The organism is Nonomuraea sp. NPDC003754, from assembly GCF_053605785.1.
Map to the genome: position 1 here is coordinate 170,070 of NZ_JBSGJX010000007.1, position 55,829 is coordinate 225,898.

Annotated in this window: 54 protein-coding genes and 1 pseudogene (2 of these 55 cut by a window edge); 30 read left to right on the forward strand and 25 right to left on the reverse strand. The window is 71.4% G+C overall.

Annotated elements, in window-relative coordinates; genetic code table 11:
* A protein-coding gene (locus ACWEVS_RS11630; RefSeq protein ID WP_452551208.1) for an ATP-dependent helicase crosses the window boundary here: on the forward strand, positions 1–1,258 show its final stretch. 3,425 nt of this gene lie to the left of the window's left edge; 1,258 of the gene's 4,683 nt are visible here — the last part of the coding sequence; its start codon lies beyond the left edge, outside the window; its stop codon occupies positions 1,256–1,258.
* 459 nt (positions 1,259–1,717) lie between these two features.
* On the opposite strand, the gene ACWEVS_RS11635 is transcribed toward ACWEVS_RS11630, so the two are convergent.
* Entirely contained in the window at positions 1,718–2,605 is an 888-nt protein-coding gene (locus tag ACWEVS_RS11635; RefSeq protein ID WP_452551210.1) for a hypothetical protein, read from the reverse strand.
* Between ACWEVS_RS11635 and ACWEVS_RS11640 the strand changes: the two genes are divergently transcribed.
* A complete protein-coding gene (locus ACWEVS_RS11640; protein ID WP_452412730.1) occupies positions 2,604–3,506 on the forward strand; it encodes an oxidoreductase in 903 nt (300 codons plus the stop codon). The genes ACWEVS_RS11635 and ACWEVS_RS11640 overlap by 2 nt on opposite strands.
* Before the next feature lie 142 nt (positions 3,507–3,648).
* Here ACWEVS_RS11640 and ACWEVS_RS11645 read toward each other — a convergent pair whose 3' ends face one another.
* A complete protein-coding gene (locus ACWEVS_RS11645; protein ID WP_452551212.1) occupies positions 3,649–4,833 on the reverse strand; it encodes a tetratricopeptide repeat protein in 1,185 nt (394 codons plus the stop codon).
* Entirely contained in the window at positions 4,830–6,326 is a 1,497-nt protein-coding gene (locus ACWEVS_RS11650) for an ATP-binding protein (protein WP_452551214.1), read from the reverse strand. Before ACWEVS_RS11650 ends, ACWEVS_RS11645 begins: the two co-directional genes overlap by 4 nt.
* Before the next feature lie 58 nt (positions 6,327–6,384).
* Between ACWEVS_RS11650 and ACWEVS_RS11655 the strand changes: the two genes are divergently transcribed.
* Positions 6,385–6,750, forward strand: a complete 366-nt coding sequence (locus ACWEVS_RS11655; protein WP_452551216.1) for a hypothetical protein — start codon at positions 6,385–6,387, stop codon at positions 6,748–6,750.
* 62 nt (positions 6,751–6,812) lie between these two features.
* On the opposite strand, the gene ACWEVS_RS11660 is transcribed toward ACWEVS_RS11655, so the two are convergent.
* Complete coding sequence (locus ACWEVS_RS11660) at positions 6,813–7,454, reverse strand: M15 family metallopeptidase (protein WP_354906666.1); 642 nt, start codon at positions 7,452–7,454, stop codon at positions 6,813–6,815.
* 12 nt (positions 7,455–7,466) lie between these two features.
* Positions 7,467–8,627 carry an ROK family transcriptional regulator gene (locus ACWEVS_RS11665; protein WP_354906667.1) on the reverse strand — a complete coding sequence of 387 codons (1,161 nt, stop codon included), beginning with the start codon at positions 8,625–8,627 and terminating at the stop codon, positions 7,467–7,469.
* Between the two features lie 166 nt (positions 8,628–8,793).
* Between ACWEVS_RS11665 and ACWEVS_RS11670 the strand changes: the two genes are divergently transcribed.
* The 4 genes from ACWEVS_RS11670 (at position 8,794) to ACWEVS_RS11685 (ending at position 13,649) form a co-directional block, all read left to right on the forward strand.
* Positions 8,794–10,134 carry an extracellular solute-binding protein gene (locus ACWEVS_RS11670; protein ID WP_354906668.1) on the forward strand — a complete coding sequence of 447 codons (1,341 nt, stop codon included), beginning with the start codon at positions 8,794–8,796 and terminating at the stop codon, positions 10,132–10,134.
* 2 nt (positions 10,135–10,136) lie between these two features.
* Complete coding sequence (locus ACWEVS_RS11675; RefSeq protein WP_452551218.1) at positions 10,137–11,153, forward strand: carbohydrate ABC transporter permease; 1,017 nt, start codon at positions 10,137–10,139, stop codon at positions 11,151–11,153.
* Positions 11,150–12,001, forward strand: a complete 852-nt coding sequence (locus tag ACWEVS_RS11680; protein ID WP_354906670.1) for a carbohydrate ABC transporter permease — start codon at positions 11,150–11,152, stop codon at positions 11,999–12,001. The genes ACWEVS_RS11675 and ACWEVS_RS11680 overlap by 4 nt, the downstream gene beginning before the upstream one ends.
* 214 nt (positions 12,002–12,215) lie before the next feature.
* On the forward strand, positions 12,216–13,649 hold the full coding sequence (locus tag ACWEVS_RS11685) for a glycoside hydrolase family 3 protein (protein WP_354906671.1): 1,434 nt from the start codon (positions 12,216–12,218) through the stop codon (positions 13,647–13,649).
* On the opposite strand, the gene ACWEVS_RS11690 is transcribed toward ACWEVS_RS11685, so the two are convergent.
* Complete coding sequence (locus tag ACWEVS_RS11690; RefSeq protein WP_449916854.1) at positions 13,650–14,810, reverse strand: ROK family transcriptional regulator; 1,161 nt, start codon at positions 14,808–14,810, stop codon at positions 13,650–13,652.
* 203 nt (positions 14,811–15,013) lie between these two features.
* Here ACWEVS_RS11690 and ACWEVS_RS11695 point away from each other — a divergent pair, with 203 nt between their 5' ends.
* Both ACWEVS_RS11695 and ACWEVS_RS11700 read left to right on the forward strand, forming a co-directional pair.
* The gene (locus ACWEVS_RS11695; RefSeq protein ID WP_354906673.1) at positions 15,014–15,463 is read left to right on the forward strand and encodes an RrF2 family transcriptional regulator; all 450 of its coding nucleotides are present in this window, start codon (positions 15,014–15,016) and stop codon (positions 15,461–15,463) included.
* A 143-nt stretch (positions 15,464–15,606) separates the two neighbouring features.
* Positions 15,607–16,386, forward strand: coding sequence for a DNA-formamidopyrimidine glycosylase family protein (locus ACWEVS_RS11700; RefSeq protein ID WP_452551219.1), 780 nt, complete (start codon positions 15,607–15,609; stop codon positions 16,384–16,386).
* Between the two features lie 9 nt (positions 16,387–16,395).
* Here ACWEVS_RS11700 and ACWEVS_RS11705 read toward each other — a convergent pair whose 3' ends face one another.
* The 8 genes from ACWEVS_RS11705 to ACWEVS_RS11740 all read right to left on the reverse strand — a co-directional run bounded on the left by ACWEVS_RS11705 (position 16,396) and on the right by ACWEVS_RS11740 (position 25,161).
* Positions 16,396–16,752, reverse strand: a complete 357-nt coding sequence (locus ACWEVS_RS11705) for a helix-turn-helix domain-containing protein (protein ID WP_354906842.1) — start codon at positions 16,750–16,752, stop codon at positions 16,396–16,398.
* A 256-nt stretch (positions 16,753–17,008) separates the two neighbouring features.
* On the reverse strand, positions 17,009–17,512 hold the full coding sequence (locus tag ACWEVS_RS11710) for a CinA family protein (protein WP_449916861.1): 504 nt from the start codon (positions 17,510–17,512) through the stop codon (positions 17,009–17,011).
* Positions 17,513–17,516: 4 nt separating this feature from the next.
* Positions 17,517–18,089, reverse strand: coding sequence for a CDP-diacylglycerol--glycerol-3-phosphate 3-phosphatidyltransferase (pgsA, locus tag ACWEVS_RS11715; RefSeq protein WP_354906676.1), 573 nt, complete (start codon positions 18,087–18,089; stop codon positions 17,517–17,519).
* Positions 18,086–19,495, reverse strand: coding sequence for a 30S ribosomal protein S12 methylthiotransferase RimO (rimO, locus tag ACWEVS_RS11720; protein WP_354906677.1), 1,410 nt, complete (start codon positions 19,493–19,495; stop codon positions 18,086–18,088). Before rimO ends, pgsA begins: the two co-directional genes overlap by 4 nt.
* Positions 19,496–19,552: 57 nt before the next feature.
* Positions 19,553–20,302, reverse strand: coding sequence for a helix-turn-helix domain-containing protein (locus tag ACWEVS_RS11725; RefSeq protein WP_449916864.1), 750 nt, complete (start codon positions 20,300–20,302; stop codon positions 19,553–19,555).
* 91 nt (positions 20,303–20,393) lie between these two features.
* On the reverse strand, positions 20,394–22,715 hold the full coding sequence (locus ACWEVS_RS11730) for a DNA translocase FtsK 4TM domain-containing protein (protein WP_452551221.1): 2,322 nt from the start codon (positions 22,713–22,715) through the stop codon (positions 20,394–20,396).
* Positions 22,716–23,080: 365 nt separating this feature from the next.
* Positions 23,081–23,983: an aldose epimerase family protein gene (locus tag ACWEVS_RS11735; RefSeq protein WP_452551223.1), complete on the reverse strand. Its 903-nt coding sequence runs from the start codon at positions 23,981–23,983 to the stop codon at positions 23,081–23,083.
* Between the two features lie 209 nt (positions 23,984–24,192).
* On the reverse strand, positions 24,193–25,161 hold the full coding sequence (locus tag ACWEVS_RS11740) for a LacI family DNA-binding transcriptional regulator (protein WP_452551225.1): 969 nt from the start codon (positions 25,159–25,161) through the stop codon (positions 24,193–24,195).
* A 194-nt stretch (positions 25,162–25,355) separates the two neighbouring features.
* Here ACWEVS_RS11740 and ACWEVS_RS11745 point away from each other — a divergent pair, with 194 nt between their 5' ends.
* The 3 genes from ACWEVS_RS11745 (at position 25,356) to ACWEVS_RS11755 (ending at position 27,194) form a co-directional block, all read left to right on the forward strand.
* Positions 25,356–26,240 carry an NAD-dependent epimerase/dehydratase family protein gene (locus ACWEVS_RS11745; RefSeq protein WP_452551227.1) on the forward strand — a complete coding sequence of 295 codons (885 nt, stop codon included), beginning with the start codon at positions 25,356–25,358 and terminating at the stop codon, positions 26,238–26,240.
* Positions 26,237–26,389, forward strand: a complete 153-nt coding sequence (locus tag ACWEVS_RS11750; protein ID WP_452551228.1) for a hypothetical protein — start codon at positions 26,237–26,239, stop codon at positions 26,387–26,389. The genes ACWEVS_RS11745 and ACWEVS_RS11750 overlap by 4 nt, the downstream gene beginning before the upstream one ends.
* A 502-nt stretch (positions 26,390–26,891) precedes the next feature.
* Positions 26,892–27,194, forward strand: a complete 303-nt coding sequence (locus ACWEVS_RS11755; RefSeq protein ID WP_452551230.1) for a hypothetical protein — start codon at positions 26,892–26,894, stop codon at positions 27,192–27,194.
* 21 nt (positions 27,195–27,215) lie between these two features.
* Here the strand turns inward: ACWEVS_RS11755 and ACWEVS_RS11760 are convergent, their stop codons facing one another.
* Entirely contained in the window at positions 27,216–28,010 is a 795-nt protein-coding gene (locus ACWEVS_RS11760; RefSeq protein WP_452551232.1) for an NAD-dependent epimerase/dehydratase family protein, read from the reverse strand.
* Positions 28,011–28,147: 137 nt separating this feature from the next.
* Here ACWEVS_RS11760 and ACWEVS_RS11765 point away from each other — a divergent pair, with 137 nt between their 5' ends.
* Genes ACWEVS_RS11765 through ACWEVS_RS11785 form a run of 5 tightly spaced genes read left to right on the forward strand, consistent with a single transcriptional unit; the run spans position 28,148 to position 32,970 of the window.
* Complete coding sequence (locus tag ACWEVS_RS11765) at positions 28,148–29,455, forward strand: sugar ABC transporter substrate-binding protein (protein WP_452551234.1); 1,308 nt, start codon at positions 28,148–28,150, stop codon at positions 29,453–29,455.
* On the forward strand, positions 29,452–30,378 hold the full coding sequence (locus ACWEVS_RS11770) for a carbohydrate ABC transporter permease (protein WP_452412719.1): 927 nt from the start codon (positions 29,452–29,454) through the stop codon (positions 30,376–30,378). Before ACWEVS_RS11765 ends, ACWEVS_RS11770 begins: the two co-directional genes overlap by 4 nt.
* Positions 30,375–31,235, forward strand: coding sequence for a carbohydrate ABC transporter permease (locus ACWEVS_RS11775; protein WP_354906688.1), 861 nt, complete (start codon positions 30,375–30,377; stop codon positions 31,233–31,235). Before ACWEVS_RS11770 ends, ACWEVS_RS11775 begins: the two co-directional genes overlap by 4 nt.
* Before the next feature lie 40 nt (positions 31,236–31,275).
* Positions 31,276–32,034, forward strand: a complete 759-nt coding sequence (locus ACWEVS_RS11780; protein WP_354906689.1) for an IclR family transcriptional regulator — start codon at positions 31,276–31,278, stop codon at positions 32,032–32,034.
* A 33-nt stretch (positions 32,035–32,067) separates the two neighbouring features.
* Positions 32,068–32,970, forward strand: coding sequence for a 5-dehydro-4-deoxyglucarate dehydratase (locus ACWEVS_RS11785; protein ID WP_452551236.1), 903 nt, complete (start codon positions 32,068–32,070; stop codon positions 32,968–32,970).
* Between the two features lie 109 nt (positions 32,971–33,079).
* Here the strand turns inward: ACWEVS_RS11785 and ACWEVS_RS11790 are convergent, their stop codons facing one another.
* Positions 33,080–34,507: an aldehyde dehydrogenase (NADP(+)) gene (locus ACWEVS_RS11790; RefSeq protein ID WP_452551238.1), complete on the reverse strand. Its 1,428-nt coding sequence runs from the start codon at positions 34,505–34,507 to the stop codon at positions 33,080–33,082.
* A gap of 111 nt (positions 34,508–34,618) precedes the next feature.
* Here ACWEVS_RS11790 and ACWEVS_RS11795 point away from each other — a divergent pair, with 111 nt between their 5' ends.
* Together ACWEVS_RS11795 and ACWEVS_RS11800 are read left to right on the forward strand one after the other, a co-directional pair.
* On the forward strand, positions 34,619–35,875 hold the full coding sequence (locus ACWEVS_RS11795; protein ID WP_452551239.1) for a glucarate dehydratase family protein: 1,257 nt from the start codon (positions 34,619–34,621) through the stop codon (positions 35,873–35,875).
* A 4-nt stretch (positions 35,876–35,879) separates the two neighbouring features.
* The gene (locus ACWEVS_RS11800; protein WP_452551241.1) at positions 35,880–37,067 is read left to right on the forward strand and encodes a hypothetical protein; all 1,188 of its coding nucleotides are present in this window, start codon (positions 35,880–35,882) and stop codon (positions 37,065–37,067) included.
* Positions 37,068–37,259: 192 nt separating this feature from the next.
* Here ACWEVS_RS11800 and ACWEVS_RS11805 read toward each other — a convergent pair whose 3' ends face one another.
* Positions 37,260–37,409 (reverse strand): hypothetical protein, encoded by a 150-nt coding sequence (locus ACWEVS_RS11805; RefSeq protein WP_452551242.1) that lies wholly within the window; start codon positions 37,407–37,409, stop codon positions 37,260–37,262.
* 201 nt (positions 37,410–37,610) lie between these two features.
* Here ACWEVS_RS11805 and ACWEVS_RS11810 point away from each other — a divergent pair, with 201 nt between their 5' ends.
* Genes ACWEVS_RS11810 through ACWEVS_RS11830 form a run of 5 tightly spaced genes read left to right on the forward strand, consistent with a single transcriptional unit; the run spans position 37,611 to position 42,515 of the window.
* Positions 37,611–38,003, forward strand: a complete 393-nt coding sequence (locus ACWEVS_RS11810) for a GntR family transcriptional regulator (protein WP_354906694.1) — start codon at positions 37,611–37,613, stop codon at positions 38,001–38,003.
* Positions 38,000–38,890, forward strand: a complete 891-nt coding sequence (locus tag ACWEVS_RS11815) for an ABC transporter ATP-binding protein (protein WP_452551244.1) — start codon at positions 38,000–38,002, stop codon at positions 38,888–38,890. The genes ACWEVS_RS11810 and ACWEVS_RS11815 overlap by 4 nt, the downstream gene beginning before the upstream one ends.
* Positions 38,887–39,939: an ABC transporter permease gene (locus ACWEVS_RS11820; protein WP_452551246.1), complete on the forward strand. Its 1,053-nt coding sequence runs from the start codon at positions 38,887–38,889 to the stop codon at positions 39,937–39,939. Before ACWEVS_RS11815 ends, ACWEVS_RS11820 begins: the two co-directional genes overlap by 4 nt.
* Positions 39,936–41,348 carry a S41 family peptidase gene (locus tag ACWEVS_RS11825; protein ID WP_452551248.1) on the forward strand — a complete coding sequence of 471 codons (1,413 nt, stop codon included), beginning with the start codon at positions 39,936–39,938 and terminating at the stop codon, positions 41,346–41,348. The genes ACWEVS_RS11820 and ACWEVS_RS11825 overlap by 4 nt, the downstream gene beginning before the upstream one ends.
* A gap of 12 nt (positions 41,349–41,360) precedes the next feature.
* Entirely contained in the window at positions 41,361–42,515 is a 1,155-nt protein-coding gene (locus tag ACWEVS_RS11830; protein ID WP_452551250.1) for an alpha/beta hydrolase family protein, read from the forward strand.
* A 193-nt stretch (positions 42,516–42,708) separates the two neighbouring features.
* Here ACWEVS_RS11830 and ACWEVS_RS11835 read toward each other — a convergent pair whose 3' ends face one another.
* From ACWEVS_RS11835 to ACWEVS_RS11845, 3 genes are read right to left on the reverse strand one after another with little or no spacing between them, the layout of a single operon-like run.
* Positions 42,709–43,200 (reverse strand): DUF402 domain-containing protein, encoded by a 492-nt coding sequence (locus tag ACWEVS_RS11835; protein ID WP_449916908.1) that lies wholly within the window; start codon positions 43,198–43,200, stop codon positions 42,709–42,711.
* Positions 43,197–43,829, reverse strand: a complete 633-nt coding sequence (locus ACWEVS_RS11840; protein ID WP_354906700.1) for a response regulator transcription factor — start codon at positions 43,827–43,829, stop codon at positions 43,197–43,199. Before ACWEVS_RS11840 ends, ACWEVS_RS11835 begins: the two co-directional genes overlap by 4 nt.
* On the reverse strand, positions 43,826–44,926 hold the full coding sequence (locus ACWEVS_RS11845) for a sensor histidine kinase (RefSeq protein WP_452551251.1): 1,101 nt from the start codon (positions 44,924–44,926) through the stop codon (positions 43,826–43,828). Before ACWEVS_RS11845 ends, ACWEVS_RS11840 begins: the two co-directional genes overlap by 4 nt.
* 87 nt (positions 44,927–45,013) lie before the next feature.
* Here ACWEVS_RS11845 and ACWEVS_RS11850 point away from each other — a divergent pair.
* Positions 45,014–45,655, forward strand: a pseudogene (locus ACWEVS_RS11850) (ATP-binding cassette domain-containing protein); the annotation flags it as partial.
* A gap of 293 nt (positions 45,656–45,948) precedes the next feature.
* Positions 45,949–46,716, forward strand: coding sequence for an ABC transporter permease subunit (locus ACWEVS_RS11855; protein WP_452551253.1), 768 nt, complete (start codon positions 45,949–45,951; stop codon positions 46,714–46,716).
* A 323-nt stretch (positions 46,717–47,039) separates the two neighbouring features.
* Here the strand turns inward: ACWEVS_RS11855 and ACWEVS_RS11860 are convergent, their stop codons facing one another.
* Positions 47,040–48,725: a ribonuclease J gene (locus tag ACWEVS_RS11860; protein WP_354906703.1), complete on the reverse strand. Its 1,686-nt coding sequence runs from the start codon at positions 48,723–48,725 to the stop codon at positions 47,040–47,042.
* Between the two features lie 59 nt (positions 48,726–48,784).
* Positions 48,785–49,699: a 4-hydroxy-tetrahydrodipicolinate synthase gene (dapA, locus tag ACWEVS_RS11865; RefSeq protein ID WP_452551255.1), complete on the reverse strand. Its 915-nt coding sequence runs from the start codon at positions 49,697–49,699 to the stop codon at positions 48,785–48,787.
* A 795-nt stretch (positions 49,700–50,494) separates the two neighbouring features.
* On the opposite strand from dapA, the gene ACWEVS_RS11870 reads away from it, so the two are divergent.
* Both ACWEVS_RS11870 and ACWEVS_RS11875 read left to right on the forward strand, forming a co-directional pair.
* Entirely contained in the window at positions 50,495–51,217 is a 723-nt protein-coding gene (locus ACWEVS_RS11870) for a GntR family transcriptional regulator (RefSeq protein WP_452551257.1), read from the forward strand.
* Between the two features lie 180 nt (positions 51,218–51,397).
* Positions 51,398–52,075: a JAB domain-containing protein gene (locus tag ACWEVS_RS11875; protein ID WP_449916920.1), complete on the forward strand. Its 678-nt coding sequence runs from the start codon at positions 51,398–51,400 to the stop codon at positions 52,073–52,075.
* 1,093 nt (positions 52,076–53,168) lie between these two features.
* Here the strand turns inward: ACWEVS_RS11875 and ACWEVS_RS11880 are convergent.
* Complete coding sequence (locus ACWEVS_RS11880) at positions 53,169–53,468, reverse strand: hypothetical protein (protein ID WP_354906707.1); 300 nt, start codon at positions 53,466–53,468, stop codon at positions 53,169–53,171.
* A 111-nt stretch (positions 53,469–53,579) separates the two neighbouring features.
* Between ACWEVS_RS11880 and ACWEVS_RS11885 the strand changes: the two genes are divergently transcribed.
* Together ACWEVS_RS11885 and ACWEVS_RS11890 are read left to right on the forward strand one after the other, a co-directional pair.
* A complete protein-coding gene (locus ACWEVS_RS11885) occupies positions 53,580–54,056 on the forward strand; it encodes a GntR family transcriptional regulator (protein WP_354906708.1) in 477 nt (158 codons plus the stop codon).
* A gap of 68 nt (positions 54,057–54,124) precedes the next feature.
* Entirely contained in the window at positions 54,125–54,598 is a 474-nt protein-coding gene (locus tag ACWEVS_RS11890) for a GntR family transcriptional regulator (protein ID WP_452551259.1), read from the forward strand.
* 15 nt (positions 54,599–54,613) lie between these two features.
* Here ACWEVS_RS11890 and ACWEVS_RS11895 read toward each other — a convergent pair whose 3' ends face one another.
* Both ACWEVS_RS11895 and ACWEVS_RS11900 read right to left on the reverse strand, forming a co-directional pair.
* Positions 54,614–55,027 carry an ASCH domain-containing protein gene (locus ACWEVS_RS11895; protein ID WP_452551261.1) on the reverse strand — a complete coding sequence of 138 codons (414 nt, stop codon included), beginning with the start codon at positions 55,025–55,027 and terminating at the stop codon, positions 54,614–54,616.
* A gap of 183 nt (positions 55,028–55,210) precedes the next feature.
* Positions 55,211–55,829, reverse strand: the 3' portion of a protein-coding gene (locus tag ACWEVS_RS11900) for a hypothetical protein (RefSeq protein WP_449916930.1). The gene runs 404 nt beyond the window's last position; only the last 619 of its 1,023 coding nucleotides appear in the window; the start codon falls outside the window, past its right edge — the gene reads right to left on this strand; its stop codon occupies positions 55,211–55,213.

The window sequence follows — 55,829 nt, forward strand, 5'->3', positions numbered from 1 at the left end:
CGGCGCGGCCAGATCGATGGACTCCCTGGTCAACGCGATCGAGCAGCTCCAGGGCGCGGCGGTGCCCGCCTCCTCGCTGGAGACACTGGTGCTGCCCTCGCGGGTGCCCGGCTACCATCCCGCGCTGCTCGACGAGCTCACCTCCTCGGGCGAGGTGATCTGGACCGGGCAGGGGGCGCTGCCGGGCGGCGACGGCTGGGTGTCGCTCTACTTCGCCGACACCGCCCCGCTGCTGCTGCCCCCGCCTGCCGAGATCACCATGACGCCGTTGCACGAGAAGGTGCTCGAGGTGCTCGACGGCGGCGGGGCGCTGTTCTTCCGCGGGCTGTCCGATCGCGTGGGCTCGCTCGACGACCTCGCGCTCACCACCGCGCTGTGGGACCTGGTCTGGTCCGGCCGGGTGTCCGGTGACACGCTGGCTCCGCTCAGGGCGACTCTCGGCTCGGGACGGCCCGCCCACCGGCCCGCGACCACCCGGCGGCGGCGGGCGGTGCTGCCGTCGAGGAGCGGATCGCCGCTGGTGGGCGGCAGGTGGTGGCTGCTGCCCTCGCCGTCGCCGGACGCCACGCAGCGGGCGCACGCGCAGGCGGAGGCCCTGCTCGAACGCCACGGCGTGGTCACGCGCGGTGCGGTGATGGCCGAACGGCTGCCCGGCGGGTTCGCGGCGGTGTACCAGGTGTTGCGGGCGTTCGAGGAGAGCGGGCGCTGCCGTCGGGGTTACTTCGTCGAAGGGCTCGGCGGGGCGCAGTTCGCCCTGCCGGGGGCGGTCGACCGGATGCGCGCCCTGGCGCCTGACTCATCCGGCCGTGTCGCCGGTGACGCCTCTGGTGGCTTCTCGGGCGGGACCGGGCTCTCGGATGGCGCCTCCGGCCGGCGCGGCGCGGAGGCGGGACAGCGCGCGGTGGTGCTGGCGGCGGCCGACCCCGCCAACCCGTACGGCGCGGCGCTCCCCTGGCCCGCGCGTCCTGGTGACGTCGGGCACAAGCCGGGTCGCAAGGCGGGCGCGCTGGTGGTGCTCGTCGACGGGCACCTGGTGCTGTACGTCGAGCGGGGCGGCAAGACGCTGCTGTCGTTCGCCGACGACGGGCGGCTGCAGCCCGCGGTCGACGCGTTGGCGCTGGCCGTACGGGACGGGGCGCTGGGCAAGCTCACGGTGGAGCGGGCCGACGGCGAGTCGATCAACGATTCGCCGCTGGCGGCGGCCCTGGAGGCGGCGGGCTTTCACCCCACCCCCCGCGGCCTCCGCCTCCGCGCCTGACCCCCGGAGGAACCGCCCACCAGCCACCGGAGGAGCGGCCCACCGGCTACCGAAGGTGCCGCCCATCGACCACCGGAAGAGCGGCCCACCAGCCACCAGAGGAGCCGCCCACCAACTGCCGAAGGTGCCGCCCATCGACCACCGGAAGAGCGGCCCACCAGCCACCAGAGGAGCCGCCCATCAGCCGCCGAAGGTGCCGTCCACCGACCCCCGGAGGAGCCGTCCGTCGGCCGCTGGGGTTCGGGTGACCGCCCTACACGTGAACACCTCCGGACCGGCGTTCCGCAGCGTGCCGTCCCGATCAACGGCCACCCCGGCTGGCCGCCGGCCCCCGTACCTGACCGGCGCCCCCGGAACCACCGGTCACTTCGGCTCCCATCGATCGGCAGCCACTGTGCACGGGGGCTTGGCGGGCGCCGCACGCGCGTACGGCCCCTTCCCCTTCCTGGGCGACGGCGGTCATGAGGCGAGGAAGTCGAAATGGAAGCCGATGATGAAGAGCACCGCGGCCACCACTCGCGCGGGATGAGCTGGTCGAGCCCGGTCCAGCAGGAAGGCGGTCCCGCGTAGGAGAGGCACGCACAAACCACAGATCAACGCCCACGGGAGCCAGAAGCACAGGGCCGTCAGCACGTACGCGAACGCTTCCGGGACGTGCACGAATCCGGCCGCGAGCGCCTCCGAGCCGGTGGCTCGTCCTGTCACCTGGAACGCCAGGGCGGCGGCTCCCCACAGCGCGAGGAACAGGCCCATGGCGATCAACGGCCAGTGACCGGGCACCCTGGGAAGATCCGGTACCGGCTGGCCCTGTTGTTCCATGAACGCCAACGAGACAGCCAGAAGGCCCACCACGGGAAGGCTGAGGACGAGGATCGCCACGATGACGGCCAGCACCGACCTGCCTACCTGACGCGCCCGTGACCAGGAGATCCCCGTCAAGCGCCGGCCGAATCCACGCAGCGCCTCCGGCCCCACAAGATCGAGGACGACCGTCAGCGCGGCGAGGAACTGTGACGCTTTTCCCACTCGTCCCCACAGGAACAGGGGCCAGCCCCACAGCGTCACCCCGGTGAGTTGCCGACCGTCGAGCCAGCGCATCCATAAGTCCCAGAGTTCCGCCATGAACGCATCATGCGGCGCCGGCTCGGTCGCGTCACGCGACCGCTTCTCCTCGACGAGCTGGGCGCGGCGCCGATCCCGCCCGACCAGGCGCTCAACCGGGGCAAGAGCCTCGACCGGACGGCAAGGCCCGAGGCTCGTCGACGGGTAGGCGGCGGCCTCTGGGGCTCGCCGTTCGCGGAGATCCGGTCCTGTTCTCTCCGGCGGAGCGGCTACGGTGATCTTCATGGTGTGGACAGCGGCGGAGATTCCCGATCTGTCGGGTAAGACGGCGATCGTGACGGGTGCCAGCAGCGGCCTCGGCATGATCACGGCGGGCGAGCTGGCGAGGCGTGGTGCCACCACCGTGCTGGCCTGCAGGGACACGGCGAAGGGCGAGAGCGCGCGCAAACGGATGCTCCGGGCCGCTCCCAGGGGTTCGATCGAGGTCCGGCGGCTGGACCTGGCCGACCTGTCGTCGGTGCGGGAGTTCGCGGCGGGCATCACCAGCGGCGTCGACATCCTGGTGAACAACGCGGGCGTGATGGCGCTGCCGTACCGGAAGACAGCCGACGGTTTCGAGATGCAGTTCGGCACCAACCATCTCGGGCACTTCGCGCTGACCGGGCTGCTGCTGCCGCGGCTGCGCGGCGCCAGGGTGGTGACGGTCAGCAGCCTGGCGCACGTGGCGGCGCGCATGAGGTTCGACGACCTCAACGGCGAGCTGGGCTACCACAAGTGGCTGGCGTACGGGCAGTCGAAGCTGGCCAACCTGCTTTTCGCCCACGAGCTGCAGCGCCGCGCGAACGGCCACCTGACCAGCGTGGCGGCGCATCCGGGTTACGCGTCGACGAACCTCCAGACGGCGGGTCCGCGCATGGCCGGCAACCGCTTCATGGAGCTGGGCCAGACGGTCACCAACGCGGTCTTCGCGCAGAGCGCGGGGCGGGGAGCGCTGCCGCTGCTCTTCGCGGCGACGGTGGCGGACCTGCCCGGTGGGAGCTTCGTGGGGCCTGGCGGTCCGTTCGAGGTGTGGGGCTATCCCACGATCGTGGACTCCTCGCCGGCGTCGAAGGACCGGAAGGCCGCGGCGAGGTTGTGGGAGATCTCGGAAGAGTTGACGGATGTTCACTTCGCGATGAACGGGTAGGGCACACCGCCCGCATGGGCGATCTTGCGGTGGTGTGCGGCAGGCCCGAGCTCGGGCATGCCGGCCACAACGAGGGGGCGGGCTCAGGCGTCGCAGGGCAGCGCGCGCCGCACTTCCGGCGGGGTCAGGCGCGGGAGCGGGCTCAGGCGCCGTGGGGCAGCGCGCGCCGCACGCCCGCCGCGAGCCAGATCGTGGCCAGCGCCGCGTACACGGCCAGCAACGCCGTCGTCGCCGAGGCGAACACCACCGCCGCGACGACGGCCAGGACGAGCAGCGCCGTCCAGCCGTACAGCAGCCCCCTGCCGGCGGCGGAGCCGGTGTGCACGGCCTCCTGCACGGGAGTGGCCAGGGCCATGACCGCCACCCCCGCGGTGCCCACCGCGCCGAGGCCGGCCACCACCCCCAGTGCGAGCAGCGCCGCACCAGCCGCGACCAGGCCGCAGCAGGCCACCGCCACCCGTGCCTCGACCCCCTCGAACAGCAGGCTGGTGGCCTTGGCGCGGGCCAGGCGCAGCGTCGTCCACGACTCGGCCACCCACGCCGCCCAGTGCAGCACCGCGATGAGGATGAACACCACGATCAGCGGCGGCACGGCGGGCAGCAGGAACGCCAGCCGCCCGCCCCGGAAGTTACCTCGCAGCCCGGCGAGCAGCCGGTAGAGCGGATTGCGCTCCTTCAACGCCTGCACCAGCAGCTCTCGCGCCTGGCCGAAGCCCGGGTCGAGCCGCAGCACCTCGCGGAAGGCGGTGGCGGCCGTCCCCGGATCCTTGAAGGCCAGCGCCATCCTGCCGTAGGCGAGGTGCGCGGTGGCGCTCTCCGGATCCAGCTGTACGGCACGCGCCGCCGCCGCCCTGGCCGGTTCGGCCTGCCCGAGCATGGTGAGCGCGACGGCCAGCAGGCTGGCCAGGTCGGCGTCGTCGGGGTCGATCGCCATCCCCCGGCTCGCCGCCTCCGCCGTCCCCTGCCACTCGCCCCGCAGCAGATGTGTCCTGGCCAGCAGCTCCCAGGTCGGCGCGTGCTGCGGCTCCAGCGCCAGCGACGCGTTGACCGCCGCGAACGCCTCGTCGGGACGGCCGGCGCGCTGGTGCACCTGGCCGGCCACGTAATGGGGGAACCAGTGGTCCGGCGCCAGCCGTACCGCCTCGTGCGCCTCCGCCACCGCCTCGGCCACGCCGCCCTGCTGGATGAGCGCGAGCGCCAGGAAGGCGTGCGCGGTCGTGTCGTGCGGCTCCCGCGCGAGCACGCCGCGCAGCTCCCGTTCGGCGTCGGCGGGCCGGCGCAGCTCCAGCAGCGTCCGTGCCCGGTCGAGCGAACCGGTGACCGTCACCACTTCCCCTTGACCCACGGCATCAGCTCGTCCCACGCGCCCGAGTCGTTGGCGTGCATCACGTAGTTGCGCGCGGTCGCCATCCACTCGCGGACCGCCGTCGGCCGCACGCTCCCCGCGGCGGCCAGCAGGTCGGGCGTCGACAGCGGCAGCGGCCGGCCCGCGCTGATCGACTGCTGGAGCTTGGCCTCGACCGCCCGGTCGACGACACCCTTCAGGTCCGCGCCGACGCAATGCTCGGTCGCCCGCGCCACCGCGTCGAAGTCCATCTCGGCCAGCGGCTTGTCGCGGCACAGGATGCGCAGGATGGCCGCCCGTGCCGCCGCGTCGGGCGGCGGCACGAACACCGGCTGGTCGAGCCGGCCCGGACGGCGGAAGGCCACGTCCACGTACCAGGGGGCGTTCGTCGCCGCCAGCACCAGGACACCCTCGTTGGCGTGCTGGTCCACGCCGTCCAGCTCCGCCAGGAACTGGTTGACCAGCTGCCGCGCGTGCGCCTGCCGCATGTCGGAGCGGCGGGCCGCCAGCGCGTCGACCTCGTCGAAGAACAGCACGCACGGCCGGTTACGGCGGGCCAGGTCGAAGGTGGCGCGCAGGTTGCGCTCGCTCGACCCCACGTACATGTCGAGGATGTCGGCCAGGCCCACGTTGACGAACGAGGCGCCGAGCTCTCCGGCGGCGGCCCTGGCCAGGTGGGTCTTGCCGGCTCCCGGCGGGCCGTACAGCAGGACACCCCCGCCGGCGCGCTTGCCGTACGCGGCGAACAGCTCGGGCTGCTGGATCGGCAGCAGCAGCTTGATCCGCAGCGCCTCCTTGACCGACTCCATGCCGGCCACGTCCGCGAAGGACGTGGCGGAGCGCTCCACCTCGGCACTGGTCTCCGGCGCCTGCTGGTAGCCCTGGCCCAGCGGGTAGCCCTGGCCCTGTGGGTAGGCAGGGGGTTGTTCCTGGTAGGCCGGGCTCTGCTGGTAGGTGGGGGCCTGCTGGTAGGCCGGTTGCTGGTGCTGGTAGCCCTGGCCGGGCGCCGGGTACGACGGGTGCCCCTGGTACGGCTGGTACGGCTGCGGCGCCGGGTATGACGGGGCCGGCGCAGCGGGGACAGCGAGCTTGGCGGCGAGTTCGGGGTCGCCGACGGACGGGTCGCGGGAGACCGCCTCGTGGTAGCGCCTGGCCGCCGCGGGCACATCGCCCTCGCCGAGCAGCGCCCGCGCGGCCAGCACCCCCAGCCTGGGGGGATAGCCGGGTACGGCGAGCAGCTGGTCGAGCGCCGCCAGCGCGGGACCGTGGTTGCTCTGCCTGACGAACGCCTCCGCCAGTCCGGCGATGATGTCCGGGTTGCCGGGCGCGAGCACGAGCGCGGCACGGAATTCGGCTTCGGCCTCGGCGAGGTACCCCTTGTCGAGCAGCTGGGCGGCCAGGTGCTGGCGCAGCGGGAGGTTGTCGGGTGACAGACGCGCCGCCTCACGGAGCGCCTGGAGGCCTGCGTCAGGCACGAGCCATTCCCTTCTGTCGCAGGAGTATCAATCCACCACAAATACGCAACATACCGAAATGGAGCGACATGGCGGCCCGGAAAGCGGCCGGGCGCGGAGCAGAAGGAGGCCCTCGCGGCACCCGTCGACAGCGCGGGCGGCAGTCGCCTTCTACGTGGCGACCGGCTCGGGGGCGCTGTGGCGGCTGCCGTTCGGCTCGGCCACCTGGGAGGACGACGGGTCGTCGGCGGGGGCGGTGTCGCTGGCCGGGATGAACGGCAGGCTGTTCGCCCTGGACGCCTCGGGGGTGCTGCGGACGCGGATTCCCGGGGCGGCGTGGGCGGAGCACGCCGTGGCCGTCCCCGGACGGGTGCTGACCGCCCACGCGGGGCTGCTGGTCACCGCGGGGCCCGGTGACCCGTTGCGCTGGCGTCCCGTCCGCTGACCCCGCTGACCTCGCTGACCCGGCCCCGCGTCCGTCCGGGCTCCCGCCGGGGAGCCCGGGGCTCAGGACAGGTTCGTCGGCCCGTACAGCGCGTGCGGGGCGCCCGTCGCCATCGCCCAGTACCGGTCCCCGTACGACCAGTGCCACCACTCGGTCGGATAGTTCACCAGGCCGATCTCCTCCAGCGCCGCCACCAGGATCTCCCTGTTCCCGCGCGCCTCGGCGGAGATGTTCGGCGCCCCCGTGTAGCACGCCCCGTCGCTCTGCTCGGGGTTGTCGTTGACGGCCGTGCCCATGTCGTACTCCTCCCCGTCGGGTGAGCACAACGTCAGATCCACCGCCGCCCCGGCCGTGTGGGGGGCGACGGACACCGGCGAGACGTACCGGCTCGCCGCCACATGCGCCTCGTCGGGCGACATGTCAGGGAAGTCGGTGAGCAGTTGGTCCCGGTACTCCTCGAAGTACCTCCGCTGTGTCTCGATCGGCCGGTATCCCTCGACGACCAGCAACTCGTACCCCGAAGGCAGCGGCGCCTTCTCCAGCCTGGCCAGCAGGCCCGCGCGCAGGTGCGCGTAGGCGCCCTCCGCGTCCGCCAGGCGTGAGTCGACCCGCAACCTCCCCCGCACGTCCTCGAGCGGCTCGCCGCACTCCTGCACGGGAATGGCCGCCACCCGGGGATCGGAGATCAACACGATGTCGCGCATAGTCGAGAATTCTCACACAGTGTCGGAGAAGACCTGCTCGCGGGCCTGCTCGAGGGCGGCGACCAGCGCGCCGCGCAGCACCGGGTTGCCGGCCACCGCGGTCGCGGCGACGCGCGGCTGGCTCGGGCAGACCTTGGCCACGGCCTGCTCCACCCGCTCGGCCAGCGCCGGTCCGCCCGCCCTGCCGAGGTCGCCGCTCAGCACGATGAGGCCCGGGTCGAGGACGACGGCGACGGCGGCGACGCCGACCGCCAGCCGTCCCGCGACCTCCTGCAGGTAGGCGTCGTGGCCCTGCGCGGTCGCCGCGCGGACCTGGTCGGCGACGCCGGCGCCCGCGATGCCGTACGTCTGGGCGAGGCCCTCCAGCGCCTCCTTGCCGACCAGGCGCTGGAAGGAGCCGGACTGCGGGTGGGAGACGTCGACCGGCAGCGGCTCGCCCGGCACCGGCAGCCAGCCGATCTCACCAGCGCCCCCGGTGATGCCCCGGTGCAGCCGCCCGCCGAGCATGACGCCGAGCCCCTGCCCGACGCCTGCCCAGATCACGGCGAAGTCGTCGTGCCCGGCCGCGGCGCCGTGGCGGTGCTCGGCGAGGGCGACCAGGTTGACGTCGTTCTCGATGGTGACGGAGGCGCCGAGCCGTTCGCGCAGGCTGGCCAGCACGCCGACGTGCCAGGACGGCAGGTCGTAGGAGAAACGCACGTCGCCGGTGCGCGGGTCGACGACGCCTCTGGTGCCGATGACGAAGGAGCGCAGCTGGGACAGGCTGATCAGGGCGGAGTCGCAGGCCCGCTGGACGGCGCCGTGGACGGCCCTGACCGGGTCGCGGCCGTCGCACGGGTCGACGGTGACCTCGACCACGACTTTACCTGTGATGTCGGCCACACCCACCGCGATGCTGTCGGGCAGCACTTCGAGCCCCGCGACGTAGGCGCTGGAGGGAACCACGGCATAGAGGGCGGCGTGCGGCCCCCTGCCGCCGGCGCGCTGGCCCGCGACCTCGACCAGGCCTCTCTCCTCGAGGCGGGACAACAGCTGACCCGCGGTCACCTTGGAAAGCCCCGTGCGTTCTCCCAGCTCAGCCCGGGTGAGCGGGCCTTCCGACAGAAGGAGTTCCAGCGCCGTGCGGTCGTTCAACCTGCGCAACAACTGCGGGGTTCCCGGGTTCCGCGCCATGGACGGCCCCTCCTCTCGTCACGATCCGCTAACGCCCGTTTTTTTTAAGAAAGTTTCTTGTTAGTTTAGCAGCAGTCAACCGAGGCCGGCGATCAAGGCTTCGGTGATCTCTACGGCATGACATGAGCGCAACCCCCGACGCGTTAGCCGGGAAGGGAGAACCCTAGTGAAGATCGCGAAGATCACGGCCGCCACGGCGACCACCGCCGCGCTTGCGCTGGGCCTGGCAGCCTGTGGCTCCGGCCAGCCCACCCAGTCCGCCGCGCCCGCCGCCTCCGGCTCCGCCTCCGCCGCCGCCTCCGAGGCCGGGCCCAAGTACGCGGGCAAGACGCTCAGCGTCTGGCGCCTGGGCGACAGCAACCCCGCCGCCGCCAAGTACATGGAAGAGCTGAACGCCGAGTTCAAGAAGCAGACCGGCGCCGACGTGAAGCTCGAGTGGATCCCGTGGCCGCAGGTGAACGACAAGTTCGCCGCCGCCGCCACCGGCTCGGGCGGCCCCGACGTCACCGAGATCGGCAACGACCAGGTCCCGCTGTGGCAGAGCCAGGACGCGCTGACCCCGGTCACCGACGTCGCGCAGGTCGGCGACCAGGCAGCCATCCCGAAGAACCTGTTCGGCCTGGAGACCATCGACAACGAGATCTACGGCGTGCCGTGGGGCGCCGGCGCCCGCGCCGTCCTCTACCGCGCCGACTGGTTCAAGGAGCTCAAGATCGAGGTCCCCAAGAGCTGGGACGAGCTCGTCGCCGCGGCCAAGAAGATCCAGAAGGAGAAGGGCGCGGACATCGACGGCTTCGCCTTCAACGGCGGCTCCGACGCCAACCACCTGCTGGGCGCGCTGGCCTGGTCCGAGGGCGCCGAGTACGCGGTCAAGGAGGGCGACAAGTGGGTCGGCAAGCTGACCGACCCGGCCTTCGCCAAGGGCTTCGCGACCTACACGGGCCTGGTGCAGGACGGCCTGTCCGGCAAGTCCCGCCTCACCCAGAACACGGTGGACATCCGCAAGCGCTTCGCCAACGACAAGGTCGGCATGTACCTGACCGCCGGTTGGGACCTGCCCGGCATCCAGGAGGACAGCAAGGGCAAGCTGAAGGGCGACAAGCTCGCCTTCTTCCCGCTGCCCGCCAAGTCCGGCGGTGAGGCCCCCTCCTTCTTCGGCGGCAACGACATCGCGCTGTGGGGCAGCACCCAGCAGGCCGACCTGGGCAAGGAGTACATCAAGCTGGCCACCAGCAAGACCTGGGCCGACCGGTACGCCATGGAGCAGGGCCTGCTGCCGATCTACCCCGACTCGCTGGCCAAGCTGAACGAGGACCCGGCCCAGGGCCCGTTCGCCCGCGCCTTCGCCAAGGCCAAGGCCTTCCCCGCCGACCCCAACTGGACCGAGGCCAACGAGACCAAGGCCGTGCTCCAGAACGCGGCCAGGTCGGTCATCGAGGGCAAGAAGGACGCGGCGGCGGCTCTGGCCGACGCCAACAAGGAACTCGAAGAGATCCTGAACCAGTAGTAATGGCGAACACGTCTACGATCGCCCGGGACGGGGGCCAGTCCCCCGCCCCGGGTCGGCGCCGCAAGAGCCCCAACCGCCCCAACCGGGCCGGCGGGCTCCCCACCTGGGCGGTCCCGTACGTCCTGCTCGTGCCCGGCCTGCTGGTGATCGCTGGACTCCTGCTCTACCCCATGGTCCAGCTGACCGTCATGGCCTTCCAGAAGGTGGGCCTGGCCCAGGTCAGGGGTACCAGGCCGGCCGAATGGGTCGGCTGGGACAACTTCCAGAGAGTCCTGGACAACGAGATCTTCTGGTCCGCGCTGCGCAACACCATCATCTTCGCGGCCGTGACGGTGACCCTCACCCTCGTCGTGGGCACCGCCGTCGGGGTGCTCCTGCACAAGCTCGGCAAGAAGATGTCGCTGTTCGTCGTCATCGGCTGCATGTTCGCGTGGGCCGTGCCGCCCGTCGCGCAGGGCGTCATCTGGCGCTGGCTGTTCGACGCCGACGCGGGCGCCATCAACTGGGTGCTCAACCTGCTGCCCGACGGGCTGTCCGCCCTGCTGTTCGGCAGGGCCGATTGGACCGGCGAGCCCTGGCTGAACGACGCGTTCACCCTCTACGTGGTCCTGATCTTCTGTCTGGTGTGGGCGGGTTTCCCGTTCATCGCGGTCTCGGTGCTCGCCGGCCTCAAGGGCATCCCCGCCGAGCTCTACGAGGCGGCCAAGGTGGACGGCTCGGGCGCGTGGCGGACCTTCGGGAAGATCACCCTGCCGCTGCTCAGGCCGGTCTTCGCCGTCCTGACGATCCTGTCGATCATCTGGGACTTCAAGGTCTTCAGCCAGCTCTACGTGCTGATGAACGGCCCGACCAACCGTGAGGCGTTCAACCTGTCGATGTACGCCGTGGCCGAGGCGTTCAAGCCGCCGCAGAAGCTCGGCAGCGGCGCGGCCATCTCCGTGATCCTGACGATCATCCTGCTGATCATCACGGTGGTGTACGTCCGTCAGATCGTGAAGCAGGAGGAGATGTCATGACTCCGCTGGCCCGCAAGAGGCTCGGCAAGATCCTCCTCAACGGAGCAGGGGTCCTGGTCTTCCTCTACGCGACCTTCCCCGTGTACTGGATGGTCTCCACCGGCTTCAAGGCCAACGACCAGATCTTCACCACCGACTTCATCCTCTTCCCCACGCACTTCACCTTCGACCACTTCGCGCGGGTGCTCACCGAGGGCGTGGCGAACAACTCGATCTGGCTCTACATGCGCAACAGCGCGATCGTCGCGCTCGGCACCGTGCTGATCGGCTCGACGTTCGCGCTGCTGTCGGCCACGGCCATCGCCAGGTTCAGGTTCAAGGGGCGCGCGCCCTTCCTCATCGTGCTGCTGATCGTGCAGATGCTGCCCTCCGAGGGCCTGCTGATCCCGCTGTACATGATGGTCAAGCGCGTCGGCCTGGGCGACCAGCTGCTCGGCCTGATCGTCACGCAGGTGGCGCTCACCCTGCCCTTCGGCATCTGGATGCTGCGGACCTTCGTCGCCGCCGTGCCCAAGACCCTCGAGGAGGCGGCCTGGATCGACGGCGCCAGCCGGTTCACGACCTTCTGGAAGGTCCTGTTCCCACTGGTGGCGCCCGGCCTGGTGGCGACGAGCATCTTCTCGTTCATCACCGCGTGGAACGACCTGGTCTTCGCGCTCTACCTGATGTCCGGCTCGGAGGGCTACACCATGCCCGTCGCCCTCCAGTTCTTCTTCGGGCAGAAGGGCGTCGACTGGGGCGCGATCATGGCCGGTTCGACGCTGATGACGATCCCTGTCGTCATCTTCTTCCTTCTGGTGCAGCGCCGCATGGTCTCCGGCCTGGTGGCCGGCGCCGTGAAGGGCTGACCGAAACCCAGGTGCTCGTACGGCGCCGCACACCCACGCGGCCGCCGTACCTCACCCTGCCCACCGGCAGGGGGTACGGCTCGCGCCCCCGACAGCGGACGTGCGGGCCGTACCGGCTCCCTGCCCGTCAGAACCACCACACCCACGCCCCCGCACCGCCCGGCCACCGCACGGGCGCGGAGGGCTCGACCGCCGAAAAAGGGGAGTTTGTCAGATGAGCCGGAGAGATCGGGGGCTGCGCCGCCTTGCGGCCGGCACGCTGCTCGTCGCCTTCCAGGGCACCACCGCCCCGGACTGGATCCTGCGCGAGCTCGAGGACGGCCTCGGCGGCGTCACGCTCTTCGGTTTCAACGTCGCCGACCCCGCGCAGCTGAGCGAGCTCACCGCGACGCTGAAGGCCGCCGGCGAGCCGGTCATCTCGCTGGACGAGGAGGGCGGCGACGTCACCCGCCTGGCCTACCACGTCGGCAGCCCCTACCCGGGCAACGCCGCCCTCGGCGCCGTGGACGACGTGGAGCTGACCCACCGCGTCTACCGGGCGATCGGCGCGGAGCTGGCCGCCTGCGGCGTGAACCTCGACATGGCGCCGGACGCCGACGTCAACACCGCCGACGACAACCCGGTGATCGGCACCCGCTCGTTCGGCAACGACACCGCGCTGGTCGCCAGGCACACCGTCGCCGCCGTCCAGGGCCTGCAGTCGGTGAACGTGGCCGCCTGCGTCAAGCACTTCCCCGGCCACGGCGCCACCCGCGTCGACTCCCACCTGGCCGTCCCCGTGGTCGACGTCTCGCTGGACGTGCTGCGCGAGCGGGAGCTCGTGCCGTTCCAGGCCGCGATCAAGGCGGGCGCCAGGTCGGTCATGACCGCGCACGTCGCCGTACCGGTGATCACCGGCGACGAGCCCGCGACGCTGTCGGCCGCCGCGCTGACCGAGCTGCTCAGGGGCGAGCTCGGCTACGAGGGCGTCGTGATCACCGACGCCCTGGACATGCACGCGATCACCGACACCGTGGGCCTGGCCGGAGGCGCGTTGCGCACGCTGGCCGCCGGCTCCGACCTGCTGTGCCTCGGCCCCGTGCCGACCTACGACGACGTCCGGCAGGTCATCGCCGCGATCGTCGACGCGGTGGACGAGGGACGGCTGCCGCTGTCGCGCCTGGAGGAGGCGGCCGGGCGCGTGGCCGAGCTGCGGGCCTGGTTCGGCTCCGCCACCGGCGCCGCCGTCGAGGAGGGCGGCATCGGCCTGGACGCGGCGCGGCGGGCGGTCACCGTCACCGGCGCCACCAACCCGCTGCGCGACCCGCTGGTGATCGAGATCGACACCCCGCCCACCATCGCGGTCGGCGACGTCCCGTGGGGCCTGAAGCTACCCACCGCGGAGACCGTCAGGGTCAAACCCGCCGACGCCGACCTCGACACGCTGCTGCGCAGGGCCGCCGGCCGCTCGCTCGTCGTGGTGGTCAAGGACGCGCACCGCTACACCGACAGCAGGGACCTGGTCACCGCCCTGGTGAGCGCCCGTCCCGACGCCACCGTGATCGAGATGGGACTGCCGATCTGGCGCCCCGACAGCGCCGCCTACATCGCGACGTACGGCGCGGCGCGGGCGAACGCGCAGGCGGCCGTCGAGCTGCTGACCGCCTGATCAGGACGCGAAGAGCTCCTCGCGGGCCTGGTCGAGGGCAGCGAGGACCGCGCCGCGCAGGACGGGGTTGTCGGCCACCGCGGTGGTGACGACCTCCGGCCTGATCGGGCAGATCCTGGCCACGGCCTCCTCCACCCGCGCGGTGAGCGCCGAGCCGCCCGCCTTGCCGACCTCGCCGCCGAGCACGACCAGCCCGGGGTCGAGCACCACGCACACCGACGCGACGCCGAGCGCGATCCGGTGGGCGATCTCGTCGAGCAGCGGCTCGCCGCGCTCTCCCGCCGCGACCGCCTCGGCGATGCCGGCGAAGCCGTAACTCTGCGCCAGCTCCTGCACCGCGACCGCGCTGACCAGCGACTGCAGGCCGCCAGCCAGGGACGGCAGCCGCCCGGGCTCCGCCCTGATGTCCTCGGCGAGCGGCACGCCGGGCACCGGCAGGTAGCCGATCTCGCCCGCGCTGCCCGAGCGCCCCCGGTGGAGCCTGCCGCCGAGCATCACCGCGAGGCCGAGGCCGCGCCCCGCCCACAGCAGCACGAAGTCGTCGACCCCCTTGGCCGCTCCTGCGGCGCGCTCGGCCAGGGCGGCGAGGTTGACGTCGTTCTCGATCGTGACCTCGCGCTTGAGGTCGCCCGCCAGCGCCTCGTGGATGCCCTCGTGCCAGCCCGGCAGGTCGAAGGAGAAGCGCACGTCGCCGCTGCGCGGATCGACCACGCCCGGCGTGCCGATCACCACGCCGCGCAGCTTGGCCAGGCCGACCTTGGCGCTGCGGCAGGCCTTGACGACCGCGCTGTGGACGACGGAGACCGGGTCGTCGTGGCCGTTGGGGGCGACGGTGACCTCGGCGATCGTGCGCCCGTGGATGTCGGCGATCGCGGTGGAGACGAACTCGGGACCGACGTCGAGCCCGGCGACGTAGGCGCTGGAGGAGACGACGGAGTAGAGGGCGGCGTTGGGGCCGCGCCCGCCCGCCTGCTCGCCGACCACCTCGACCAGGCCGCGCTCCTCCAGGCGCGCGAGCGTCTGGGAGGCGGTCACCTTCGACAGGCCGGTGTGGTCGCCGATCTGGCCGCGGGTCATGGGCCCGGTGGCGAGCAGCAACTCCAATGCGGCCCGGTCGTTGATCTCCCTCAGCAACCTGGGCACACCAGGACGTCGCTCCACGCCCCAAAGCTTAGCCCCGTTGCCCAGTGGCGCGCATGACGTGAGGAAGGCTCACGCTCTCCCCCAGGGCCGCGTACGGCGCGCGCCTGCCGGGGTTGGTCGAGCGCATCCGCCGAGGTACCGCGCCTGCCGTACGCGGATCATCGGCCCATGCGGGTCCCCGCGCGTCTAACCAGTGTTGACCAGGAGGGATAATCGACAACATGCGCCTTTCCGCTCGTGTCGACTACGCCCTTCGTGCCGCCGCCGAACTCGCCGCAGCTGGAGCGGGTCCGACCACCGTGGGCGAACTCGCCAAAGAGCAGGACATGCCACCCAAGTACCTGGAGAACATCCTGCTCCAGATGCGCCGCGCGGGGCTCGTCCGCGGCCAGCGAGGCCCCGAGGGCGGCTACGTGCTGGCCAGGCCCGCGGCGGAGATCTCCCTGGCCGACGTGATCCGCGCGGTCGACGGCCCGCTGGCCAACGTGCGGGGCGAGCGCCCCGAGCACGTCGGCTACCGCGGCCCCGCCGAGTCGCTGCAGCAGGTGTGGATCGCCCTGCGCGCCACCGAACGGGCCATCCTCGAGGAGGTCACGCTCGATCACGTCGCCACCGGCGCCTTGCCGGAGAGCGTCCGGTCGCTCGCCGCCGACCCCGCCGCCTGGGACTGACCTCCCGCCCACCGCAACAGGGCGAGCGCGGCGCGCGCCAGGGCCGTGGACCGTCATGAGGAGGTCGCCGGTGACGAAGGTGAACGTGGTCAGGACCAGCGCGGGCAGCCTGACCGCCCTGCCGGACGAGTGGGTGGGCGCCCGTGCCCGAGGGTGACGCCGTCTACCGGACCGCCGCGCGCCTGCGCCAGGCGCTCGACGGCCGCGTGCTGACCAGGTCGGACTTCAGGGTGCCGCGCCACGCCACCGCCGACCTGACCGGGCGCGCCGTCACCGGGACCGTGTCGCACGGCAAGCACCTGCTCACCAGGGTCGAGGGCGGCCTGACCGTGCACACGCACCTGCGCATGGAGGGCAGCTGGGTCGTCATGCCGGCGGGACGCGGGCTGCCGCGCGGCGACACGGTACGGCTCGTCCTGGCCAACGCCACATGGCAGGCGGTCGGCCTCAGACTGGGGACGGTGGACCTGCTCAGGACCGAGCACGAGCACACCGTGATCGGCCACCTCGGCCCCGACCTGCTCGGCCCGGACTGGGATCAACGGGAAGCGGTCGCCAGGCTGTGTAGAAACCCGGACACGACGATCGGGGAGGCGCTGCTCGACCAGCGCAATCTCGCGGGAATTGGCACGATCTACCGCGCCGAGACACTGTTTCTCAAGGGCGTGTCACCCTGGCGTCCCGTCGGCTCCATCGCCGATCTCGACGGCCTGGTCTCGCTCGCCCAGCGGTTGCTGGCGGCGAACAAGGATCACGCGGCCACCGTCACCACAGGTGATCGCCGTCGCGGCTTCGAGACGTGGGTCTATGGCAGGGCTGGAAGACCCTGCCGCCGATGCGGATCTCGCATCAGGCGCGGGGAGATGGGGGCACAGCCACAGGAACGCCTGATCCTGTGGTGCGACCGCTGCCAACCGGGCTGAGCCCTGCTGTCAGGCGGCCACCATGTCCTTGACTTCGGGGAACACCGAGTCGCCGATCGACCCGGGCACGGTCTCGGACAGCGGCAGACGCTCCCGCTCCGGCACATCGGCGAGCACAGGGGCAGCCTGGAGCTCCGCCAGCGCGAACTGGTCGGAAACCTCACGCAACACCTGCGAGAGCGGCACGCCGAGGGCACCGCAGATCGAGGCCAACAGCTCGGAGGATGCCTCTTTCTGACCACGCTCGACCTCGGACAGGTAGCCCAGAGACACGCGCGCCAGCGTCGACACCTCACGCAGGGTGCGTCCCTGCCGCACCCTCAGCCGCCTCAGAACATCTCCAAGTAGCTGACGCAGCAGAATCATCTGTCGCTCCCTCCCCGGCGCGGTGGTCTTCACCGTGCCATGCGCGATCGGATCGTGCCGCCCGTTCTTTCGCTTCGCTTCGTACATACTCCTCGCCGTCATCATCGGACGCCTGCGCGGATCGTTGGGCCCGCCAGCCTGGCTCGCGGGGCTTGCAGATGGCTCACGGACCTCACTCACAGCTCCACCGTACCCGTATCCACCGACACCGCGTCAGACCGTGGTTCGCATGTTCGCTGGGGACGTAACACGGTAATCACCCGGAATGTTCCCCCACGTTGGCCTTCAGCACACCTGCGAGGAGATCAACGGCCTCGTCGACTGTCCGGTCCCTGATCCGGTCGCGAGAGCGCCCGCCCATGAGATCGCGATGCCAGATCCTGCCCTCAGGGCCGCTCAGCGCCACGTGAACAGTGCCGACGGCCTTGCCGTCCTGCGGGTCGGGGCCCGCCACCCCGGTGACCGCCAGGCCGTACGTGGCGCCGCAGAGCCGGGCCACCCCGCGGGCCATGGCCGCGGCGACCTCCGGATGGACCGCGCCCTCCCGCGCGAGCAGCTCCCCCGGTACGGCCAGCAGTTCCCGCTTCAGATCGGTGGCGTAGGAGATGACGCCGCCCCTGAAGGCCGCGGAGGCGCCGCCGGTCGCGGTGAAGGTCGCCCCCAGCAGCCCCCCGGTGAGCGACTCGGCCACGGCCAGCGTCGCCCCCTGCCGGATCAGCAGCTCGATCACGCCCGCGGCGCCCGGCACGTCCGTCCGCATCAGCTCACTCCGCTCTGGCCCGCTTGGCCACCTGTCTCAGCCTGATGGCGCGGATCACGTAGTCGGCGCCCGTGACGAGAGTCACCACCAGCGCGGCGCCCATGGCCACCCAGCGGATCACGTCGGGCACGTTGGGCAGCAGGTAGAGCACGATCGCCGTGATCTGCAGCACGGTCTTGACCTTGCCGCCGTAGCTGGCCGGGATGACACCGTGCCTGATCACGACGAACCGCAGGATCGTGATGCCGAACTCGCGGCCGAGGATCGCGATCGTGACCCACCAGGGCAGCTCGTCGAGTATCGACAGGCTCACCAGGGCCGCCCCGGTGAGCGCCTTGTCGGCGATCGGGTCGGCGATCTTCCCGAAGTCGGTGACCAGGTGGTAGCGCCTGGCCAGCTCCCCGTCGAGGTGGTCGGTGATCGAGGCCAGCCCGAACACCCCCAGGGCCGCGTATCTCCAGCCGGTGCCCGGCACGAAGAGGAAGACGACGAACAAGGGGACGAGCGCCAACCTGAGCACCGTGAGGACGTTGGCGATGTTCCACGGGCTCACCACCCGGCGCTCGTCTCGGGTCATGGACCGGCCTTGATTCGCGCGATCAGATCGACCCCCTCGGCATCGACCACGACCGCCCTGACGATCTGCCCTGGGACCAGGCCGATGCCCTGCACCGTGACGGAACCGTCGACCTCCGGGCCCTGGTGTGCCGCCCTGCCTTCGTAGCCGCCGTCGCCCAGGTCCTCCTCGATGAGCACGTCGACCTCGGTGCCGATGCGCTCCTCGGCCCGCTGCGAGGTCAGCTCCTCGGCCAGCTCGGTGAGGATCCGCACACGCTCGTCGACGATCTCCTGCTCGACCTTCGAGTCGAAGGTCGCCGCCTCGGTGCCGTCCTCGTCGGAGTAGCCGAACACGCCGATGACGTCGAGCCTGGCCTCCTCGAGGAAGCCGACCAGCTCGCCGAACTCCTCCTCGGTCTCGCCGGGGAAGCCCACGATGAAGTTGGAGCGGACGCCCGCCTCGGGCGCCTTGGCCCTGATCTGCTCCAGCAGGCCCAGGAAGCGCTCAGGGTCACCGAAACGGCGCATCCTGCGCAGGACGGTGCCGCTGGCGTGCTGGAAGGACAGGTCGAAGTAGGGGGCGATGCCCTCGGTCGCCGCGATCACGTCGAGCAGCCCGGGGCGCAGCTCGGCCGGCTGCAGGTAGCTGACCCGCACCCGTTCGACACCCTCGACCGCGGCCAGCTGCGGCAGCAGCTTCTCCAGCGCACGCAGGTCGCCCAGGTCCTTACCGTAGGAGGTGGAGTTCTCGCTCACCAGGACCAGCTCGCGGACCCCGCGGTGGGCCAGCCAGTCGGCCTCGGCCAGCAGCTCCTCGGGCGCGCGCGAGACGTAGGCGCCGCGGAAGGCGGGGATGGCGCAGAAGGAGCAGCGGCGGTCGCAGCCAGAGGCGAGCTTCAGCGAGGCGACGGGACTCTCGTCCAGACGCTTGCGCAGCACGCGGGGCCCGCTGGCGGGCGCCAGGCCCGCCGGCAGGTCGCCGTGCCCGGGGATGCTCGCCTTGGCGGCCGAGCGCTCCACCGGCGAGATCGGCAGAAGCGTGCGGCGGTCGCGCGGCGTGTGCGGCTTGAGCGGCCTGCCCTCCAGCACGTCGTCGAGGCGGGCACCGATCTCGGCGTAGTCGTCGAAGGAGATCACCGCGCTGGCCTCGGGCAGCGCCTCGGCCAGCTCGTTGCCGTAGCGCTCGGCCATGCAGCCCGCGGCCACGACCTTGGCCCCGGAGTCCGCGGCGGCCAGCAGCGTGTCGATGGAGTCTTTCTTCGCCGAGTCGATGAAGCCGCAGGTGTTGACGACGACGACGTCGGCATCGTCGTCGTCGCCCAGCTGCCAGCCGGCAGCATCAAGTCGCGCGGCGAGCTCCTCGGAGTCGACCTCGTTGCGCGCGCAGCCCAGAGTGATCAGCGATACGGTTCGGCGGGATGACATGGTGGACACTACGGTATCGGCACTTGGCCACTACCCGTCGCACCTCCCCCGCACTCGTCAGCGCGGACGCGGCGCCGAGACGCTGTAGGTGCGCCTGACCAGCTCGCCCCGCGCGCCCGGCGACCCCAGCTCCTTGCCGTTGACCTGCAGCGACACCGCGCCCGCGTCGTGGATGGTCATCCGCACCGTCTTCTTGGCCGTCCACGTGGACGTCTTGCCCGCCGGCAAGGTGCCCGCGAAGAGCTTGCGCCCGTCAGCGTCGCGCACGTTGAGGTACGACGACCGCTTGGCCCGCACCTTGACGGTCACCATGTCGGACTTCTTCTGGGTGGACAGCGCCGCCGCACGGCGGGCCGGACCCGCGTTGGGCACGTTCGGCGGCACGCTCGGCCGCGAGGAGACCGGCTGGATGTCGGCCGTCGGCACGTCGCCCGACCCGCCCATCGCCCTGACGACGCCGAAGATCACGACGATGGTCAGCGCGACGCCCAGGGCCATCGTCCAGTTGGGGCCCCTGCGCTCGCGCAGCTTGAGCCCCTTGAAGTTCTGGAAGACGGCGGCGGCGCGCAGCGGCTGCGACACCCCGGCGTGCTGGGCGTCGTAGCGCTGGACCATCGCCTCGGGGTCGACGCCGACCGCCTTGGCGATCGCCCTGACGTGGCCTCTGGCGTAGAAGTCGCCGCCGCACATGGAGAAGTCGTCCCGCTCGATGGCGTACAGGAGCGCCTCGCGAATCCGGGTGGTCGCGCTCAGCTGGCCCACCGTCAGCCCCGCCGCCTGCCTCGCCTGGGCCAGTACAGCCCCCATGCTCTGATCGTTCACAACGACGCCTCCCCGCCCCCGACGTTGCGTAGTTACTCCTATTCAATCAGTTATCGTCGGCAACGGTGCGCAGGGGTCACTCTCCCCGCAAGTCGGCCAGCAGACCGGGCAGATCGTCGGGCTTCAGCAGCACCTCGCGCGCCTTGGAACCCTCGCTCGGGCCGACGACGCCGCGCGACTCCAGCAGGTCCATGAGACGGCCCGCCTTCGCGAACCCGACCCTGAGCTTGCGCTGGAGCATCGACGTCGAGCCGAACTGGGTGGTGACGATCAGCTCGGCGGCCTGGATCAGCACGTCGAGGTCGTCGCCGATGTCCTCGTCGATCTCCTTCTTGACCGCCACGGCGGCCACGTCGTCGCGGTACTCGGCCTGCATCTGCTGCTTGCAGTGGGAGACGATCCCGGCGATCTCCTTCTCGGAGACGAACGCGTTCTGGATGCGGATCGGCTTGCTCGCGCCCATCGGCAGGAAGAGCGCGTCGCCCTGGCCGACCAGCTTGTCGGCGCCCGGCTGGTCGAGGATGACGCGGGAGTCGGTGAGCGAGGAGACCGCGAAGGCCAGCCGGGACGGCACGTTGGCCTTGATGAGGCCGGTGACGACGTCCACGCTCGGCCGCTGGGTGGCGATGACCAGGTGGATGCCCGCCGCGCGCGCCAGCTGCGTGATGCGGACGATGGAGTCCTCGACGTCGCGCGGGGCGACCATCATGAGGTCGGCCAGCTCGTCGACGATCACCAGCAGGTAGGGGTAGGGCTGGTAGACGCGCTCGCTGCCGGGCGGCGGCACCAGCTTGCCCGCCTTGACGGCCTTGTTGAACTCGTCGACGTGCCGGAAGCCGCTGGCGGCCAGGTCGTCGTAGCGGCGGTCCATCTCGCCCACCACCCATTCGAGGGCCTCGGCGGCCTTCTTCGGATTGGTGATGATCGGCGTGATCAGGTGGGGGATGCCCTCGTAGACCGACAGCTCCACGCGCTTGGGGTCGACGAGCACCATGCGCACCTCGTCAGGGGTGGCGCGCATGAGGATCGAGGTGATGAGGCCGTTGACGCAGACGGACTTGCCCGCGCCGGTGGCGCCCGCGATGAGCAGGTGCGGCATCTTGGCCAGGTTCGCCACGATGGTGCGGCCCTCGACGTCCTTGCCGAGCCCCACGATCATCGGGTGGTGGTCGGCCTGGGCGACCTGCGAGCGCAGCACGTCGCCGAGCGCGACCAGGTCCTTGTCGGCGTTGGGGATCTCCACCCCGATCGCCGACTTGCCGGGGATCGGGGACAGGATCCGCACGTCCGCCGACTTCACCGCGTAGGCGATGTTCTTGGTGAGCGCGGTGACCTTCTCCACCTTCACGGCCGGGCCGAGCTCGATCTCGTAGCGCGTGACCGTCGGGCCGCGGGTGAAGCCGATCACCTGCGCGTCGATGCCGAACTGCTCCAGCACGCTGGTCAGCGCGTTGACGACGGTGGTGTTCGCCTTGGTCTGCGGCTTGGGCAGGGTGCCGGGACTGAGCGCCTGCAGGTCGGGCAGCACGTACGGGCCCGCCTGCGGCGACAGCACCAGCTGCTCCACCTTGCGCGGCGCCGGCGTCGGCTCGGGCGGCGCGGCGACCGGCCGCGGCGGCTCGGGCGCCTCCTGCGGCTCGTCCTCGACCAGCCCGGGGACGATCTCCGGAGAGTGCCGCTCCTTCTCCGACAGGACCGGGCTGTCGTACGGCTTGGCCCCGTCGGGCGGCTCCGGCTTCTTGGTCCTGACCCGCTTCTTCACCGGCTCGCTCGGCCTGGGCGCGGCGCCGCCCTTGTCGAAGAGCATGTGGCGCAGCTCGGCCAGCCGTTCGGGGATCCGGTGCACCGGCGTGGCGGTGATCACCAGCACGCCGAATCCCGACAGGAGCAGCAGCAGCGGGATCGTCACCCACGCGGGCAGAATGCTCGCCGGCGGCGCCGAGACGATGAACCCCACCATGCCGCCGGCCGCCGAGATCTTGTCCATGCCGTCGGTGGCGTCGCCCGCCGGGTACGGCACGTCGTTGACCACGTGGACGACCCCGAGCACGCCGGTGAGCAGCGCGCTCCAGCCGATCACCATGCGCCCGGTGTCGGCGTTCTGGTCGGGATGGCGCAGGAAGCGCCAGGCCAGCAGACCGAGCAGCAGCGGGATCGCCCACGCCAGCGAGCCGAAGACGCCGTGCATGACGGCGCTGACCACCTCGGAGACCGTGCCGCGCGACTGGCGCCACGTCATGGCGGCCAGCACGATCGCGCCCGCCAGCACCGCCAGGCCGACCCCGTCGCGCCGGTGGGCGGGATCGAGCTCGCGCGCCTGGTTGCCCAGGGCTCTGGCGGCGCTGCCGATGCCGTTGGCCATCAGCATCCACAGGCCGACGATCAACTTGCCGATCATGGTGAAGACCCAGCTGATCGGGTCCTGGTGGGTGGCGGGGGGTCTGCGGGCGGGCGCCGACGTCTTCTTCGAGCGCGTGGCTGACGGGGATGTCGTCCGCTTGGCCGGAGTCGAGCGTGACGAGGTCGGTCGCTTCGCCGGCCCCTTCGATGCGCCTTTCGGCGTACGGGTGGCCATGATGCCAAAGGTACGTCGGAGACAGTGTCGATGCGGTGGAGGCTCGCCGATATCCCCGACGTCGAGATTGCGAGCTCTTTCGGGTTTGGTGCGCGGTGGGCGGCGGGCCGGCCCCGCCAGGCGGCTTGCCGCGGTCAGGCGGCTTGTCGCGGTCAGGCGGCTTGTCGCGGTCAGGCGGCTTGTCGCGGTCAGGCAGGGAAGCGGTAGATCGTCGTCGAGGTGTAGGTCTCGCCCGGCCGCAGCACCGTCGAGGGGAAGTGCGGCTGGTTGGGCGAGTCGGGGAAGTGCTGCGTCTCCAGGCAGAACCCGGCGTGCCTGCCGTACGGCGTGGCCACCCCGTCGAGCATCCCGCCCGCGTAGAACTGCACGCCCGGCTCGGTGGTGGAGACCTCCATCACCCGCCCGCTGACCGGCTCGACCACCCTGATCCCGCCGTCGAGGACGAAGCAGTGGTCCTCCCAGCCGCCGATGCGCCGGGGCTCGGTGAAGTCGAAGTCCGTGCCCTTCACGGGGGCCGTCTCGCCCGTGGGGATCTTCTGCTCGTCCACCGGGAGGTAGTGCGGGGCCGCCATCCGCAGCACGTGACCCAGCACGTCGCCGCCACCCGCGAGGTTGAAGTAGCTGTGGTTGGTCAGGTTGACCACGGTGGGCGCGTCGGTGCGGGCCCGGTAGTCGAGCCGCAGGGCGCGTCCGTCCAGGGTGTAGGTGATCGAGGCGGTCAGCGTCCCCGGGTAGCCCTGGTCGCCGTCGGGGCTGACCAGTTCGAGGGTGACGGCCGCAGTGGAGGCGGCGGTCACGCGCCAGATCCGCCTGTCGAACCCGTCGACGCCGCCGTGCAGGCTGTTGGGCCCGTTGTTGACCGGTAGCTGGTGGGTGGTGCCGTCGAGCGTGAAGCGGCCGCGGGCGATGCGGTTGCCGTACCGGCCGACGACGGCGCCGAAGTAGCGGCTGCGGGTGCGGTACTCCTCAGGGTCCTCCAGGCCGAGGACCACGTTCACGCCGTCCACCTCCAGCGACTGCAGGGCCGCGCCGTAGGTCAGGACGGCCGCGCGCATCCCCTCGCAGGACAGTTCGTGACGCTCGATGCTCATCCGCGTGCCTCCTCCGCCGACCCGACGCCCACCCGGGCATCTCCCCGACCCGACCCGACGCTCACCTGCGCTGACGACCCGCACCTCGCTGCGCGACCCGGCACGACCCGACGCTCACCAGGACACGACCCCGGCACGACTCAACGCTGACCGGGACACGACCCGGCACGACCCAACGCGCTCCAGGACACCCCGGCACTACCCGACGCTCACCTGCGCGCCTCGGCTGTCGACTCGCGGACGACCAGGCTGGTCTCCAGCGTCGTCACCCCCGGGGCGCCCGCGGCGTCGACGGGGTTCAGCAGCATGTCGACGGCCATGCGTCCCGCCGCCGCCGTCGGCATCGCGATCGTGGTCAGCCTGGGGCTGCCGAACCTGCCGGGCAGGATGTCGTCCACCCCGATGACGCTGACGTCGCGCGGCACCTGCGTGTCGCGTTCGGCCAGACCCTCCATCAGCCCGATGGCCACCAGGTCGTTGTAGGCGAGCACGCCCGTGGCGCCGGAGGCGATCACGTCGGTCACGGCCGACCTGCCGCCGAGCTCGGTGGGCGGGTTGGGGCCGAGGAAGACCACGTCCGCCTCACCTGCCGTGGCGGCCGCCTGCATCTCCTTGCTCGTCCACGACCCGCTGGGACCGGTCACCAGCGCGATCCTGCGGTGCCCCAGCGCGACCAGGTGCTCGATCGCCTGCCGGGCGCCCCTGCCGACGTCCATCAGCACCGTCGACATGTCCTTCACCCTGCGGTTGACGACCACGAGTGGCACCTGCTCGCCCAGCCGCTCGATCGTGCTGTTCGCCAGGCGCGGACCGCACAGCAGCACGCCGTCGACCTGCTTGGCGAAGGCCTGGATCAGTTCCTCCTCCACCTGCGGGTCCTCGTCGGTGTCGGCCACGAACACGTGGTAGTCGCGCAGCCGGGCCTGCGCCTGGGCCGCCTTGATCAGCGACGAGAAGAACGGGTTGGCGATGTCGGCCACGATCAACCCGAGGTTGTGGGTCCTGCCGGTGGTGAGCGCCCTCGCCGCCCGGTTCGGCCGGTAGCCGAGGTCGTCGGCCACGGCGAGCACCCTGGTGCGCGTCTCGGCGTTCACCAGATGGGGCGCGGAGAAGGTGCGCGACACCGTCGACACGTGCACGCCTGACGCCCGCGCGACGTCCCTGATCGTCACCGCCACAGCAGGCCTCCCTCGACCACTGGCCGCACTCTAGTGCAATCGGTTGTAGCGGCGTCAATCAGCCGGACCAGGACTTACTCGTTGTCACCGCGTCCCGTCAGCGCTGCTCCAACCATCGCTTGACGGCTCCCCGCCGTACCCGAATACTCCGGTGCAACCGGTTGCTACATCGAGCCTCGGGAGTGGGGTAGCCGATGACACGAACACTGGTGACGGGCAGCGCGGGACGGCTCGGCCGCAGCGTCGTCGTCGCATTGGCGCAGGCGGGTCACGAGGTGATCGGCGTCGACACCGCACCGGGCACTCCCCCGCAGGCCGCCGCCACCCTGCCCGCCGACCTGACCGACCTCGGCCAGGCCTACGAGGTCATGACCCGGTTCCGGCCGGACAACGTGGTCCACCTGGCCGCGATCGCCACCCCCTTCAGCAGGACGGAAGGGGTGACCTTCCGCACCAACACCCAGCTGGCCTTCAACGTGTGTGAGGCGTCCGCCGCCACCGGCGTCGCCGGCGTCGTGGTGGCCGGCAGCCCCACCGTCATCGGGTACGGCACGCCCGCCTGGCGGCCCCGGTACCTGCCGATCGACGAGGAGCACCCCACCGAGCCGTGGAACGCCTACAGCCTGTCCAAGCAGGTCGCCGAGCAGGTGACGGCCACCTTCGCGCGCGCCTCCCGCACCAGGTTCGCGGCCGTCCGGCCGTGCTACGTCGTCGCGCCCGAGGAATGGGCGGGAGCCCCCACCCAGCAGGGCCACACAATCGCCGAGCGGCTGGACCGGCCGGAGCTCGCGGCGGTCTCGCTGTTCAACTACATCGACGCCAGGGACGCCGCCGATCTCGTCACCGCCCTGCTCGACCGGCTGCCCGGCGTCCCCAGCGGCGAGGTGTTCTTCGCGGGCGCCGCCGACGCGCTGGCCCGCGCGCCGCTGGCCGAGCTCCTGCCCGAGATCCTCCCCGGTACGGCGGCCGCCGCGCACACCCTCACCGGCGCCGCCCCCGCCTTCACCTCGGCCAAGGCCGAGCGGCTGCTCGGCTGGACGGCCAAGCGGAGCTGGCGCACCGAGCTGGCCGGGGCATGACCACCGAGCTGCGCGTCAGCGCCCGCACCGCCGAGCTCCTCCGCCCGTGGGGGCCGGACGTGCCGTACAACCACGTCGTGGTCGTGCGGATCACGCTGGACGGGCCTCCTTCGGCGCGCTGGGGCTGCTGGCCGAGCCGTACCCGGTGAGCTTCGCGGGCGCGAAGGTGACGGTCGGCGGCCACCGGGGGTTGGGTCTGCTGTTCCGCTGATCCACCCGGCCCGGCAGAAGGCCGACCTGACACCGACCCACATCACCCCTGCCGAGCCGCCCGGATCCGACCCGAGCCAGAGCCGACGTGACACCGACCCACATCACGCCGGCCCAGTCGCCTGGGTCCGACGCGGGACGCCCTGCCGGGGACCTCGTCGTGTGGGCGCTACAGGGGCTGCAACCGTTTGGTGCTGGCCTTGCTCGGCCGGGACCAGTGACTGATGCAACCGGTTGCATTAGTGATGGAGGTGATCATGTTACGTGGCCTGCTCGCCGTCACCCTGCCGGCCCTCGGGCTCACCGCCCTGCCCGCCGACGCCGCCCCGCGCCCCGAAACCGCCTCGTCCGCGCAAGCCCTCCCTCCGGAAGCCGTCCCGCCCGCGGAAAGCGCCGCGCCTGCCCTCCCGCCCGTGGAAGCCGCACCGCCCTCCCGCCCGGTTGCCGGCGCCCCCGCCATGGGACACGTTCACCGTCCCCGAGCAGGGCGCCTACCGGCTTCACGCCAGAGTGATCGCCGCCACCGACGGCGACGACTCCTTCTGGGTCAGGTCGGACGGCGGCGCGTGGACGCAGCGGAACGGGATCCCGCTCGGCACCTCCTGGCACTGGGCCGAGGTCCCGGTCGCCTACACCCTGTCGCCCGGCACCCACACGATCGCCTTCGCCTACCGGGAGGACGGTGCCAGGCTCGACCGGGTGGCCCTGACCAGCGACACCGCCTTCACCCCGGAGGCCGGATGACCGATCCGGGCGCGGGCGCGGTCACCAGCGTCCGCCCAGCTCGCGCAGCGTGAACAGCCCGCCGACCCGGTCATGGAGGGGCTCGGCCAGGTCGGGTTCGCCCTGTGCGGCGACGAGCGGAGCCGCGTGCCCCTCGGAGTCGTCCCGCGGCTCGTAGCCGATCGCCCTGGCCTCCTGCAGCGACCACCACCGTCGCGCGTTGTCGGACACTCCCCACACCACGTGGTACCCGGTGGCGCGCATCGCCGCCTCCAGCAGCCGGGCGCAGTCGCCCGGCGAGATCCAGGTGGCCAGCCCTCTGGTGTCGCCGGAGCCCTCGTTGCAGGTGCCGAGCCTGATGACCGTCACGTTGATGCCGAACCTGTCGTGGTAGAGGCTGCCCAGCGCCTCCATCACGACCTTGCTCACGCCGTAGAGGGTGTCGGGCCGGGGGAAGGCGTAGTCGGGCAGGTCGGCCCCGCCGGCGGGGCGGGTGTGGAAGCCGGCCGCGTGGTGGCTGCCCATGAGGACGACGTGCCGTACCCCTTCCTGGCGGGCGGCCTCCAGCAGCACGTACGTGCCGTTCATGTTGGCGTCGACGATGTCGGCCCACGGGTGTTCGCGGCTCTGGCCGCCGAGATGGATGACGGCGTCGACGCCTTTCATGGCCGAGGCCATGGCGTCGGCGTCGGTCAGGTCGGCGGTCACGACCTCCTCCCCGGGTCCGGCCTGCAGGGGGAGCACGTCGGACAGGCGGAGGATCCGTCCCTCACGGGCGAGGAGAGGGCGGAGCAGGGTGCCGACTTTCCCGGCAGCGCCGGTGACAAGGATGCGCATGGTGACTGTTGTACACGCCTCTGGCGTGAATTCACATACATGGAATGTTGACGCGATGCAGGCCAGTCGTTACGTTCACATGAACGAATGACACATTCGCGAAGCGTGTCCACGTATGTGAACGAGGAGGCGGTCTGATGCCACGCCATCTGCTCGGGGCCGCGTTAGTCACGGCGCTCGCCGTCACCCTGTCCGGCTGCGGTTCCGGCGGGGGTTCGGGTGACCAGGCGCTGGAGATCTGGATCCGGCAGGCACCGGACTCCGACTCCGCCAAGACCGCCGTCAAGCTGGCCGACGCCTTCACCAAGGCCAGCGGCGTCAAGACCAAGGTCGTCGCCCTCTTCGACGACTTCGAGACCAAGCTGCAGCAGCAGGCGGCGCAGAAGAACCTGCCCGACATCGTCATCAACGACACCGCCCAGCTCGGCAACATGCAGACGCAGGGCTGGCTGCGGGAGGTCGACAAGGCCAGGATCAAGGGCGGCGACCAGCTGTCGGACCGGGCGTGGCAGGCCGCGCAGGCCGGCAACGGCAAGTACTACGCGGCGCCGTTCTCCGCGCAGGCGTTCGCGCTGATCATCCGCAAGGACTGGAGGGAGAAGGTCGGCCTCCAGCCTCCGCAGAGCTGGGACGACCTGGCGAAGCTGGCCAAGGCGTTCACCGAGCAGGACCCCGACGGCAACGGCCAGAAGGACACCTACGGCTTCGTCGCCCCCGCCGGCACCAAGCGCGGCTACGCCTCCTGGTACGCCTCCTCGATGATCTACGCCAACGGCGGCACGTTCCTCACCGACAACGGCGGCGGCCGGTTCGCCCCCGCGGTCGCCGACCCCAGGACGGTCGAGGCGGTCACGTGGCTGCAGAACCAGTTCTGCGTCGCCAGGACGGTCAACCCCGGCGCGGTCAGCAACGACACCACCGTCACCCACGAGGTCTTCGAGAAGGGCCAGGGCGGCATCTACCTGGTCGGGCCGTACGTGCTGGCCCGGTTCGTCAAGAGCATCGGCACCGACAGGCTCGAGGTCGTCAAGGTGCCGAAGGGCCCCTCCGGCGGTCCCGGCACGCTGGGCGAGGGCGAGAACGTCTACCTGATGGCCGGCTCGGCCGACGAGGAGGGCCAGCAGAAGTTCGCCGAGTTCGCCGTCTCGCCCGAGGGCCAGAGGATCGGCATGAACAAGGACGCCAACGGCGCGATCGTCAGGCTGCCGGTCAACAGGACCGTGGACGTGTCCGCCGAGCGGACCGATCCGCGGTGGAAGGTGTTCCAGGACGCCTACGCCGACGCCGTCTACAGCTCCCCCGTCCCCAACTGGGCGCCCATCAGGCAGACCTCGGCCGACGCCATCAACGCGGTGTGGGCCGACTGCGGCGCCGACGTGAAGACGGCCATGGACGGCCTGGCCACCAGGCTGAGCGCGGAACTGCGGGCCCAGAAGGCATCGTGACCACGACGCTCGCGCGGCCCGAGCAGCGCACGGCTTCGCGTCACCGTCCCGGGCAGGGGCGGTGGCGCGGCACCGCCGTCGCGTGGCTGTTCCTCGCCCCCGCCCTGATCCTGTTCCTGTACTTCAAGTTCATCCCCATGTTCGAGGGCCTGCGGATGAGCTTCTTCAAGGTCCAGCCCTTCCTGGGCGACGAGTGGGTCGGGCTCGGCAACTACCGGACGATCATGTCGGACGACGCGTTCGTCAGCGCGGTCTCGCACAGCGTCGTCCTGGCCGCGGGCACGACGGTCGGCTCGCTGGTCCTCGGCCTGGTGCTCGCCCTGCTCGTCGAGGGGCCCGCCCGCTACCTGTGGTTCGTCAGGACGGCGGCGTTCCTGCCGGTGGTCACCACGATGGCGGCGGTGGCCGAGGTGTGGCGGATCATGTACCACCCTGACGCCAGCGGCCTGCTCAACAGCGTGCTGGGCTGGGTCGCCGTCGACCCCCAGCCGTTCCTGGCCAGCGAGGACTCCTCGCTCTGGTCGATCATGGGGATGAGCGTCTGGCGCGGCACGCCGTACGACATGATGATCTTCCTGGCGGGCCTGGTCGGGATCGACAGGACCCTGTACGAGGCGGCGGCCGTGGACGGCGCCGGCACGTGGTCGAGGCTGCGCCACATCACGCTGCCCGCGCTGCGTCCGGTCTTCTGGATCCTCTTCACGCTGGCCGCCATCCGCGGGCTGCGGGTGTTCGTCGAGGTGTACGTGCTCACCAACGGCGGGCCGAACGGCTCGTCCGAGGTGCTCATGACCCTCATCTACAAGCTCGGCTTCCAGCGCAGCGAGCTGGGCGTCGCCGCGGCCGGAGGCGTCGTGCTGTTCGCCGCCACGCTCGCGCTCACCGTGCTGGTCCAGCTGATGCGCAGGAGGCGGCCGGCATGAGATTCGACAGCGCGCTGGGCCTGGAGGCGCGCGGGGGGCCGCTGGCGACGGCGGGCAAGGTCCTGGTCTACTCCGTGATGGTGCTGGTCTTCACCGGGCCGCTGGTCGGACTGCTGGTCAGCGCCTTCAGCAGGACGCTCGACCCGACCGGCTTCACGCTGTGGCCCGACGAGTTCACGCTGGAGAACTTCGCCCAGGCCGCGGACAAGAACGTCTACCTCTACCTGGTCAACTCCTTCGTCGTCGTCGGGTTCGGTCTCGCGCTGCAGATGACGGTGAGCGTCTTCGCCGCCTACTCGCTGGCCCGCAAGCGGTTCAGGGGCATGTCGTTCGTGCTGCTGATCATGCTGGCCACGATGATGCTGCCCGAGGAGATCATCGCGATTCCCCTCTCGCTGGTGCTGGCCGACATGCCGCTCCTCCACGCGAACCTGATCGACTCCTACGCGGGAATGATCCTGCCGGTCGGCGCGTGGGGCTTCTCGATCCTCGTCATGACCGAGTTCATGAAGGAGGTGCCCGTCGAGCTGGAGGAGGCGGCGAAGATCGACGGCGCGGGCGAGCTGCGCACGTTCTTCACGATCATCCTGCCGCTGTGCAAGCCCGCGCTGGGCGTGATCGGCGTCTTCGGGTTCACCATGATCTGGGACCAGTACCTGCTGCCGCTGATCGTGGCCAACGAGTCGAGCCACTGGACGCTGCCGATCGCGCTGCGCTCGCTCCGCTCGGACGAGGAGGTCGGCATCGGGGTGCTGCTGGCGGCGTCGCTGCTGGCGCTGCTGCCTTCGGTGATCGCCTTCCTGGCCTTCCAGCGGCAGTTCATGCGTGGCCTGACCAGCGGCGCCGTCAAAGGGTAGATGTCCATGTACATGGATGGCATCCATTATTCTGTCAGGCATGGAGCCCTCGATGGTCAAGTCAGCCGAGCGAACGGTCCGCATCCTGGAAACCCTGGCGGCCTCGCCCGAACGGTTGACCCTGTCGGAGCTCCAGCAGCGCACCGGCTTCCCGCGCAGCAGCCTGCACGCCCTCATGCGCACCCTCGCCGGGCTCAGGTGGGTCGAGACGGAGCCCGGCGCCTCGGCCTTCGGGATCGGGCCGCACGCCCTGCTGACCGGCACCGCCTACCTCGACAAGGATCCCGCCCTGCCGCTGGCGCACGACACGCTGGAGGACCTGCGGGAGGAGATCGGGCACACGGTCCACTTCGCCCGGCGCGACGACGCGCACGTGCTCTACCTTGCCACCCGGGAGTCGCGCGACCGGCATGCGGTCTCCAGGGTGGGCCGCCGGCTGCCCGCGAGCGTGACCGCGCTCGGGCAGGCACTGCTGGCGCAGCTGACCGACGACGAGGTGGCCGCGCTGCTGCCCGACCCGCTGCCCGCGCTCACCGAGCACTCGATCACCGATCTGGCCAAGCTCACCGACGAGCTCGATCAGGTACGCGCCCGCGGCTACGCGCTCGAGCGAGAGCAGGGCACACCTGGCGTGGCCTGCGTGGCCGTGGCCGTGGACTACCGCATCCCCGCCACCGACGCCATCAGCTGCTCGATGCCCGCGGACCTGGCCCGCGAGGAGATCGAGCGGATCGCCGAGGCGGTCATCAGCCACACCCGCAGGTTGGCTGCCACTCTGCGCCGGGAGGGCATCCGATAACACATCATCCGGCGCGTTCTCTGGAGGAAAGAAATGCGTCTTGATGGTGTTCTGTTCTTCCCCGTGACCCCCTTCGGGGCCGACGGCTCCGTGAACGGCCAGGCGCTGGCCGCGCACGTGGCCAAGGGGGTCACGGCGGGGGCCGGAGGGGTGTTCGCCGCCTGCGGCACCGGCGAGTTCAACGCCCTGGCGCTGGACGAGTACTCCGCCGTGGTGGCCACCTCCGTGTCCGCCGCCTCCGGGCGGGTGCCCGTGCTGTCCGGAGCGGGCGGGTCGTTGCCGTTCGCCCAGGCCTGCGCGCGGGCCGCGGCGGAGGCGGGCGCCGACGGGCTGCTGCTGATGCCGCCCTACCTGGTGACCGCCCCCGCCGCGGGCCTGGTCTCCTACGTCCGGCAGGTCGCGGCCGCCACCGACCTGCCGATCATCGTCTACCAGCGCGGCACGGCCCGCTTCACGCCCTCGGCGGTGGCCGAGCTGACCGGACTGCCCAACGTCATCGGCTTCAAGGACGGCCTGGGCGACTTCGACCTGCTGCAGCGGATCATCCTTCGCGTACGGCAGGCGACGGACCGCCCGTTCACGTTCTTCAACGGGCTGCCGACGGCCGAGCTGACGGTTCCGGCGTATCGGGGCCTCGGAGTGCCGCTGTACTCCAGCGCGGTCTTCGCCTTCGCCCCGGAGATCGCGCTGACCTTCCACAAGGCGGTCACGGGCGGGGACGAGGTGATGGTGCAGCGCCTGCTCACGCGCTTCTACCTGCCACTGGTGGAGCTGCGGGACCAGGTGCCCGGCTACGCGGTGTCGCTGGTCAAGGCGGGCGTACGGCTGCGCGGGCTGGACGTCGGCGGCGTGCGGGCGCCGCTGGTGGACCCGTCGCCCGGCCACGTCGCCGAGCTGGAGCGGATCATCGCGGCGGGGCTGGAGCTGGCGGGGTAACCCCACGGCCCGTCCTGCCCCGTCCCGGCCACCGCGGCGGCCGGGACGGGGCAGGACCTTCGGACAGACCTCGCGGTCGCCGACGGCCCTCGCCCCGCCCGCCAGACGGTCAGCCGTCGACGCGCCGCGGGACGCCCAGCGGGTTGTCGTCGCGCAGCTCGGCCGGCAGCAGCTCCTGCGGCCAGCCCTGGTAGGCCGTCGGCCGCAGCCACCTGCGGATGGCCATCGCCCCCACCGAGGTGTGCTCGGGGGCGGTGCTGGCCGGCCACGGACCGCCGTGGTGCATCGCCCAGCACACCGCCACGCCGGTCGGCCAGCCGTTCCAGATGAGCCGGCCCGCCTTCCGCGCCAGCACCTCGGCGACCGGCGCGGCCTCGGCAGTGTCGGTGGCGTGGACGGTGGCGGTCAGGGAGCCGTCGAGCCGTTGCAGCACCTCGATCAGCTCGGCCGCGTCGGAGTAGGTGACCACGATCGACGAAGGGCCGAAGCACTCCTCGGCGACCTCGGGCAGCCGGGCGGCGAAGGCGGCCAGGTCGATGGTGAAGACCTTGGGCGCGACCGCCCACTCCCCCTCGCCCTGGCCGCCCTCCGCCAGCAGGGTGAGCTTGGACAGGCGCTCGAGCCCCTGAAGGTAGCCCTCCCTGATGCGATCGCTGAGCATCGGCGAGCCGTTCGTGCCGGCGACCGCCGTACCGAGGGAGGCGATCAGGTCCGCGTCGTCGGGCGCGAAGACCAGGCCGGGGTTGGTGCAGAACTGCCCGGTGCCGAGCGTGAGGGACGCGGCGAAGCCCTCGGCCAGCCCTTCGCGCGCGGCGGAGGGCAGGACCACGACCGGGTTCACGCTGCCCAGCTCGCCGTAGAACGGGATCGGGTCGGGGCGCTCGTCGATGAGCGCCTGGATGGCCTTGCCGCCGGGGATCGACCCGGTGAAGCCCACCGCCACCACGTCGGGGTGCTGGACCAGCCGCTTGCCTGCCGCCAGGCCGTGGACCAGGCCGAGCAGCGCGGGGTCGGGCAGCGCCGACCTGATGACGCGCGCCGTCAGCTCGGAGGTCAGCGGGTGCCCCGGGTGCGCCTTGACGACGACGGGACAGCCCGCCGCGAGCGCCGAGGCGGTGTCGCCGCCCGCCACGGAGAAGGCGAACGGGAAGTTCGAGGCGGAGAAGACGCCGACGACACCGGGCAGCGGGTGGTTCATCCGGCGCACGTCGGGCTGCACCGAGATGACCGCCTCCAGGTGACCGCCGTCGCGCAGCACGCCGGCGAAGAGCCGGAACTGGCTGGCCGCGCGGGCCACCTCGCCGCGCAACCTGGTCTCACCGAGCGCGGTCTCCCTGTCGGCGACGGCCCAGAGCTCGTCGACGTTGGCCTCCAGCGCCTCGGCGACGGCCTCCAGCACCTCGGGTCTGCGCGCCGCGCGCCAGGCAGGTCCCGCCGCGTGCGCGGCCGCGACGGCGGCGTCGACGTCGGCGTCGGTGGCCTCGGGGACGCCTTCGCCGAAGGTGCCGCCGGTGCGCGGGTCGTATGCGTGGATCATCGCCTCACCCCTATGCAATATCACACTTCACTCTACCTTGCCTTGACACTGGCTCCGCCAGATTCTTACAGTACTGACATTCGTCCACAATTCTGGCGGTTGTTCACATATATGAACATTAGAGAGATCACGGTCACCCCGGTCGCCTTCCGCGACCCGCCTCTGCTCAACGCCGCCGGAGTCCACGAGCCGTGGGCGCTGCGCACGATCGTCGAAGTCGTCACCGACGAAGGACTGTCCGGGCTCGGCGAGACCTACGGCGACCTGGCCCACCTGGAAAAGGTGCGCACCGCGGCCAATGCCCTCGTCGGCCTGGACGTACACGCCCAGAACGAGATCTACGCCCGCGTCTCCACCCTGGTCGGCGACGTGGTGAGCGACCTGCACGGGCTGACGGGAGCGGCCACCAAGGAGAAGAGCATCGACCGGGTCTACTCGCCGTTCGAGGTCGCCTGCCTGGACATCCGGGGCAAGGCCACCGGGCGCCCGGTGAGCGATCTGCTCGGCGGCGCCGTACGGCAGGCCGTGCCGTACAGCGCCTACCTCTTCTACAAGTGGGCCGGTCACCCGGGAGAGCCCGACGACAGGTTCGGCGCGGCGCTCGATCCCGAAGGGATCGTGGCGCAGGCGCGGCTGCTGATCGAGGAGTACGGCTTCCGCTCCATCAAGCTCAAGGGCGGGGTGTTCGAACCCGCCCAGGAGGTCGCGGCGATCCAGGCGCTGCGCGCCGCCTTCCCCGACCACCCGCTGCGCCTGGACCCGAACGCCGTCTGGTCGGTCGAGACCTCGATCGAGGTCGCCCGCGCGCTGGCCGGGACGCTGGAGTACCTGGAGGACCCCACCGCCGGCATCTCCGGCATGGCCGCCGTCGCGGCGCAGGCGCCGATGCCGCTGGCCACCAACATGTGCGTGGTGACCTTCGAGCACCTGCCGCCCGCGATCAGGGAGGGCGCCATCGGGGTGCTGCTGTCCGACCACCACTACTGGGGAGGGCTGGCGCGTTCGGTGCAGCTGGCCAGGCTGTGCGAGACGTTCGGGATCTCGCTGTCCATGCACTCCAACTCCCACCTCGGGATCAGCCTGGCCGCGATGACGCACCTGGCGGCCGCGGTCCCGAACGTCGCCACCGCCTGCGACACGCACACGCCCTGGCAGGACGGGCAGGACGTGGTGGCCCCCGGAGCGCTCCGGTTCGTGGACGGGGCGGTGCCCGTGCCCACCGGGCCGGGGCTCGGCGTCGAACTGGACAGGGACGCGCTGGCAGTGATGCACGAGCAGTACCTCAAGTGCGGGCTCACCTCCCGCGACGACACCGGCTACATGAGGAGGGTGAACCCCTCGTTCGTCACCAGCCGCCCCCGCTGGTAGCCCGATGCGCATCGCCTACGCCTACCCCTGGGACATCGTCGGCGACCCCGACGCGCCGGCCAGGCTCACCGAGCTGGGCGTCGACGCGGTCGCGCTGGCCGCCTCCTACCACGCCACCCGCGCCGCCACCCCGTTCCACCCCGAGCACCGGGTGCTCGACGTGCCGTACTCCGCCTTCTACCTCCCGGTACGGCAGGCGGCGTGGGGCCGCCTCGTCCCGCCGAACCCGACCTGGACCGCGCCCGACGCCTTCCTCAGGGCCCGCGAGGCGCTCAGGGCGGCCGGCCTGCCGGTGCACGCCTGGACCGTCCTCACCCACAGCAGCCGTCTCGGCGCCGCGCACCCCGGCCTGGTGGTCCGCAACGCCTTCGGCGACCCCTACCCGTACGCGCTGTGCCCCGCGCACGAGGACGTCGTGGACTACTGCGAGCGCCTGGTGCGGGAGATCGTCACGGTGGGAGCGCCCGACGGGATCATCCTGGAGGCGTGCGGGCCGATGGGGTTCGGGCACCAGAGCGTCCACGAGAAGACCGCCGGCGCCGACTGGACCCCCGTGCAGTCCGCGCTGCTGTCGCTGTGCTTCTGCACGGCCTGCGAGAACGGCTACCAGGACGCCGGCCGGCTGCGCGCGCTGGTGCGCGCGGCCATCGACGGCGCCGCACCCGGCTCGGCGGCCTCCGGCTCGGCAGCCCTCGGTTCGACGGATCCCGGCTCGACAGGGCCCGGCTCGGTGGCGGACGCGCTCGGTGAGCAGGCCGCGCACGTGCGGGAGCGGCGGACCGGGCTGGCGGGGGCGCTCAGGGCCAGGCTCGTCGCGGCCGCCCGGGAGGCGGCGCCGGGCCTGCCGATCAGGATCCACGCCGCCCCCGACCCGTGGGCGGCGGGGCCCTTCGCCCCCCTTCCCGACGGGGATCCCGCGCTCGACGGGCTGGTGGCGATGTGCTGGGGCACGCCCGAGGAGGCCACCGCCAACCTGGAGCGGCTGTCCGCCATCGCCGCCCCAGGCCAGCGGCTCGGCGCCTACGCGCTGTTCCTGCCGCCCAAGCCGGCCGACCCCGACCACCTGGCCGCTTCGTTCGCCGCGTTCGCCAAGGCGGGGGCGGACGAGCTGCATCTGTACCACGTGGGGCTCGCCTCGCCCGCCCGCCTGGCCGCCCTCACCGTGGCGCTGCGGCTCTCCCGGTCCGTGTAGGCGAGCCGCCATTCCCTCCGGACGGAATGCGGCGTTGATTCGTGAGTCAGTGCCGAGTGGCACAACCGATGCAGCGTCCACCCGTCGCGTGCTTCGAGCTCGGCCGAGTCGGTGATCCCCGGATGGACGAGCGACCGGGTGAGGGTCTCGAAGAGCTCGGTGGCTCGCCGGTAGGGCAGAGGGGCTCGCCCGTCAACCGATTGTGAGGTCGAACAGCGCGGCGATCTGCTCGCGGGACAGCGCCCGGGTCCGGAACGGAAGCGCGGGCCGGCGCTCGATGCCGACGATCGGATTGCCGGCCGGCCAGCCGCGGGCCCGCCACCAGATGACGGCGGCTTTCATCACCGACATGTGACGGTCGACGGTGTCGGCCTCGATCAGCGGATCCGCTGCGCGAACATCTCGGCGAGCACGTCGACCGGCCCTCCGTCGAGCGCTGCGAGTGGCTCGGCGCCCCGCCGGTCGCGACCCGAGGCAGGCACTTATGATCCTTTTAACCCGTATGGGTCTAAAGTACTAGCAGGCTAGATAAATGGAGATTCGGTGATCGAGTTCCATCTGGACGGCAGGTCGGGTGTTTCGCCGTACCTGCAGCTGGTCCAGCAAGTACGGCACGCGCTACGGCTAGGCATGCTGCGCAAGGGCGACCAGCTGCCGACTGTCAAGGAGGTCGTGGCGCAATTGGCGATCAACGCCAACACCGTCCTCAAGGCTTACCGGGAACTCGAGCACGAGGGCCTGGTCGCCGCCCGGCCAGGGGTGGGGACGTTCGTGACGGCGACGCTCACCGACACCTCGCTGGCCGCGCACGGCCCGCTGCGGCTGGAACTGCGGCGCTGGCTGGCCAAGGCACGGCGCGCCGGCCTCGACGACGAAAGCATCGAGGCTCTCTTCATGACGACCTTCCGGACCACCGCTCAGGAGGACATCGCGTGACCTCTGTCCTGCAGGCCCAGGGACTGGGCAAGAGATACGGCAAGCGCTGGGCGCTGCGCGAGTGCGCCATCGACATACCGGCGGGCCACGTCGTCGGGCTGGTCGGCCCCAACGGCGCCGGCAAGACCACGCTGCTGAGGCTGGCCGGCGGCCAGCTCGAACCGACGGCGGGCGGCATCACCGTGCTCGGCGGCCGTCCCGCCGGCGGACCCGCGCAGCTGGCCAGGGTCGGGTTCGTCGCCCAGGACACCCCCGTCTACGCCGGTCTGACCGTCGCCGATCACCTGCGGCTGGGAGCACGGCTCAACCCCCGCTGGGACGCCGCCATGGCGCGGGAACGGATCAAGCGGCTCAACCTCGATCCCGCCCACCGGGCGGGCAGGCTGTCCGGCGGCCAGCGCGCCCAGCTCGCCCTCACCCTGGGTCTGGCCAAGCGGCCCGAACTCCTGATCCTGGACGAGCCGGTCGCCTCGCTCGACCCGCTCGCCCGCCGCGAGTTCATGCAGAGCCTGATGGAGGCCACGGTCGAGCACCAGTTCAGCGTGGTGCTCTCCTCCCACCTGGTCTCCGACCTGGAACGGGTCTGCGACTTCCTGGTCGTGCTCGTCGAATCCCGCGTGCAGGTGGCGGGAGAGGTCGACAAGCTGCTGGCCACCCATCACCGGCTCACCGGCCCGCGCCGCGATCCCGACCGGCTGCCCGCCGACCAGCACGTGGTCGCCGCACGCCATACCGACCGGCAGAGCACGTTCGTGGTCCGTACCGAGGCCCCGATCCACGACCCCACCTGGGCGGTCACCCAGCTCAGCCTGGAGGACCTGGTCCTGGCCTACATGGACGACCGCCGCGCCGAGAACCGGCGAGTCGGGCTGGAGGTGCAGCGATGATCTGGCTGACCTGGCGCCAGTTCCGCGGCTCGGCCGCGATGATGGCCGCCTTACTCGTCATTCTCGCCGTCGTCCTGGCCCTGACCGGCCCGGACCTGGCCACCCGCTACTCCGCCGGGATCGCCGGCTGCGCGCAGGACAACACCTGCGACCGCTTCTACGATCAATTCTTCGACGCGTACGAGATGCCCTTCATGGCCGTCAGCCTCGTCGTGCTGCTCCTGCCCGCTCTCGTCGGGCTCTTCTGGGGAGCACCGCTGATCACCCGCGAACTGGAGGCGAGCACGCACCTGCTGGTGTGGAACCAGAGCATCACCCGCGGCCGCTGGTTGGCGGTCAAGTTCGGTTTCGTCGGCCTGGTCGCCATGGCCGCCGCCGGCCTGTGCGGCTTCGTCGTGACCTGGTGGTCCGATCCCCTGGACAAGTCAGCCTCGGAGAGCCTCGCCCTGATGGCGCCCCTGGTGTTCGGCGCTCGCGGCATCGCCCCGGTAGGGTATGCGGCCTTCGCCTTCGTCCTCGGCGTAACCGTGGGCATGCTCGTGCGCCGCACCCTGCCCGCCATGGCCCTCACCCTGGCCGTGTTCGCCGCGATCCAGCTCGCGATGCCGCTGGCGGTCCGCGCCCACCTGATGCCCCCGGCCACCGGGACCTTCGAGCTCAGCCAGGCGAACGTGGAGAACGTCGGCCTGTCACAGGAGGGAGGCGGACCCGTGCGGATTCTCCTGAGGTCGGCCGTTCCCGGCCACGCCGGCGCCTGGGTCCTCCACAGCGGCCTGGTCGATCCGTCCGGACGCACGATCTCCGATGGCGCCGGCGGAGCCGCCATCCAGGTCTCCACGACGTCGGGGCCCTGCTCACCGTCGGGGGCGGCGGGCCGCGGGGACCGCTGCATGGTCGAGATCAACCGGCTCGGCTACCGGCAGCAGGCGACCTACCAGCCCCTCGACCGCTTCTGGACCTTCCAGTGGATCGAGACCGGGATCTATGCCCTCCTCACCCTCGGCCTCGCATGGTTGTCCTTCTGGTGGATCCGGAGGCGCCTGTCATGACCGTCAGGACCGTGACAGCCGGGCTCGCCCTCCTCTTGGCGGCGGCCTGCGCGGCACCGACGCCGCCGCGGAGCCAGGCGAGCGCGGCAGCCAGTACGGTCTGCGCGCCACCCCACGGACCTCCCGGGGCGGAGACGGCCACCACGATCGACGTCATCGAGCAGGCGTACTTCTGCATCCTCGGCAACTACTACAGCGGCGCCACGCTGGACGCCCGCTCGCTGACCGCCGGATTCGTCGCCCTGACGCAGGAGCTCAACCGCAAGGGGCGCGACGTGCCCGAGGCCACCATGCCGGCGCTGACCGGTGACCGGAAAGCCGACTGGGCCGCTTTCGAGGCCGTCTACCGGAAGGTCACCGATCAGGTGCCGGACCTGCGCGAGCGGCTGGCCGTCGTCACCCTCGAGGGCATCGTGGCCGGCCTCGGCGACAACCACGCCTCCTGGGCGCACGACGTCGAGCAACCGCCCGACTACTACGACGGTGACGGCTACGGCCTGGGCCTCCAGGCGAACGTCAATGGTCCACAGGTGAACGGCAACCCCGGCGTCGCCCTCCCTCCGTTGTTCGTCACCACCGTGCAGGGTGGCGCGGCGCGGGCCGCCGGACTACGCCCGGGCGACATCATCGAATCGATCAACGGATCGGCCCCCTTCATCGACGGGAAGGCCACTCCAGCGATCGCGGCTCTCTACCCGCGATACCCGGAAGCGCGCCCGGTCCGGCTGCGGCTCCTGCGGCAGACCACCGGCCGCCGTTGGATCGTGACGCTCAAGCCCGGCCTCCACCAGCGGGATCTGTCCGCCCTGCAAGTGGTGCAGTCGAAGCTGCTTCAGGACGGCATCGCCTACGTACGGCTGCGCGGGTTCTCCCCCGACTCCGCGGACAGGGCTCTCAAAGCGATCGCCAGGCTGCGTACCGGCCGGACGCTCACCGGCGTCGTGCTGGACCTGCGCGGCAACGGCGGCGGCAGTCCCCTGGAGGCGATCCGGCTGGTGAGCGCGTTCGTCCACGGGAAGGCCACGGCCTACCTGTGCACCGTGGACGGCACGTGCGAGACCTTGCGGACCGACGACACCGTCGAGCTGCTCGACCTGCCGCTGATGGTGCTCACCGACCGCAGCTGCGCCTCGGCGTGCGAGCACTTCAGCTCCGCGGTCAAGGACCTGGGCGCGGGCCGGTTGGTCGGCACCAGAACCGCCGGCGTCATCTCCGGCCCGGCGCAGCCTTACCTGCTCGGCAACAACACCGTTCTGCGTTTCCCCGTCAGGCACCACCTCGGGCCCGATCGCGAGGTGATCGACCGGATCGGCGTGCCCCCCGACCACTACGTGCCCCTGACCCCGGAGGACGCGGCCGCCGGACGCGACCCCGCGCTGGCCAAGGCCCTGGCCTTGCTGCACAAGTGAATGGACCTCTCGATGAGACAGATCCTGGCAGTCGCCGCAGGACTGGTCGTCCTCACCGCGTCCGCCTGCTCCGCACCCACGCCGCCCCGGTCCGCTGTCCCGTCGGCCACGCCGACCGGCCCGGCCGTCCTGCCCACTCCCACCGGCGCCCATCCGGTCGGCACCACCGCCCTGTATCTGACGGACACCTCCCGCCCCGATCCCTGGGATCTCGACGTCGACGCCAGGCAGCTCAAGGTCACCCTGTGGTATCCGACCGAGCAGCGGGACGGCGAGCGCGCACCGTACATGACGCCTGAGGAATCCGAGCTCATACTGGAAGGCTTGGGGATCACGGGCGTGCCGTCCGACAGGCTGAGCAAGACGCGGACGAACGCCGTCAAGGACGCGCGACCCGCGGGGCGGAAGCTTCCGCTGGTGGTGCTCTCCCCCGGCTTCACCAAGCCGGTGAGCACGCTCACGTCCCTGGCCGAGGAGCTGGCCAGCCGAGGGTACGTCGTGGCCGGGATCGACCACACCTACGAGAGCTACGCCACGACCTTCCCCGACGGGCGGGTCGCGAAGTGCCTCGCGTGCGACAGCGACACCGACCCGGGCTTCGGCACAGGGCTGGTCCAGGGCCGGGCGACCGACGTCTCCTTCGTGCTCGACCGGTTGCCGTCGACGTGGGACGGCGCCGACCTGATCGACCGCTCCAGGATCGCGATGGTCGGCCAGTCGATCGGCGGGGCCAGCGCCATGGCTGCCATGGTGAAGGACTCCCGGGTACGCGCCGGGATCGACATGGACGGCACCACCTACGCCCGGATCCCCAAGAGCGGGTTCGCCCGGCCGTTCATGTTCCTGGGCTCGGCGCAGCACGTCCCCGGAGGCCCTGCCCCCACGTGGGACCGCGACTGGAAGCTGCTGACCGGGTGGAAGCGCTGGCTCGTGCTGTCGGGCGCGGAACACCAGTCCTTCACCGACGGCCCACTGGTGGAGGGCGCCCTCGGCGTCAAGCCCGCCTACGGCGTTCTGCCCGCGGCGCGCGCCGCCGAGCTCACCCGCACGTACGTGGCGGCCTTCCTCGACCAGCACCTGAAGTCGCGGCGGCAGCCCTTCCTGGACAAGCCGTCCTCGCGCTACCCGGAGGTCATGTTCTGCCCCACGGCCTGCGGTCAGTCCTGATTCCCGGCGCGCTCCCCGCACTATCGGGGGACGCTGACCGCAGCTCGCCCAGGCGTTCGGAAACAGCGTGATCCACCGGACGGTCATGCCGGCGGCCGGAGGGGTCGTGGAACCGAAGTCTCGCGATCCCGACCGCCCGCGCGACGGCCCCGCCTGCCGTACGGGCAGCCGTAGGGGGCGCCGGGAGGGCCGGTCAGCGCACCTGGGCGAGGTAGGGGAGGTGGGTGGCGCCGTCGAACGGGGCGAGACGGTCGGTCACCGCCGTGGTGAGCGCCGCCGCCGCGCGCTCCGCCTGGGCGACCACCTCGGGCGGGTAGCCCAGCAGCACCTGGTGGTCGGCGAACTCGTCCTCGTCGTCGACGTACACCTTCCCCTCCCTGGTGCGCACCACGTCGAGGTCGAGGTCGACCATCGTCACCTCGCCGTCGCTCCACTCGGGAACGGTGGTGACGTCGATGTAGAGGTCGGTCTTGTGACCCTCGTCGTTGAACAGCGCGACCCACCACTCGTTCCTCGGGAAGAGCATCACGAACGCCTTGTCCCACACCACCGGCGGCCCGTCACCCTTCGCCCCCGTCGTGCCGGCCTCGCAACCCACCCACACCCCATGGGCGTCCTCCCCGAGTAACCTGGCCGGGTGGTGCCAGTGGAGGGAACCGCCGTACTTGCGGAAAACGACCTTCATGCACCCGACCGTACAACGAGCCCGCTCTCGTAGGCCGCGATGACCAGCTGGGCCCGGTCGCGGGCGGCGAGCTTGGTCAGCAGGCGGCCGATGTGCGTCTTGACGGTCGCCATGCTGAGGTGCAGGTGCTCGGTGATCTCGGTGTTGGACAGTCCCCGCGCGATCAGCGTCAGCACCTCGCGCTCCCTGTCGGTGATCCCCTCCAGGCCGCGCACCGCGGGCCTGGCGAACTCCTCGATGAGCCTGCGCGTCACCGTCGGCGCCAGCAGCGCCTCCCCCGCCGCGACCACCCTGATCGCGGCCAGCAGGTCGGCGGGCGGGGTGTCCTTCAGCAGGAAGCCCGACGCTCCCGCCCGCAGCGCCGCGTAGACGTAGGCGTCGAGGTCGAACATGGTCACGATCAGCACCCTGGCCGCGTCGCCGATCCTCCGGGTGGCCTCGATGCCGTCCATCTGCGGCATCCTGACGTCCATCAGCACCACGTCCGGTCGCGTGGCCATGGCCAGCTCGACCGCCTGCGCGCCCGTGCCGGCCTCACCGGCCACGCTCATGCCGGGCTCGTTCTCCACCAGCACCCGGAAGCTGCCGCGCAGCAGGGCCTGGTCGTCGGCGACAAGGACGCGGATCATGCGTAGGGAAGGGTCGCGGCCACCCGGAACCCGCCCTCCGGACGCGGCCCCGCCGAGAACGCTCCGCCGTACATCGCGACCCTCTCTCTCATCCCCACCAGCCCGTGGCCCTCGCCGTCGCGCCGGCCGTTCCGCGTCGCGGCCCCGTGTCCTGGGCCGTCGTCCGTCACCTCGACCCGCGCCCGGCCGCCGTCGGCGGCCACCGTCACCGTGCAACGGGCCGGGCCCGCGTGCTTGACGACGTTCGTGAGCGCCTCCTGCACGATACGGTGTACGGCCAGCCGCACCCCGCCGGGAAGCCCGTCCAGCCCCGAGGCCGCCAGCTCCACCCGCACCCCCGCGAGCCTGGCGCGCTCGGCCAGCTCGTCCAGCTCGGGCACGGGACGCAACTCCGGTGGTTCGGTGCGCAGCACGCCGAGCAGATGGCGCATCTCCACCAGCGCGTCGCGGCTCGCCGTCTCGATCACCCGCAACGCGTCGTGGGCCTCCTCGGGCCTGCTGCGCAACACGTGGTTGGCGACACCCGCCTTCACCGCGATGAGTCCCATGCTGTGGGCGACGACGTCGTGCAGCTCGCGGGCGATGCGCAACCGCTCCTCGGTGACCAGCCGTTCGGCCGCGCGTGCCGCGTACTCGCGCCGCTCGCGCACGGCGCGGCCGACGGTCCACGAGCCGCCCAGCGCGGCGATCCCCAGCACGACGTCACCCGCCGCGCGCGACCAGTCCGCCGGCGCCCCCGCCACGGTCAGCATGAGGACCGCCACTCCGGTCACCACCGCGATCGCCGTGGTCGGCGCCCGCTTCGCGCAGGACAGCGCCACCGTGTACAGGGCGTAGGCGGGCGCGACACAGGCGGCGCCCACCCCTAAGACCAGGCCCGCCGCCGGCGCCACCGCGAACACCACGACGAAGACGCCCACCGGCCACCGCCTGCGCACTCCCAGCGGCAGGCCCAGGCCCAGCGCCAGCACGATCGCGACCCAGGCGGGCACCGGCGCGCTGGCCGCCGACGTCATGGCGGCCAGCGCGACGACCCATCCGGCCGCGCAGTCGAGCGCGATGAGCTGGCCCCGGGTGAGCCGCCTGGTGAAGTTCACGCCCCGCACGCTATCCGGCCGTCCCGGGCTCCGGCGTCATACCCGGGTCCGATGCGCGGGACGCGGGCCGTACCCGACCGTGAAGGGGTGATCGACGTGAGAGAGCTGACCAAGACGTACGGCGCGACCCGCGCCGTCGACCGCCTGTCCTTCACCGTCGAGCCGGGCCACGTCACCGGCTTCCTCGGTCCGAACGGCGCCGGCAAGTCCACCACGATGCGGGTGATCCTCGGTCTCGACGCGCCCACCTCCGGCCAGGCCCTGGTCAACGGCCGCCGCTACGCGAGCCTGCGCAGGCCGCTGCGCGAGGTGGGCGCGCTGCTCGACGCCAACGCCCTCCACCCGGGCCGCAGCGCCCACGACCACCTGCTCAGCCTGGCACTCACCAACGGCATCGGCGCCGCCCGCGTCGCCGAGGTCCTCGACCGCGTCGGCCTGACCGGGGTGGCCCGCAGGAAGGCGGGCGCGTTCTCGCTCGGCATGAAGCAGCGGCTCGGCATCGCCGCCGCGCTGCTCGGCGACCCTGGCGTGCTGATGTTCGACGAGCCGGTCAACGGGCTCGACCCCGACGGGGTGCGCTGGATCCGCGAGCTGATGCGCGCGCTGGCCGCCGAGGGCAGGACGGTGCTGCTGTCCAGCCACCTCATGAGCGAGATGGCCGTGACGGCCGACAGGATCGTCGTCATCGGCGAGGGCCGCCTGATCGTGGCGGCCGCCACGCGGGAGCTGACCGACCGCTACGACTCCCTGGAGTCGGCCTACCTGGCGCTCACCGCCGGCAGCGTGGAGTTCGGAGCCGCCCGGTGATCGCCGGCGAACGGCTGAGCCTGCGCCCGGTCCCCTCCACCGCCTGCGCCCCTCGCTCGTCGCCGTCCCGCGGCGCAGGGCCCCGCTGCCGGCCAAGACGGCCGTGGTGACGGCCCGCGGTGATGCCGCCGAACATGGTGCCGCGGATCGCGGGGAACGGATCTCCGCTCGGATCAGACGCCCGTGAACAGGACCGCCGTCGAAGGGAAGAACGCATGAACGTGCTCGCCGCCGAATGGGTGAAGGCCCGCTCGGTCAGGTCCAGCTGGTTGCTCGTCGGCCTGAGTCTCGGCGCGGTGCCGCTGGCGGCGGCGATCGCCTGGGCGGCGATCGGCATGTACGACGCCGCGTCCCCGCCGATGCGGCGCACCGCCCGCATCGCCGAACTCGAGGAGGTGGTGCTGATCGTCCCCCAGCTGTGCATGGGGGTCATGGGAGTCCTGGCGATCACCTCCGAACACGCCACCGGACTCATCAGGACCAGCCTGGCCCTCGTCCCGCGCCGGTGGCCGGTGCTGGTGGCCAAGTCGGCGGTCGTGGGCGGGCTCGGGCTGGTCGTGGGACCCGTCGTGGTGTTCGTGACGTACGCGGCCACCGCGGCGATGCTGGCGGGACGCTTTCCCGTGGCGTCGTTCGGCGAGCGGCTTCCGACGCTGGTGGCATCGGCCGTGACGGTGGCGGTGTTCGCGCTGCTCGGACTGGGGCTCGGCGCGCTGCTGCGATCCGCGGCGGCGGCGATCGCGGTGCTGGTGGGCTTGGTGTACGTGATCCCGATCGTGGTCGGGAACCTGCCCGAGCCGTGGAGCGAACCGCTCGGGTCCGTGATGATCGGCGCGCTGCCGCGGGAGATCGCGGGGGCGGACCTGACGTCCTCGGTGTACGGGGCGCTGCTGCCGCCACCGGTCGCGGGGGTGGTGCTGGTGCTCTACGCGGTGGTGCCGCTGGCGGCGGGCCTGGCGGCCGTCCACCGCCGCGACGCCTGACGGGCGAGCCTGGCGGCCGTCCACCACCGTGACGCCTGACCGGCGGGCCTGGCGGCCGTCCACCACCGTGACGCCTGACCGGCGGGCCTGGCGGCCGTCCACCACCGTGACGCCTGACCGGCGTCCCCGGCACGGCCGTGCTTCATGACGCGGCGAACACCCCGCCCCGTGGCCGCCCTCCGTGTACGACAGACTGGGCCGGAACCCCAGCAGCCCGGACACCGCCGCCCGCGGGAGACGCGGCCGGGCCGCTCAGCAACCCGGAGAGGAACCCCCACCCCCTGATCGCAGGGATCGGGGGCGGGGTTCCTCCGGCGGCGGGATCAGACCTCGACGATCACCGGAATGATCATCGGGCGGCGGCGGAAGGTGTCGCTCACCCAGCGTCCGACCGTCCTGCGCACCACGCGGCGGATCTGCGCCATGTCGACCACGCCGTCGGCCGCGTTCTGCTCGATCGCCTTCTCGATCATCGGGATGATCTCGCCGAAGCGCTCGATCTCGATGCCCGACCCACGCGCGTGGATCTCAGGACCGGCGACGAGCTTGCCGCTGGTGGAGTCGACGACCACCACGACCGACACGAAGCCCTCGTCCCCGAGGATCCTGCGGTCCTTGAGCGACAGGTCGGTGATCTCGCCGACCGAGAGGCCGTCCACGTAGACGTACCCGGCCTGCACGGCACCGGTGATCTTCGCCCGGCCGTCGACCAGGTCGACGACGACACCGTCCTCGGCGATCACGATGTGGTCGTCCGGCACGCCGGTCAACTCCGCCAGCTTGGCGTGCGCCCGCAGGTGGCGCCACTCGCCGTGCACGGGCATGAAGTTCGACGGGCGCGTCAGGTTCAGCACGTACAGCAGCTCGCCGGCCGCCGCGTGCCCCGACACGTGGACCTTCGCGTTGCCCTTGTGGACGACGCGCGCTCCCCACCTGGTCAGCCCGTTGATGACCTTGTTGACCGCCGTCTCGTTGCCCGGCACCAGCGAGGAGGCCAGCAGCACGGTGTCACCGCTCGCGATGCGGATCGCGTGGTCGCGGTCGGCCATGCGCGACAGCGCCGCCATCGGCTCGCCCTGCGAACCCGTGCAGATCAGCACGATGTCCTCCGGCCGCCACTCCTCGAGGTCACGGGAGTCGACGATCAGGCCGGGCGGCACGCTCAGGTAGCCGAGGTCGCGGGCCACGCCCATGTTGCGCACCATCGACCGGCCGACCAGCGCGATCTTGCGGCCGTGCTTGGCGGCGGCGTCGATCACCTGCTGGACCCGGTGGACGTGGGAGGCGAAGCTCGCCACGATCACCCGCTTGGCCGAGGTGCGGATCACCTCGTCGATGACCGGACCGATCTCCCGCTCGGAGGTGACGAACCCCGGCACCTCGGCGTTGGTCGAGTCGGACATCAGCAGGTCGACGCCCTCGGCACCGAGCCTGGCGAAGCCGCCCAGGTCGGTCAGCCGCCCGTCGCTGGGCAGCTGGTCCATCTTGAAGTCGCCGGTGTGCAGGACGATGCCGGCCGGCGTGCGGACGGCCACCGCGAGCGCGTCGGGAATGGAGTGGTTGACCGCGAGGAACTCGCACTCGAACGGCCCGAACCGGCGCCGCTCCCCCTCCATGACCTGTACCTTCTCCGGCTGGATCCGGTGCTCGGTCAGCTTGGCCTCGATGAAGGCCAGCGTCAGCTTCGACCCGACGAGCGGGATGTCGCGCCGCTCCCGCAGCAGGTACGGCACGGCGCCGATGTGGTCCTCGTGGCCGTGCGTCAGGATCAGCGCCTCGACGTCGTCGAGACGGTCCCTGATGTACTCGAAGTCGGGCAGGATCAGGTCGACTCCCGGCTGCTCGGGATCGGGGAAAAGCACCCCGCAGTCGACGATCAGCAGCCGGCCTTCGTACTCGAAGACCGCCATGTTCCGGCCGATCTCCCCGAGACCGCCGAGCGCCACGATGCGCAGGCCGCCCTCAGGCAGCGGCGGCGGGGGGCCGAGTTCCGGATGCGGGTGGCTCATACGCTGCCCCCAGGCCGGTCAAATCGTGAACTCAATATCTCCGTTCCTCCCCGTTTTCATCAGTCAGCCAACTTCACTCCGCCGGCCACGAGGCACGCCCGCAGCTCGGCGATCTGCGCAGAGGTGGCCTCCACCAGCGGAGGCCGCATCGGGCCGACAGGCCGGCCCGTCAAGCTGAGTGCCGCCTTGACCATGATCGCGCCCCCCGCGCGGTTCATGATCCCGTCGATCACGGGCAGCAGCTGCCGGTGGACGGCGGTCGCCTCCGCGACCTCGCCCGCCCGGTGGAGCTCGATCATCCGGGCCAGCTCGGCGCCCACCACGTGGCCCACCACGCTCACGAACCCCGCCGCGCCCACCGACAGCCACGGCAGGTTCAGCGCGTCGTCGCCCGAGTAGAAGACCAGGTCGGTGGCGGTCATCACGGTGGAACCCGCGAACAGGTCGCCCTTGGCGTCCTTCACGGCCACGATCCGCTCGTGCTGCGACAGCCTGATCAGCGTATCGGTGTGGATGGGCACGCCCGCGCGGCCCGGAATGTCGTAGAGCATCACCGGCAGCGCGGTCGCGTCCGCGACGGCGGCGAAATGCCGGTACAGGCCCTCCTGCGGCGGCTTGTTGTAGTACGGCGTCACCACGAGCAGGCCGTGAGCGCCGGCCCGTTCGGCCTGCCTGGCCAGCTCGATGGTGTGGCGCGTGTCATTCGTGCCGACACCGGCGACGACGGTCGCCCTGTCACCCACGGCCTCCAGCACGACCCGCAGCAGGCGCTCTTTCTCGGCGTCGCTGGTGGTCGGCGACTCCCCGGTGGTCCCGCTGACGATCAGACCGTCGTTGCGCTGCTCGTCGACCAGGTAGGCGGCCAGGCTGCGCGCGGCGTCGTAGTCGACGGCGCCGTCCGCGGTGAACGGCGTGACCATGGCGGTCAGCATGCGGCCGAACGGAGCTTCGGCGGTGCGAGAGGGCGATGCCATAGTGCGAACGGTACCCGGATTCCCGCACGTCCCTAACCCCGCCACCCCCATAAGGCCATTTCCGAGCCCTTGTCCGGCTCCTCCCCCACTCGCCTCCGGCCCCATACCCGGCTCCTCCCGCGACCGCCGGGCCGCTCGCGGAGTTCCCCGCCGCCGACCCGTCCCACACCCTCCCGCCACCGCCTCCCGCACCAGCCGATCACCGCTCCCCCGCCGATGTCGCGCCAGTCCTCCGCTGCTGTCGCCCGCACCTCGCGCCATCCCGGCGCTCCGCGCCCCGCCGTTCGCTCCGACCCCTACGGCAAGCGGGCTCGAGGCAACCGTGGTCACCGCTGACCGCCCGTCCATCACGCGTACTCCAGCGGGACTCCGGCGGGCCGCCGTCACGTCGTCCCGTCGCTGAGCGTCACCGGTTCCCAGGGGTGCCGTCCGTAACGGCGGCCGGCCACGCGCGCTCGGTGAGGCGTATCCCTCGACAGACGCCGGCCCCGGGACCAGGGTGGCGGCGGGGGCGGCTTGCCGTACGGGATGGGGGGTGGCCGGAAAGGCCCGCACGCTGGGGGGTTGGCCGGAAACGCCGGCACGTGGAAGAGGTCGCCGATATGTGCTCGGGGGTACACACATCGACGACCTCTACCGGAGAATCGCCGCACCTTACGCGGGCGTTACAGAGTTCTCAGAATATTTTTCCGAACCGCCCAAAGTTGGAACTCCAAGTGCATTCGATGACGGTGGGTTACCTGCCGAATACGGCAACATGGGGCAACGCCTCACAGCAACCTCAGGGATGGACTAGTGGCAAGTTCCGATCCGGTCTACCTGCGCGTCGTCGAAGACATTCGGCGGCAGATCAACGACGGCACCCTTCCCCCCGGCGCGCCCATCCCCTCACGGGCGCAGCTGACCCGCAAATATCAGGTCGGCGAGACCGCCGCCCGCCACGCGCTTCGCGTCCTGGCCGGCGAGGGCCTCATCTTCGGTCGGGTGGGTTCGGGACACTACGTCAGGGAGCGCCCGGACCTCGCTCCCCTGCATCGCTGGCGCTTCCACGACCACCAGGCGCCGTTCGCGGCCGACCTGCAGAGCCAGGGCAGGCGCGTCACCTGGGACTGGCACAGCGAGCCCGTGGCCGCCACCCCCGAGATCGCCCAGCGCCTCCGCGTCGAGGAGTCGACCACCCTCACCAGGATCCATTACGTGTTCCGCGGCGACGGCAAACCCCTCCAGCTCGCCACGTCGTACGAACCGCTCGAGTTCGCGCCCCACTCCGACGAGGAACGCCGCGGCCTGATCGGCAGGCTCTCCTCCTACGGGATCAAGGTGACCGAGATCGTCGAGAGCGTGCACACCCGGGTGCCGCGCCCCACCGAGATCGACGCCCTCGACCTGTCGGCGGGCGTCCACGTCCTGCACCTCAAACGGACGCACTGGGCGAGCGAACGTCCCGTGGAGACGAGCGACATCGTCGTTCCCGGCGACCGCTTCGAAGTCGTCTACAGCATGGCCGTGCACCTGTGACCCCTCCCCACGCACCACCGGGCGGCGCCTTCCCCCGCGCCGCCCGGTCCCCCCTCCTTCAACGCCGGCCCCGCACCCCCTCCTGCGGCGGCCACGAGACACGGCCGACCCACCCTCCCGGCCCCTGATTTGTCGGTGCCCGTTGATACAACCGGCAGGGTGCCGATCCGGAGGTGTCGATTGCGCGTCAAGGACCTGCCCGCCGCCGACCGCCCGCGCGAGCGCCTGCTCGCCAGCGGTGCCGCAGCCCTGGCCGACCGGGAGCTGCTCGCTCTCCTCATCGGTCACGGCACCAGGGAGAGCGACGCCGTCGACCTCGCCGCCCAGCTCATCGCCCACTGCGGCGACCTCGGCGAGCTGGCCCGCTCCGACGCCCACCGCCTGCTCGCCGTCCGCGGCGTCGGCCCCGCCAAGGCGGCCCGCATCGCCGCGGCCTTCCATCTCGTACGGCGTGCGCAGGAGGGCCCGGCCCGCGCCCGCATCACCTCGTCGAGCGACCTGGCCGCGCAGGCGGCGCCGTACCTTCGCGGACACCCCCGCGAACGCCTCGTTGTCGTGATCTGCGATCCACGCGGCTCGGTCCTGCGCCGCGCCCTGATGACGGAGGGCGGCGCCGACCACACGCCCGCCCCGATCCGGGAGATCATCACCACCGTGCTGACCTCGGGCGGCGCTGCCTTCGGGGTGGCGCACAACCACCCGAGCGGTTCTCTCGACCCGAGCGAGTCCGACCTGGCCACCACCCAGCGCCTGGCCGACGCCGCCGACACCGTGGGGCTGCGCTTCCTCGACCACGTGATCGTCACCGACACCGCCTGGCGCCGCATCCCCGTCCCGCAGACCCCGGAAACCGGCTAGCCGCCGCCGTTCCGAGCACCTGACAGGCTTCCTGAACCTCGTCCAATCCCCGCAAGCCCATTGGCCTCTTCCTGCCTCGCGCTGCCCGGCCGGCGATGGGAACGCTCGGTGGGCCCCTGGCCGGCAGCCGCGACCGCTGCCGCCGAAGCCCACCGAGCGTTCTCCGCGCGGCCCCGCTCCCACCCGACTGGACGAGGGGCCGCGCCACCCGAGAAGGCTCCACACTGCGCCTGTACCGCTCGGGCGGCCCCGCGACGCAGTACGGGGCCACCACACTCGATGTCACTCACCTCCGTCGGGCCGCGCCGGCGCGGGCGCGGTCCGACGGAGCGGGCCTCCACGGGCAAGTGCTCCATGGGGGAACGACGCCCGGCCGGAGACCGCGCACCTCGGGCAGGGGGGTGCGGGAGAGACTCCGCCCGGGGTACGGCCACGAGCTGGAATGTCCCGGTGAGGTCGCTGCACGACACGTCGGACATCCGCACGCTCACACGGTGAGAGGCCTCTGTGGGGTCGGTGAGTGAGGGTTACCGGTGACGATGCCCCACAGAGGCCACGTGCCCCGGACGAGCGAGCGAAGATCGCCCAGGGCACGCTTCCCGGCGCTCCCACACCGCACGGCGTGGGGCACCTGCATCGTCTCCGGCGGGTCCGCGCCAGACCCGCCGGAGACGACCACTCGCAGGGACGGCTGATCCAAGGGGATGCCCCCACGAGCGGCCACGCACCCCGGACGGCCGAGAGGACCACCCGCCCGGGGCACACCTACAAGCTCACAACAACGCCCTGCTCCGGCGGGCCGGGCCCGGCCCGCCGGAGTGGCCTCGCACAAGGACACGGAACCTGGGATGACCCCTGTGCGAGGCCGTGCACCCCGGGCCGGCCGGGCAAGAGCCGAGCCCGCGGTACGACCAGTGAGGGACGAAGGATGCCGGTCAGTCCCACCGGCCGCGGTGGACGCCGCCTTCGGACAGGCCGAGCATCGGCATCCACCAACCCCACGACTGCTTCCCCGACCGATGCCGCCCGAGCCGAGGAGGTCGTCTCGCCCCGGCCAGACACGTCCGCCAGGCGATGACCTTCCACAACATGATCAACGCGCCTCCCCGCGAAGGAGTCGCTGCCAGAGATCTTCCACCTCGGCGCAACGCAGCCACGGCGACTCATGAACCAGGGTCACCTCTCCTCCTTGGCTCAGGCGCCGGATGAACATCAGCCCAGCCGCCTGGCAGAGCTCGTAGAACACCGGCACGCAGTTACACGTGTACGACTTCACCCGCACCCGATCGGCACGCGGCACCTCCAACGACCAGTCGATGGACACGTAGTCCTCAGCGAGGCCGGCGACATGTCGACTGACGCAGACAACCTCGGGCCAGTCGTCCTTCTCCACACGAAGGAGAATACGTCTAGTCGTATCTCTACGTCTAGCAAGACGCAATAACTTGCCCAAGTAGACGGAGCGTTATGCGCCACCTGGTACCCGTTCGCCTAGCTTTCGTATGTGCTCGACTACGACGGAGACACCCATCTCTATCTTCAGATCGCCGAGATCATCCGGCAGCGCATCGACGGGCTGTCGGCGGGCCATCCCGTGCCCAGCGAGGCCGACATCCAGAAGGAGTTCGGGGTCGCCAGGACCACGGCACGGCGCGCCATTCACGTGCTGCGCGAGGAAGGGCTCATCTACACCGTCCAAGGTGAGGGCACATTCGTCGGACACCCGGGCGCAGCACCCCGTAATCCGCGCAAAACCCCGTTGTTCCGGCAGATCGCCAGCGATATCGAGAAGCGCATCAGGACCGGGCAACTCCAGCCTCGCCGGCCGATCCCCGGCGAGACGGCGTTGACGCAGGAGTACGAGGTGGCCCGCGAGACAGTACGGCGCGCCATGGCGTTGCTTCGCGAGCAAGGCTGGATCTACACGGTCCCCGCACGGGGAAGCTTCGTCTCACCGAAGGAGTCGTGGCCCCAGGCTTGAATTCGCTCGACTGCTTGTATCCAGGCGTCTATCTTACGTCTGTGCTTGACCGAGACGGACCCGTACCTTTGTACAGGCAGATCGCCGACTGCCTCCGCGAACGCATCGCCGAGGGCGTGCTCCGCCCTGGTGACGCCGTCCCCAGCGAGGCCATGCTGGAGGCCGAGTTCGGCGTCGCACGCGCCACGGCCCGCCGGGTGGCCCAGCAGCTCAGGGACTGGGGCCTCGTCCACACGGTGCAAGGGGAGGGGACGTTCGTGGGCGAGCCAGGAGTGCCCCGCAAACGCCGGAAGGCGCCGCTCTACGACGTCATCGCAGGCGAACTCGCTCAGCGGATCAGGAACGGCGAGCTGCGCCCGAACAGGCCCATCCCCAGCGAGAAGGAACTCATGAGACGGTTCGGGGTCGCCAAGGTGACCGTCAGAGAGGCGGTCGCCAGGCTCCGCGAGCAGGGACTGGTCTTCACCGTTGCCTACCGGGGCAGTTACGTCGCCTCGCGCGATTCGTGGCCTGAGGCGGCAGGTGAGGGCTCCGGCTGCTGAGCCTGCCGGAGGCCGTCACGCACCGCGTTCGGTGCCGTCCACCAGCCGGAAGGACATGCAGACGACCTCGGTGGTGTCGTCGACCTCGTATCCGGCATCGTTCCAGAAGCGGCGGTGCACCTCGCCCCAGTGCTCGACCGACCGGTAGCCCTCGCCCTCCGACTGGGCGAACTCCCAGGTCACCTGGCGGAACGGCACGACCTTCACCCCGGTGACCTCCACCTCGGCGAGCCGGTGGTCGTCGTCGTCGACCAGGGCCAGGCGCTCGCCGACGTGCTCGAGCTCTTCGTTCTCCGCGCGGTAGTCGTGGGCGAGCAGGCCGGCCGTGCCGGTCTTGGCGCCGGACAGGACCAGGTCGTTCAGCCGGGCGCGCAGGTCACCCGGTGTGCCGAGGCCCAGGATCCTGAGCCCGTCGATTCTGCCCCACACGGCCGGCAGCCTACCGGGGCTCGCCTGAAGGCCCGTTGCGCCGCCGCCACGACCGGTCGTCCGGCCATCCCCGGAACGCCGCCGCAGGTCGCACGTCACAGCCGCTCCAAGGCGCATCGGCGCTCCGCGGTCGTCGGCCAGGCGACGCGCCCGGGGTGGGGCGCCCGGCCGCCCGGCCGTGGCTCAGAAGACCGGGATGATCTCCTCGGGGTCGATGAAGTCGACCTGCACGCCGTCGATGTCCAGTTCCGGGATGGCAGGGAACTCGATCCCCCACCGTTCCACGATCGCCCGCACCCTGGCCATCGCCACGCGCCAGTTCTCGGCCTGCTCCTCGTACGACAGCACGCCCAGCCCCGCCGTCCGGGCGTGGTCCATCAGCACCCGGTGGTTGGGCAGGAAGTACGGCGGCAGGTCCCAGAACCCCTCGGGCGGCTCCCACAGGATCATCGACAGGAAGACGAACCCGGCCCGCAGCTGCCGGGTGATCAGCGAGCGGACGTCGTCGGTGAGGCCTGGCCACTCGTTCTCCAGGATCGTCATGCAGATCTGGAGGTGCCGGGACTCGTCGCGGCCGATGCGCTGGAACATCTCGCTGAAGACCGGGTGCCTGGTGCCCGACGCCATGCCTCTGAACAGCGTCGACGCGGCCATCTCGCCCATCATGAACGAGGTGAACAGCACCGGCAGGGAGTACTTGCCGACCGCCGCGGTGTAGCCGTTCCAGTAGCGCCCGCCGTTGTGGTACAGCCAGCCGATGTTGTTGTGCGCCGCCTTCTCCAGGTCGGTGACGGGGGTCCAG

Coding starts and splice junctions, on each gene's coding strand:
- ACWEVS_RS11705 (WP_354906842.1), bottom strand. CDS start 16,752: ATGATTCTGCTGCGTCAGCTACTTGGAGATGTTCTGAGGCGGCTGAGG.
- ACWEVS_RS11710 (WP_449916861.1), bottom strand. CDS start 17,512: ATGCGGACGGACGTGCCGGGCGCCGCGGGCGTGATCGAGCTGCTGATC.
- ACWEVS_RS11640 (WP_452412730.1), top strand. CDS start 2,604: ATGGTGTGGACAGCGGCGGAGATTCCCGATCTGTCGGGTAAGACGGCG.
- ACWEVS_RS11655 (WP_452551216.1), top strand. CDS start 6,385: ATGGAGCGACATGGCGGCCCGGAAAGCGGCCGGGCGCGGAGCAGAAGG.
- ACWEVS_RS11775 (WP_354906688.1), top strand. CDS start 30,375: ATGAGATTCGACAGCGCGCTGGGCCTGGAGGCGCGCGGGGGGCCGCTG.
- dapA (WP_452551255.1), bottom strand. CDS start 49,699: ATGGCATCGCCCTCTCGCACCGCCGAAGCTCCGTTCGGCCGCATGCTG.
- ACWEVS_RS11635 (WP_452551210.1), bottom strand. CDS start 2,605: ATGAAGATCACCGTAGCCGCTCCGCCGGAGAGAACAGGACCGGATCTC.
- ACWEVS_RS11790 (WP_452551238.1), bottom strand. CDS start 34,507: ATGATCCACGCATACGACCCGCGCACCGGCGGCACCTTCGGCGAAGGC.
- ACWEVS_RS11665 (WP_354906667.1), bottom strand. CDS start 8,627: ATGGCGCGGAACCCGGGAACCCCGCAGTTGTTGCGCAGGTTGAACGAC.
- ACWEVS_RS11675 (WP_452551218.1), top strand. CDS start 10,137: ATGGCGAACACGTCTACGATCGCCCGGGACGGGGGCCAGTCCCCCGCC.
- ACWEVS_RS11825 (WP_452551248.1), top strand. CDS start 39,936: ATGACCGTCAGGACCGTGACAGCCGGGCTCGCCCTCCTCTTGGCGGCG.
- ACWEVS_RS11860 (WP_354906703.1), bottom strand. CDS start 48,725: ATGAGCCACCCGCATCCGGAACTCGGCCCCCCGCCGCCGCTGCCTGAG.
- ACWEVS_RS11695 (WP_354906673.1), top strand. CDS start 15,014: ATGCGCCTTTCCGCTCGTGTCGACTACGCCCTTCGTGCCGCCGCCGAA.
- ACWEVS_RS11730 (WP_452551221.1), bottom strand. CDS start 22,715: ATGATCGGCAAGTTGATCGTCGGCCTGTGGATGCTGATGGCCAACGGC.
- ACWEVS_RS11750 (WP_452551228.1), top strand. CDS start 26,237: ATGACCACCGAGCTGCGCGTCAGCGCCCGCACCGCCGAGCTCCTCCGC.
- pgsA (WP_354906676.1), bottom strand. CDS start 18,089: ATGACCCGAGACGAGCGCCGGGTGGTGAGCCCGTGGAACATCGCCAAC.
- ACWEVS_RS11735 (WP_452551223.1), bottom strand. CDS start 23,983: ATGAGCATCGAGCGTCACGAACTGTCCTGCGAGGGGATGCGCGCGGCC.
- ACWEVS_RS11725 (WP_449916864.1), bottom strand. CDS start 20,302: ATGGGGGCTGTACTGGCCCAGGCGAGGCAGGCGGCGGGGCTGACGGTG.
- ACWEVS_RS11660 (WP_354906666.1), bottom strand. CDS start 7,454: ATGCGCGACATCGTGTTGATCTCCGATCCCCGGGTGGCGGCCATTCCC.
- ACWEVS_RS11855 (WP_452551253.1), top strand. CDS start 45,949: ATGAACGTGCTCGCCGCCGAATGGGTGAAGGCCCGCTCGGTCAGGTCC.
- ACWEVS_RS11805 (WP_452551242.1), bottom strand. CDS start 37,409: ATGAAAGCCGCCGTCATCTGGTGGCGGGCCCGCGGCTGGCCGGCCGGC.
- ACWEVS_RS11820 (WP_452551246.1), top strand. CDS start 38,887: ATGATCTGGCTGACCTGGCGCCAGTTCCGCGGCTCGGCCGCGATGATG.
- ACWEVS_RS11840 (WP_354906700.1), bottom strand. CDS start 43,829: ATGATCCGCGTCCTTGTCGCCGACGACCAGGCCCTGCTGCGCGGCAGC.
- ACWEVS_RS11680 (WP_354906670.1), top strand. CDS start 11,150: ATGACTCCGCTGGCCCGCAAGAGGCTCGGCAAGATCCTCCTCAACGGA.
- ACWEVS_RS11780 (WP_354906689.1), top strand. CDS start 31,276: ATGGAGCCCTCGATGGTCAAGTCAGCCGAGCGAACGGTCCGCATCCTG.
- ACWEVS_RS11760 (WP_452551232.1), bottom strand. CDS start 28,010: ATGCGCATCCTTGTCACCGGCGCTGCCGGGAAAGTCGGCACCCTGCTC.
- ACWEVS_RS11785 (WP_452551236.1), top strand. CDS start 32,068: ATGCGTCTTGATGGTGTTCTGTTCTTCCCCGTGACCCCCTTCGGGGCC.
- ACWEVS_RS11685 (WP_354906671.1), top strand. CDS start 12,216: ATGAGCCGGAGAGATCGGGGGCTGCGCCGCCTTGCGGCCGGCACGCTG.
- ACWEVS_RS11745 (WP_452551227.1), top strand. CDS start 25,356: ATGACACGAACACTGGTGACGGGCAGCGCGGGACGGCTCGGCCGCAGC.
- ACWEVS_RS11765 (WP_452551234.1), top strand. CDS start 28,148: ATGCCACGCCATCTGCTCGGGGCCGCGTTAGTCACGGCGCTCGCCGTC.
- ACWEVS_RS11830 (WP_452551250.1), top strand. CDS start 41,361: ATGAGACAGATCCTGGCAGTCGCCGCAGGACTGGTCGTCCTCACCGCG.
- rimO (WP_354906677.1), bottom strand. CDS start 19,495: ATGTCATCCCGCCGAACCGTATCGCTGATCACTCTGGGCTGCGCGCGC.
- ACWEVS_RS11795 (WP_452551239.1), top strand. CDS start 34,619: ATGAACATTAGAGAGATCACGGTCACCCCGGTCGCCTTCCGCGACCCG.
- ACWEVS_RS11835 (WP_449916908.1), bottom strand. CDS start 43,200: ATGAAGGTCGTTTTCCGCAAGTACGGCGGTTCCCTCCACTGGCACCAC.
- ACWEVS_RS11800 (WP_452551241.1), top strand. CDS start 35,880: ATGCGCATCGCCTACGCCTACCCCTGGGACATCGTCGGCGACCCCGAC.